This window comes from Pseudomonas sp. F220 (assembly GCF_057813935.1).
The window spans coordinates 1-43,544 of the sequence record NZ_JBVASJ010000044.1; the positions used below are offsets into that span (position 1 = coordinate 1).

The 43,544-nt window shown below is 59.4% G+C and carries 38 protein-coding genes and 3 pseudogenes; 23 read left to right on the plus strand and 18 right to left on the minus strand.

Features of this window, described 5'->3' with window-relative positions; genetic code table 11:
• Nucleotides 1-284 precede the first annotated feature (284 nt).
• The 8 genes from ACZYSM_RS25580 to ACZYSM_RS25615 all read left to right on the plus strand — a co-directional run bounded on the left by ACZYSM_RS25580 (nucleotide 285) and on the right by ACZYSM_RS25615 (nucleotide 8,503).
• Nucleotides 285-845, plus strand: coding sequence for a hypothetical protein (locus ACZYSM_RS25580; RefSeq protein ID WP_489075866.1), 561 nt, complete (start codon nucleotides 285-287; stop codon nucleotides 843-845).
• A 61-nt stretch (nucleotides 846-906) separates the two neighbouring features.
• Nucleotides 907-1,524: a class I SAM-dependent methyltransferase gene (locus ACZYSM_RS25585; protein WP_489075868.1), complete on the plus strand. Its 618-nt coding sequence runs from the start codon at nucleotides 907-909 to the stop codon at nucleotides 1,522-1,524.
• Nucleotides 1,525-1,617: 93 nt separating this feature from the next.
• The gene (locus tag ACZYSM_RS25590; RefSeq protein WP_489075870.1) at nucleotides 1,618-2,070 is read left to right on the plus strand and encodes a hypothetical protein; all 453 of its coding nucleotides are present in this window, start codon (nucleotides 1,618-1,620) and stop codon (nucleotides 2,068-2,070) included.
• A gap of 65 nt (nucleotides 2,071-2,135) precedes the next feature.
• Nucleotides 2,136-2,711 (plus strand): c-type cytochrome, encoded by a 576-nt coding sequence (locus ACZYSM_RS25595; RefSeq protein ID WP_489075872.1) that lies wholly within the window; start codon nucleotides 2,136-2,138, stop codon nucleotides 2,709-2,711.
• On the plus strand, nucleotides 2,708-4,006 hold the full coding sequence (locus ACZYSM_RS25600) for an FAD-dependent oxidoreductase (protein WP_489075874.1): 1,299 nt from the start codon (nucleotides 2,708-2,710) through the stop codon (nucleotides 4,004-4,006). Before ACZYSM_RS25595 ends, ACZYSM_RS25600 begins: the two co-directional genes overlap by 4 nt.
• A gap of 723 nt (nucleotides 4,007-4,729) precedes the next feature.
• Entirely contained in the window at nucleotides 4,730-5,632 is a 903-nt protein-coding gene (locus ACZYSM_RS25605; RefSeq protein WP_489075876.1) for a LysR family transcriptional regulator, read from the plus strand.
• 130 nt (nucleotides 5,633-5,762) lie between these two features.
• Nucleotides 5,763-6,392: a glutathione S-transferase family protein gene (locus ACZYSM_RS25610; RefSeq protein ID WP_489075878.1), complete on the plus strand. Its 630-nt coding sequence runs from the start codon at nucleotides 5,763-5,765 to the stop codon at nucleotides 6,390-6,392.
• A gap of 137 nt (nucleotides 6,393-6,529) precedes the next feature.
• A complete protein-coding gene (locus tag ACZYSM_RS25615) occupies nucleotides 6,530-8,503 on the plus strand; it encodes a 2Fe-2S iron-sulfur cluster-binding protein (protein ID WP_489075938.1) in 1,974 nt (657 codons plus the stop codon).
• 63 nt (nucleotides 8,504-8,566) lie between these two features.
• Here the strand turns inward: ACZYSM_RS25615 and ACZYSM_RS25620 are convergent, their stop codons facing one another.
• Nucleotides 8,567-9,196, minus strand: coding sequence for a LysE family translocator (locus ACZYSM_RS25620; protein ID WP_489075880.1), 630 nt, complete (start codon nucleotides 9,194-9,196; stop codon nucleotides 8,567-8,569).
• A gap of 144 nt (nucleotides 9,197-9,340) precedes the next feature.
• Here ACZYSM_RS25620 and ACZYSM_RS25625 point away from each other — a divergent pair, with 144 nt between their 5' ends.
• A complete protein-coding gene (locus ACZYSM_RS25625; protein ID WP_419114070.1) occupies nucleotides 9,341-9,814 on the plus strand; it encodes an Lrp/AsnC family transcriptional regulator in 474 nt (157 codons plus the stop codon).
• A gap of 168 nt (nucleotides 9,815-9,982) precedes the next feature.
• Here the strand turns inward: ACZYSM_RS25625 and lpdA are convergent, their stop codons facing one another.
• The gene (gene lpdA, locus ACZYSM_RS25630) at nucleotides 9,983-11,383 is read right to left on the minus strand and encodes a dihydrolipoyl dehydrogenase (RefSeq protein WP_489075882.1); all 1,401 of its coding nucleotides are present in this window, start codon (nucleotides 11,381-11,383) and stop codon (nucleotides 9,983-9,985) included.
• Between the two features lie 273 nt (nucleotides 11,384-11,656).
• On the opposite strand from lpdA, the gene hflK (ACZYSM_RS25635) reads away from it, so the two are divergent.
• From hflK (ACZYSM_RS25635) to cfaB, 6 genes and pseudogenes are all read left to right on the plus strand, one after another.
• The gene (hflK, locus tag ACZYSM_RS25635; protein WP_489075884.1) at nucleotides 11,657-13,621 is read left to right on the plus strand and encodes a protease modulator HflK; all 1,965 of its coding nucleotides are present in this window, start codon (nucleotides 11,657-11,659) and stop codon (nucleotides 13,619-13,621) included.
• Nucleotides 13,618-14,667 carry a protease modulator HflC gene (gene hflC, locus ACZYSM_RS25640; protein WP_489075886.1) on the plus strand — a complete coding sequence of 350 codons (1,050 nt, stop codon included), beginning with the start codon at nucleotides 13,618-13,620 and terminating at the stop codon, nucleotides 14,665-14,667. Before hflK (ACZYSM_RS25635) ends, hflC begins: the two co-directional genes overlap by 4 nt.
• Nucleotides 14,664-15,722 carry a protease modulator HflK gene (gene hflK, locus ACZYSM_RS25645; RefSeq protein ID WP_489075888.1) on the plus strand — a complete coding sequence of 353 codons (1,059 nt, stop codon included), beginning with the start codon at nucleotides 14,664-14,666 and terminating at the stop codon, nucleotides 15,720-15,722. The genes hflC and hflK (ACZYSM_RS25645) overlap by 4 nt, the downstream gene beginning before the upstream one ends.
• Nucleotides 15,719-17,638, plus strand: coding sequence for a cation-translocating P-type ATPase (locus ACZYSM_RS25650; protein WP_489075890.1), 1,920 nt, complete (start codon nucleotides 15,719-15,721; stop codon nucleotides 17,636-17,638). The genes hflK (ACZYSM_RS25645) and ACZYSM_RS25650 overlap by 4 nt, the downstream gene beginning before the upstream one ends.
• A 35-nt stretch (nucleotides 17,639-17,673) precedes the next feature.
• Nucleotides 17,674-17,916, plus strand: a pseudogene (locus ACZYSM_RS25655) (HvfC/BufC N-terminal domain-containing protein); the annotation flags it as partial.
• Nucleotides 17,917-17,978: 62 nt separating this feature from the next.
• Nucleotides 17,979-19,166 carry a C17 cyclopropane fatty acid synthase CfaB gene (gene cfaB / locus ACZYSM_RS25660; protein ID WP_489075892.1) on the plus strand — a complete coding sequence of 396 codons (1,188 nt, stop codon included), beginning with the start codon at nucleotides 17,979-17,981 and terminating at the stop codon, nucleotides 19,164-19,166.
• Here the strand turns inward: cfaB and cls are convergent.
• The gene (cls, locus tag ACZYSM_RS25665) at nucleotides 19,163-20,602 is read right to left on the minus strand and encodes a cardiolipin synthase (protein ID WP_489075894.1); all 1,440 of its coding nucleotides are present in this window, start codon (nucleotides 20,600-20,602) and stop codon (nucleotides 19,163-19,165) included. The two genes, cfaB and cls, sit on opposite strands and share 4 nt — an antisense overlap.
• Nucleotides 20,603-20,733: 131 nt before the next feature.
• Between cls and ACZYSM_RS25670 the strand changes: the two genes are divergently transcribed.
• Entirely contained in the window at nucleotides 20,734-21,255 is a 522-nt protein-coding gene (locus ACZYSM_RS25670) for a DUF3617 domain-containing protein (RefSeq protein ID WP_489075896.1), read from the plus strand.
• Between the two features lie 122 nt (nucleotides 21,256-21,377).
• On the opposite strand, the gene ACZYSM_RS25675 is transcribed toward ACZYSM_RS25670, so the two are convergent.
• From ACZYSM_RS25675 to folE2, 6 genes and pseudogenes are all read right to left on the minus strand, one after another.
• Nucleotides 21,378-22,715: a dihydroorotase gene (locus tag ACZYSM_RS25675; protein WP_489075898.1), complete on the minus strand. Its 1,338-nt coding sequence runs from the start codon at nucleotides 22,713-22,715 to the stop codon at nucleotides 21,378-21,380.
• Between the two features lie 2 nt (nucleotides 22,716-22,717).
• Nucleotides 22,718-23,277: pseudogene (locus ACZYSM_RS25680) on the minus strand (gamma carbonic anhydrase family protein).
• A complete protein-coding gene (locus ACZYSM_RS25685) occupies nucleotides 23,274-24,158 on the minus strand; it encodes a metal ABC transporter substrate-binding protein (RefSeq protein WP_489075900.1) in 885 nt (294 codons plus the stop codon). Before ACZYSM_RS25685 ends, ACZYSM_RS25680 begins: the two are co-directional and overlap by 4 nt.
• 11 nt (nucleotides 24,159-24,169) lie before the next feature.
• On the minus strand, nucleotides 24,170-25,036 hold the full coding sequence (locus tag ACZYSM_RS25690) for a metal ABC transporter permease (RefSeq protein WP_489075902.1): 867 nt from the start codon (nucleotides 25,034-25,036) through the stop codon (nucleotides 24,170-24,172).
• A complete protein-coding gene (locus tag ACZYSM_RS25695; RefSeq protein WP_489075904.1) occupies nucleotides 25,036-25,704 on the minus strand; it encodes a metal ABC transporter ATP-binding protein in 669 nt (222 codons plus the stop codon). Before ACZYSM_RS25695 ends, ACZYSM_RS25690 begins: the two co-directional genes overlap by 1 nt.
• The gene (gene folE2, locus ACZYSM_RS25700; protein WP_489075906.1) at nucleotides 25,701-26,597 is read right to left on the minus strand and encodes a GTP cyclohydrolase FolE2; all 897 of its coding nucleotides are present in this window, start codon (nucleotides 26,595-26,597) and stop codon (nucleotides 25,701-25,703) included. Before folE2 ends, ACZYSM_RS25695 begins: the two co-directional genes overlap by 4 nt.
• A 130-nt stretch (nucleotides 26,598-26,727) precedes the next feature.
• On the opposite strand from folE2, the gene ACZYSM_RS25705 reads away from it, so the two are divergent.
• Nucleotides 26,728-27,942: an N-acetylmuramoyl-L-alanine amidase gene (locus tag ACZYSM_RS25705; RefSeq protein WP_489075908.1), complete on the plus strand. Its 1,215-nt coding sequence runs from the start codon at nucleotides 26,728-26,730 to the stop codon at nucleotides 27,940-27,942.
• Here ACZYSM_RS25705 and ACZYSM_RS25710 read toward each other — a convergent pair.
• On the minus strand, nucleotides 27,939-28,319 hold the full coding sequence (locus ACZYSM_RS25710) for a glutamine synthetase (protein WP_489075910.1): 381 nt from the start codon (nucleotides 28,317-28,319) through the stop codon (nucleotides 27,939-27,941). The two genes, ACZYSM_RS25705 and ACZYSM_RS25710, sit on opposite strands and share 4 nt — an antisense overlap.
• A gap of 127 nt (nucleotides 28,320-28,446) precedes the next feature.
• Between ACZYSM_RS25710 and zigA the strand changes: the two genes are divergently transcribed.
• Together zigA and ACZYSM_RS25720 are read left to right on the plus strand one after the other, a co-directional pair.
• Complete coding sequence (gene zigA / locus ACZYSM_RS25715) at nucleotides 28,447-29,655, plus strand: zinc metallochaperone GTPase ZigA (protein WP_489075912.1); 1,209 nt, start codon at nucleotides 28,447-28,449, stop codon at nucleotides 29,653-29,655.
• Nucleotides 29,655-30,305, plus strand: coding sequence for a DUF1826 domain-containing protein (locus ACZYSM_RS25720; RefSeq protein WP_489075914.1), 651 nt, complete (start codon nucleotides 29,655-29,657; stop codon nucleotides 30,303-30,305). Before zigA ends, ACZYSM_RS25720 begins: the two co-directional genes overlap by 1 nt.
• Nucleotides 30,306-30,311: 6 nt before the next feature.
• Here the strand turns inward: ACZYSM_RS25720 and ACZYSM_RS25725 are convergent, their stop codons facing one another.
• Complete coding sequence (locus tag ACZYSM_RS25725; protein ID WP_489075916.1) at nucleotides 30,312-30,668, minus strand: NADH:ubiquinone oxidoreductase; 357 nt, start codon at nucleotides 30,666-30,668, stop codon at nucleotides 30,312-30,314.
• Between the two features lie 25 nt (nucleotides 30,669-30,693).
• Between ACZYSM_RS25725 and ACZYSM_RS25730 the strand changes: the two genes are divergently transcribed.
• On the plus strand, nucleotides 30,694-31,611 hold the full coding sequence (locus ACZYSM_RS25730) for a CobW family GTP-binding protein (RefSeq protein ID WP_489075918.1): 918 nt from the start codon (nucleotides 30,694-30,696) through the stop codon (nucleotides 31,609-31,611).
• Between the two features lie 120 nt (nucleotides 31,612-31,731).
• Here the strand turns inward: ACZYSM_RS25730 and ACZYSM_RS25735 are convergent, their stop codons facing one another.
• Nucleotides 31,732-32,124 carry a DUF3301 domain-containing protein gene (locus tag ACZYSM_RS25735; protein WP_489075920.1) on the minus strand — a complete coding sequence of 131 codons (393 nt, stop codon included), beginning with the start codon at nucleotides 32,122-32,124 and terminating at the stop codon, nucleotides 31,732-31,734.
• A gap of 116 nt (nucleotides 32,125-32,240) precedes the next feature.
• Between ACZYSM_RS25735 and pdxY the strand changes: the two genes are divergently transcribed.
• Nucleotides 32,241-33,113 (plus strand): pyridoxal kinase PdxY, encoded by an 873-nt coding sequence (gene pdxY, locus ACZYSM_RS25740; RefSeq protein ID WP_489075922.1) that lies wholly within the window; start codon nucleotides 32,241-32,243, stop codon nucleotides 33,111-33,113.
• A 134-nt stretch (nucleotides 33,114-33,247) separates the two neighbouring features.
• Here the strand turns inward: pdxY and ACZYSM_RS25745 are convergent, their stop codons facing one another.
• Entirely contained in the window at nucleotides 33,248-33,730 is a 483-nt protein-coding gene (locus ACZYSM_RS25745) for an acyl-CoA thioesterase (protein WP_489075924.1), read from the minus strand.
• A 299-nt stretch (nucleotides 33,731-34,029) separates the two neighbouring features.
• Between ACZYSM_RS25745 and ACZYSM_RS25750 the strand changes: the two genes are divergently transcribed.
• Nucleotides 34,030-35,793, plus strand: a complete 1,764-nt coding sequence (locus ACZYSM_RS25750) for a cation:proton antiporter (protein WP_489075926.1) — start codon at nucleotides 34,030-34,032, stop codon at nucleotides 35,791-35,793.
• Between the two features lie 45 nt (nucleotides 35,794-35,838).
• On the opposite strand, the gene ACZYSM_RS25755 is transcribed toward ACZYSM_RS25750, so the two are convergent.
• The 4 genes from ACZYSM_RS25755 to uvrD all read right to left on the minus strand — a co-directional run bounded on the left by ACZYSM_RS25755 (nucleotide 35,839) and on the right by uvrD (nucleotide 40,088).
• A complete protein-coding gene (locus tag ACZYSM_RS25755) occupies nucleotides 35,839-36,246 on the minus strand; it encodes an SMI1/KNR4 family protein (protein ID WP_489075928.1) in 408 nt (135 codons plus the stop codon).
• Nucleotides 36,247-36,385: 139 nt separating this feature from the next.
• Entirely contained in the window at nucleotides 36,386-37,261 is an 876-nt protein-coding gene (locus ACZYSM_RS25760; RefSeq protein WP_489075930.1) for a Tim44 domain-containing protein, read from the minus strand.
• A gap of 182 nt (nucleotides 37,262-37,443) precedes the next feature.
• Nucleotides 37,444-37,884, minus strand: a complete 441-nt coding sequence (locus tag ACZYSM_RS25765) for an EamA family transporter (RefSeq protein ID WP_489075932.1) — start codon at nucleotides 37,882-37,884, stop codon at nucleotides 37,444-37,446.
• Between the two features lie 20 nt (nucleotides 37,885-37,904).
• Nucleotides 37,905-40,088: a DNA helicase II gene (gene uvrD, locus ACZYSM_RS25770; RefSeq protein WP_489075934.1), complete on the minus strand. Its 2,184-nt coding sequence runs from the start codon at nucleotides 40,086-40,088 to the stop codon at nucleotides 37,905-37,907.
• A gap of 263 nt (nucleotides 40,089-40,351) precedes the next feature.
• Between uvrD and ACZYSM_RS25775 the strand changes: the two genes are divergently transcribed.
• Nucleotides 40,352-43,231, plus strand: a complete 2,880-nt coding sequence (locus ACZYSM_RS25775) for a putative bifunctional diguanylate cyclase/phosphodiesterase (RefSeq protein WP_489075936.1) — start codon at nucleotides 40,352-40,354, stop codon at nucleotides 43,229-43,231.
• Nucleotides 43,232-43,308: 77 nt separating this feature from the next.
• Here ACZYSM_RS25775 and ACZYSM_RS25780 read toward each other — a convergent pair.
• A pseudogene (locus ACZYSM_RS25780) lies at nucleotides 43,309-43,407 on the minus strand (RHS repeat-associated core domain-containing protein); the annotation flags it as partial.
• Nucleotides 43,408-43,544 lie beyond the last annotated feature (137 nt).

Consider the following 43,544-nt stretch of genomic DNA (forward strand, 5'->3'; position numbering starts at 1 on the left):
CGGTTGAAGACAGGGACTGTTTAACCGTCGTATTCTTTTTCATGGATTCGCCCTCGCTGTCGGTGGCTTCTTAGACTGCCCCCGTGGCGCATTGACGCCTCGGCGCGGGCGAGTCCATCCAATTACGCTGTGCATTGCCTGGCGGGCGGCGATATTCCCCTGGAGCCTGCGCTGGACTACGCCTTTCATCATCGGCAGGTCGACGCTTGTATCGTCGGCGCTACCCGTACGCGGCATATCGAGGCATTGGCGGCCTGCGAGGCTGGCTTCAGGAGTTCGACGAGATGAACGTGATTCTCATGCGCCGTGCGCGGCAGTTCGACGAGGCGTTATTGCAAAGCCACCTGCAGACGCTGCAGCGCGCACATTGCGACCTGCTAGTGCTGTCCGGCCGCTCGGCCTGCTATGCCCCAGTCCTGGCGCTGGCTGGCAGTCTGGAGATCCAGACCCTGGTCTTCGAGCAGGAGTTCTACGATCCGAAGCAGGTCCATGGGGCCCGCAAGATGGACTGGTTGTTCGATCCCTATGCTGGTCGCTACGGCAGCCAGAGCCTCAACACTCTCTATCATGCATTTGCCATCGAACTGGAAGCGATTCTCTGCCGGCACAGCGAAAGAACCCTGGTGATCTATCTCGACCAGTTGCTGCTGGAAATCGCTTACGCCGTGCTTGCCGGTCTGCCCCTGCAGACGCTGCAGGGCTTTTCGCTGTACCTCGAAGAGCTGAGTATCGCGATCCTCGCCAGGGTTCCGTTCAAGGGCGAGTTCCAGACCCTGCTGCTGAAATCGAATGTAACGACGGCGCAAGCATTCGTCGGCAGGCCCGAATTGAAACTGGTGAGGTGACGCCACAACCCTGTTGGCGTGATCGCCGAACCTACCCTGAGTGAAGAGAAAAGGAGTGCTCATGGACCCGCAACGCAAGGACTATCTGGCGACAGAGGCGGTTTATACCGGCGATTCGCTGCGCATCGGCGACGAATACGTCATGCATGAATGGGAGAGGCCACTGATCCGCAAGATGGTCGAGGGCCTCAAGCTCACGCCTGACGACCGGCTGCTGGAAGTCGGCTTCGGCATGGGCATCTCGGCCAGCATCCTGCAGGAGTTCGGCCCGGCGTCCCATACCATTGTCGAGCCCCACCCACAGGTGCTGGTCCAGGCCGAGCGCTGGAAGGGCGCGCGCACGAACATTCAGTTGCACCCCGGCTACTACTGGCAGCAGCTTGACATCGGGACCCAGCGTTATTCGGCGATCTTCTTTGATCCGTTCGCCGATGACATGGCGGCGGTTGACGACGAGAACCTCAGGTTCCTCAAGTTCGCCGCGCAGTCGCTGCTCGGCGATGGCGGGCGCCTATCCCTGTTCTGCATCCGGCCCTTGCTGCCGCTGGAGTACCAGCGCGTGATGTTCGAACACTATCGCCGGGTGGAAATCAGCTCGGTGCAGGTTGCCCCCAGGGATACCGCCAATCCGACGGCGGACCTGGACGGACGAATGATCACAGTCGTGTTGCACAAATAAGAAAAGCCTCGAGTCCGCCATCCAGGCCTGCTCGCCGGACGTGCTTGGCTCGGCATAAAAAATAAGCCATCAGTAACAATAACGGTGATAGCGATGAACAACCTTACAGCGCGTCTGGGCCTAGTAGGCCTCCTGTGGTTTTTTGGCAGCCAGACATGGGCTCAGACCCCGACTGCCCCGGCCCCGGCTGCGACCTCCACCGGCAAGGCCATGACCATCATTTTCGAGCCGCCCAAGGACCAGGAAGAAGCGTTCCTGAATACCTTCGTCACCTCCCAGGCTGCGTACATGCAGACTTATGCTGGCAAGTCGAAGGAGGGGGTCAAGGTGATCAACCTGATCCCCACCGAACTGGGCGAGCCGCTGATCCACCTGATGATCTACCGCGACCCGGCGACCTTCGAGCGGGCCAAGCAGATATTTGCTTCGCGCGAGGCCATGAGCGGCTACATCGACGGCCATGTGAAAGCCTACGGCGGTTACCACATTCCCAAGGAGTACCTGCGTCACACCAAGGTGTATATGAGCAACGTACTCAATGAATAATCGATGGGATGACTCGGCCGCCGCGGGTGCAGCGGCCGATACAAGGCACAGAGAGAGTCCAGGCTATGCGCGTGGTTATCGGGTCGTTGTTGATCGGCCTAGTTTTTGCGGTTCCCAGTCTGCAAGCCGGCAGTCGTGGCGAGCCCTTCATGTTGAGCAACGGTTGTATCAATTGCCACGGTTTCGAGGGGCAGCGCACGCCGGGGGCGATTCCTTCGCTGGCCGGCCAGTCCGAGGCCTACCTGTACAAGACCCTGGCGGCTTATCGCGACGGCACCCTCAAAGGCACCATCATGAACCGGGCGATGGAAGGGTACGACGACCAGACGCTCAGGCAGCTCGCCGAGTATTACAGCCGCCTGCCGAAAGACTCGCTAGGGGCGACCGTGCCCCAGGCACACGAACAGGGTGAGCGGCTTTACGCGCAACACTGTTCCAGTTGCCATGAAAAGCAGGCGGATACGCCGTATGTGAAAGGACAGAATGCGCAGTATATGCAAGGAGTGCTGAAAGATATGGCCACAGGCCAACGAACGATGCCAGAGGAAATGGCCAGTGCGATGTCCGCCCTCAAAGGCGAGGAATTGCAGCAGCTTCTGGGGTACCTGCAAGGTTGCGCGCAGGAGGCTCTATGTCGATGAACCCACAACGTAGGCTGCTGCTCAAGTGGCTGGCCACCGGTATCGGCGCTTCCTCGATCCAGGCCTTGGCCAGACCGGCGGTGCCCGTGGCGGCCCGCTCTTATGCCGTGGTGGTGATCGGCGGTGGTTTTGCCGGCGCGACTTTCGCTCGTACTCTCAGGCGCCTGGACGCCAACGTCGGCATCACTCTGGTCGAGCCCAGCCGGCAGTATCACTGCTGCCCGCTGGGGGTCGAGTACCTGGTGGGCAAGCGGGACGAAGAAACCCTGGTCTTTGGTTACGAGCAGTTACGCGCCGAGGGCATCGAGGTGGTCCATCAGAAGGCGCGCTCGATCGATGCCAAACGCAAGCAGGTCACGCTCGCCGACGGTTCGGTGCTCGGCTACGACCGCTGCGTAGTGGCGACGGGCATTGGCTACAAGTACGACAGCATCGCCGGTTACAGCGAGGCGGTGGCCAGCCGTGTACCTCATGCCTGGGGCGGCGGCGAGCAACTGCGCCTGCTCCGGCAGCAACTGGAGGCCATGCCCAACGGCGGCAATGTGTTGATCTCGGTACCCGTGGACGATTACCGCTGTCCGCCCGGGCCGTATGAACGAGCCAGCCTGATTGCCGATTATCTCAAGACCCACAAGCCCGATTCGCGGGTGATCGTCTTGGATGCCAAGCCGCGGTTTGCCAAGCAGGCGCAATTCGAGCAGGCCTGGAAACGTTTCTATGGCTATGGGAGCGAGCAGGCCAACATCCAGTGGATCGGTGCCTTGCAGGGGGGAACCGTGCTAGGTTTCGACGAAGCTAAGGGGCAGTTGCTGACCGAGGGTGGTCCGGTCAGCGGCCAGGTGATCAACATCATCGCGCCCCAGCAGGCTGATGATTTTTCACGGCACAACGGCCTGGCCGCAGAGCATGGCTGGTGTCCGGTCAACACCCAAACCCTGGAATCCCTGCTAGTACCGGATGTGCATGTGATCGGCGACGCGGCCTACGCCGAGAAACTGCCCAAGTCGGCCTTCGCCGCGACCTGCCAGGCCAGGGTCTGTGCCTTGGCCATCTATAGCAAGATGCACAGCCTGGCGCTGCTCAAGCCGCAGTACATGAATGTCTGCTACAGCCTGTGTGGCGACAACTACGGTATCTCAGTGCTGCTGCACTACCAGCATGATGCGACCAGCAATGTCATCGAGATCCAGACCTTGCTGGTCACGCCCCTGGACGCCAACGACGAGGATTACCGTCGTGAGGCGCTGTCGGCCTACAGCATGTTCGACAGCCTGGTCAAAGAGGCATTTGGCTAGGCCGGCGGACGCCAGGAGGGCTGCGGGGCTGAATCCTGAAAGGGCGGAACGGTCTGCCGGGTTCCGGGACGAGAGGGTATGAGCCTTTGCTTGACGCCTGGCCTTTTCACATGTGGCGATCTCAAATGGGCGCTCCTTTCGTTCGATCTTGCCCGAACCTTCACAGCTCTGAGCGGTGATCTCGGGACCATTTGGATCAAGCGTAAGCGGCTGATGAAAGGTGGAGCAAGGGCCAAGGTACAGCCTAAGCTGTAAGGCAGCACCATCTCCTCAGTACCTCAGTCGGATAACCAACCGTCAGGATGGCCGCTCACTCATGACCGCAAGTCACTGACGATAAAAGGTCTAGAAAGACATGCTGCAAGGCGCATCAGACTGCGATTTTGCTCCCTTCCTGAGCATGGGCGCGGCCAGTAATGACTTACCGACGTGATCAACACCACTAACGAATTCAGCACACTCACTAGCCAATCCCGGCTTACCCTTTCCGCCCCGGCGACTAATCAGCCGCCGGTGCTCTTGGCTGTACGTGAAACCCGCGTTGTTTCTGGCTGCGACAGTTTTAATTCTCTAGACCACGTGTCCGAACAGGCTCTTGGAGAGGTTGCGACAGTTTTGCGTTTCCTCTCCATGAGGCTGCAGGGCGCGAAACACGGGATCATCCCGCGACAGTTTTAATTCTCTAAATCCACAGGGCTTGCCCTCGCCATAGAGGTTTGCTGCATGGACAGGTTTCAGGAAATGCAGGTGTTCCTCATCGTGGCGCAAGAGCAGGGCTTTTCTGCTGCGGCGCGGCGCTTGAGCATGTCGGCTGCGAGCGTCACACGGGCGGTCGCGGCACTTGAAAAACGCATCGGCACACAGCTGCTGACGCGTACTACCCGTAGCGTGCACCTGAGCGAGGCCGGTCAGCGTTATCTGGAAGACTGCCGGCGCATCCTGGCCGAACTTCAGGAGGCCGAAGCCTCGGCAGCCGGTAGTCATGCCCAGCCCCGTGGGCAACTGACGGTCACCGCGCCGGTGTTGTTCGGCGAGTTGTTCGTGACGCCGGTAATGGTCGGTTATCTGGATCAGTTCCCTGAGGTCAGCATCAATGCCTTACTCCTCGACCGTGTGGTGAACATGGTCGAGGAGGGGATTGATATCGCTGTGCGCATCGGTGAGCTACCGGACAGCAACCAGCACGCGATCCAGGTGGGTGAAGTACGACGCGTGATCTGTGCGTCTCCCACTTACCTCGAAAACCATGGTCGACCGCGGCATCCTGATGACCTGTGTCAGGCACGGATTGTCGCTACCTCTTCCATCGGGCAGGCCAGGAGCTGGCAGTTTTTGGACGAGGGAACAGCGCTGAGTATCCGTCCGGAGCCGCGTTTGGTGGTTACCGCGAATCAGGCGGCGATTACTGCGGCTTGCCTGGGGTGGGGGCTGACCCGGGTGCTGTCTTATCAGGTGGCCAGCAAGGTGGCCGCCGGCGAGCTGGAAATCGTTCTTCAAGACTTTGAACTGCCGGCGCTGCCAATCCACGTGGTGTATCAGGGTGGGCGCAAGGCGCCGGCACGGGTGCGCAGCTTCGTGGATTTTGCGGTGAAGGCATTGCGTGAGCATCCAGCACTAAAGGCCTGATGCTTTATTGCACCTGTTGAAATAATGGATTGTGTTTTCTGGTTATTCTGTTGTTTTCATCGAAAGTGGAAGATAGCTCCCATCGGCGCGGATCTCTCCTGAACTGCGCGATTACCCTGCGGAGTTCACCATGTCCCAGCACGCCATCAAACTCTACAACTTTCCGCGCTCCGGTCACGCTCACCGTGTCGAGTTGATGCTGTCCCTGCTTGAACTGCCCACTGAGCTGGTGTTCGTCGATCTGGTCAGCGGTGCTCACAAGCAGGCGGAGTTTCTCGCGCTGAATTCTTTTGGTCAGGTGCCGGTCATCGATGACCAGGGCGTGGTGCTGGCCGACTCCAATGCGATTCTGGTGTACCTGGCGCAGAAGTATGGCAAAGGCCGCTGGCTGCCGACGGACCCGGTCGGTGCTGCCAAGGTGCAGCGCTGGTTGTCGGTCGCGGCGGGGCAGATTGCTTCGGGGCCAGCCAGGGCTCGGTTGATCACCGTGTTTGGTGCGCCGTATAACGCTGAAGAGGTCATCGCCAATTCCCACAGCCTGCTTAAGGTGATCGACCAGGAATTGGCCCACACTCCTTATCTGGCGGGCAATGAGCCGACAGTCGCCGATGTCGCCGCCTACAGCTATATCGCCCATGCGCCGGAAGGTAATGTCTCATTGGCCGACTATGCCAATGTGCGGGCTTGGCTGGCGCGTATCGAAGCCTTACCCGGTTTTGTAGCGATGCCGCGCACGGTGGCCGGCTTGCAAACCGCCTGAGACGAACGAGCCCGGCCCAGTCTGGCTGGGCTGTTCAGACTGCGCCCTCGGCGCAGGGGAGAAACCGTGTGAACCTTCAATCACCCTGGCATGCCGGCGAGAAGCAGCTGCAGGCGCACGTCGGTGTCGCTGAGCGTATGGAAGCGTTCGGACCCAAGGTTATCCGCAATCATTTGCCGGACCAACATCGGCAGTTCTATCAGCAATTGCCTTTTATGTTGTTTGGCGCGGTGGATGCGGACGGTAATCCCTGGGCCAGTATTCTCGAAGGTCAACCGGGTTTCACCCACTCTCCCGAGCCTGCCCTGTTGCAGCTGGACAGCCTGCCGGGGCAAGACGATCCCGCTCAGTTACAGGTCGGCGCGGCGATCGGCTTGCTGGGGATAGAGCTGCACACGCGTCGGCGCAACCGGATTAATGGTCGGGTCAGCGATATTGCCAAGACCGGTTTTGCCGTGACGGTGGAACAGTCTTTCGGTAATTGCCCGCAGTACATTCAACTGCGCCAATTGGAGTCGGTGCCCGTCGCTGATCTGTCGATGCGGGTGGTGCAGCGCCTGAGCATGCTGGACGACAGGGCGAGCGCAATAATTCGTGAGGCCGACACCTTCTTTGTCGCCAGTTACGTTGACGTTGAAAACCAACGCTCGGTGGATGTTTCTCATCGGGGCGGGCAGAGCGGTTTCGTTCAGGTCGAAGATAACTGCCTGACCATTCCCGATTTCGCTGGCAACCTGCACTTCAATACCTTGGGCAACCTGTTGCTCAATCCGCACGCCGGCTTGCTGTTCATTGATTTCACCTCGGGCGATTTGCTGCAGATCAGCGGACGCACCGAAATCATCCTTGAAGGGCCGCAGGTTGATGCCTTTCAGGGTGCCGAGCGGCTCTGGAAATTGCACGTGGAGCACGTTGTGCGCCGGCCTGCAGCGCTTGGTTTGCGCTGGCGCTTTGAGGGTTTATCGCCGAACAGCCGGATGACCGGTACTTGGGAGCAAGCCGCAGCCCGTCTGCAAGCCGAGGCGCTGGGCAACAGTTGGAGACCGATGCGGGTCACACGGATCGAAATGGAAAGCCGCAACATCCGCTCGATTTACCTGGAGCCAGCAGATGGCGCCGGCCTGCCTTTGTTTCAGGCCGGACAGCATTTGCCCGTGCGGTTCACGATTGATGGCCACGTGCATATCCGTACCTACAGCCTGTCGAGTGCACCGTCTGATGGTTTTTTCCGGATCAGTGTGAAGCGCGAGGGCGTTGTGTCCTCTCATCTGCACGAGCAGATTCGTGTCGGTGACCTGCTGGAGGCTCGCGCGCCACAGGGGCATTTCACCGCAGCCCCTCATGAGCGTCGGCCGCTTGTGCTGTTGGCGGCCGGGGTGGGTATCACACCATTGTTGTCGATGTTGCGCGAGGTGGTTTATCAGGGCCAGCGTACCCGCCGCACCCGGCCCAGTTGGTTTATCCAGAGCTCTCGTAGTCTGGTAGACCAACCGTTTCGCGCTGAAGTGGACGAGTTGCTGGCGCTCGCCGGTGACGCCGTGCAAGTGGTGCGCCTGCTCAGCCAGCCAGAAGCTCAGGCTCGCGAAGGCGAGGATTTCGATATGACCGGGCGCATTGATATCGCACTGCTCAAGGCTGTGGTGCGGGTCGAAGACTACGATCAGGTGGACTTTGTCTTGTGTGGGCCCGGCAGCTTTACCCAAGAGCTATATAACGCTTTGCGTGAGCTGGATATCCGCGATGAACGGATTCATGCCGAGGCGTTCGGCCCGTCGACCTTACACCGGGTGCCAGACCCCGAAGCGAGGCCTTTCGACCAACCGCCAGCGGCCACCACCTCGGTGCCAGTGTTGTTTCATCGTTCAGCCAAGGAAGCCCGCTGGGAGCCTGCGGGCGGCAGCCTGCTGGAGTTGGCGGAGAGCCGAGGCCTGAGACCCGAATTCAGCTGTCGGGGTGGTTCCTGCGGAACCTGCAAAACTCGCTTGATCAGTGGCCTGGTGCACTATCCACTGCCACCAGCCGAGTTACCCGACGCGGGGGAGGTGCTGATTTGCTGTGCGGTCCCGGCCACAGGGTTCGAAGGTCAGCAGCCAGTGGTGCTTGATCTGTAGACCAACCGCATGCGTAGGAAAGCGCTTTTTCCTTCGGCGTAAAGCGCAGTCGCTGTTACAGGATCAGGCCTGTTGAACAAAGGTCAGCCTTAGTGCAAAACCGATCAACAAACTGCCGAACAGCCATTGCTGCACCCGCTGTGCCGAGGGACTGCGCTCGAGCCACCGCCCGAGCACGGCTCCGACCAGCGCGTAACAGCTGTCGAACAACAACCCAACGATTACCAGCACCACGCCAAGCTTGGCGAACTGCGCCACCACCGGCCCGGCCTGCGGGTCGATGAACTGTGGGAGCAACACCGAGCAAAACAGCAAGGCCTTGGGGTTGAGCAGATTGGTCAGCAACCCGCGCTGGATCGCTTCACGCCACAACAAGGCCTTGGTGGACACACCGGCTGAATTCAGGCTCGGCAACATGTTGGAGCGCAGACACTGAATCCCCAGCCACAACAGGTAGGCGGCACCCGCCAGGCGCACCACCTCAAAAGTCCAGGGCGCGGCCTTGAACAAGGTCGCCAGGCCCAACGCCGCCAAGGCCACATGACAACCACGGGCAATCGCCAGCCCTACGGCGGTGGCCAACGCCGTGGCTTTGCCCTGACGCGCACCGGTTTGCAGCAACAGGATCATGTCCGGGCCCGGCAGCAGGTACACCACCGCCAAGGCCAATAGAAACATCCAGAGTTCTGCCACCTTGCCACCCCATTCGTTATCAATTCGGTGATCAAAGTCTATGCCCGAAGGGTAGGGCAGGTGCTTGCGTAGTCGGTCACTAAAACAGCTAGACTTGGCACAATCTGCCAATCCATGAATAAAAACAGTCTGGAACTGCCACGTATGAAACTGGACGCCTACGACCGCCGTATTCTCGCGGCGCTGCAACGGGACGGTCGCCTGAGTAACGTGCAACTGGCCGAGGAAATCGGTCTTTCGGCTTCGCCTTGCTTGCGTCGGGTTCGATTGCTGGAGGAGGCCGGGGTGATTCGCGGCTATCAGGCCAACCTCGATCGCGATGAGGTGGGCTTGGGTTTGACGGTGTTTGTCGGGGTCAAGGTCGAGCGGCATAACGATGCCGAAGCCGAAGCGTTTCGCCAGGCTGTGACGGCGTTGCCCGAGGTGATTTCAGCGTTTCTGGTGTCGGGCGAGTCGGACTTTTTGCTGCAAGTAGTGGTGCCGGACTTGCGCGGCTATGAACGCTTCCTCACCGGCAGTTTGCTCAAACTGCCGGGCGTTAGCGATATTCGCAGCAACTTCGCGATCCACACTGTGAAGACGCCAGGGCCCTTGCCGTTGGGGCATTTGCCGGATTGATTATTTCTTCAGTTAGAACGGGTCAGCCCAATTGTGACCGCTTCGCGGTCATTCGCGGGCAAGCCACGCTCCTACAAGGGCCGTGCAACACCTGTAGGAGCAGGGGGACGCCTAGTTCTTGCCCGCGAAGACGGCTGAACAACCGACACAAATTCCCTCCCGAAAAAACTACATCTGCGTCGCCATCCCCTCCACATTCATCGCCGCCTGTCGCAACGCTTCAGAGCGTGTCGGATGTGGGTGGCAGGTCAGGGCGATGTCTTCGGCCGAGGCAGAAAACTCCATGGCCACGCAGTATTCGCCAATCATTTCGCTGACGCTCGGCCCCACCAGATGCACGCCCAGCACTTCGTCGGTGCTCTCATCAGCCAGCACTTTGGCGAAGCCTTCGGTTTCGTGGTTGATCTTGGCCCGGCTGTTGGCGGTGAACGGGAATTTGCCGACCTTATAGGCCCGGCCTTCAGCCTTGAGCTGCTCTTCGGTCTTGCCGACGCTGGCCAGCTCCGGTTTGGTGTAGATCACGTTGGGGATCACCTCGTAATTGACTTCACCTGCCTTGCCGACGATCTGCTCGATACAGACCATGGCTTCTTCTTCGGCTTTGTGGGCAAGCATCGGCCCGGATGTGACGTCACCGATCACCCAAACGCCTTGCGCGTCGGTGCGGTGGCCCTTGTTGCTGAGCATGCCGCGCTTGTCAGTGGTGAGGCCGACGTTTTCCAAACCCAGCCCTTGGGTGTAAGGCCGTCGACCGATGGCCACCAGCACGTAGTCCGCTTCCAGCAGCTCGGCGGCACCGCCTGCCGCCGGCTCGATGCTTAGCTGCACGCCCGTGGCCGAAGTCGTAGCGTTGGTGACTTTCGAGCTCAACTTGAAACTGATGCCTTGTTTGCTCAGTGAGCGTTGCAATGTTTTGCCCGCCTCGCCGTCCACGCCCGGGCAGATGCGATCAAGGTACTCGACCACCGTCACCTGCGCGCCCAACCGCCGCCACACGGAGCCCAGCTCCAGACCAATTACCCCGGCGCCAATCACTACCAGATGCTTGGGCACTTCACTGAGAGACAGTGCGCCGGTGGAGTCGAGAATGCGCTTGTTGTCGATCTCCACGCCGGGCAATGGGGTGGGTTCGGAGCCGGTGGCGATGATGATGTTTTTGGCCAGTAGTTCGGTTTTTTCGCCATGGCTGTCGGTCACGCTGACTTTGCCCGGGCCGTCGATGTGGCCCCATCCCTTAATCCAGTGGACTTTATTTTTGCGAAAGAGAAACTCGATACCCTTGGTCAGCCCGGTGACGCTTTCGTCTTTCTGTTTCATCATCTGGGCAAGGTTGAGGGTAGGTTTAACCTCGATCCCCAGGTTGGCGAACTCGGCACCCATGGCCGCGTCGTAGAGCTCGGAGGCATGCAGCAGAGCCTTGGATGGCATGCAGCCGACATTCAGGCAGGTCCCGCCCAAGGTGGCGCGACCTTCGACACACACAGCCCTCAAACCCAATTGGCCCGCGCGGATGGCAGCGTTATAACCGCCAGGGCCACCGCCCAGAATCACGACGTCGTAGGTACTCATGGCTGTACTCCTGCATTGGAAACTGACAAGGGAGGGGAGCAGTTGAAGGTAGATCGCATAAAAAATTATGCTCATAATATGTTGCGGTTGTACGCTTTGGGTCAAGCCCCCGTAGGAAGGGTTTATCCACAGACACTGCCGTACAGACAAAAGGGATAGGTGCGAGGTGAATATTTCATTACTATCGTTATATCGTAACGAAATGTGATATTTGCAGCAGCCTGGGACTTATCCACAGGCTAAGGTTTTAGCAAAGACAAGCGCTGGGGTGGTATGCAAGTCGATCTGGATACTGATGGGGCAGGTATAGAAGGGCTGCCGCGTTTTCAACAAGCGGTATTTCACGCTCGGCGGTTGAAGCGGGTTGGCATCGGCTTGGCGGGTTTGGCGGCAGTGGGGCTGGTGCTGGGGTTCTTTGTCGGACTTTTCGCCCCGCAATCGCCGTGGCCTGCGCTGTTGGTCAATCAAGCCGCCTCCCTATTGGTTGTGGTTGCCGGGTTGCAATCAGCCTGGTGGGTGACGCTGTGGCGCGGGCGAGCGCTGGGGTCACAGGCCGCGCCACCCGCTGAGCAAATCGTGGACATGCCGGTTGAAGCGCGCGGCTGGTACGACCGGCAGTTGGGGCGTATCGGCGATGGCTGGCTGCGCCTGCTGGCGCAGATTGGCGCACCGACCCTCTGGTTGTGTGGCTGGGCGTTGTTGGCTCTGCTGAGCATCGAGCAAGTCTGGAATCTGTCGTTGACCGGCGCAGCGTTGGGGCTTTCGGCCAGTGTGGGAGCGTCGCTTTCGTTATTGCTGGCCTTCGGCTTGCTGGTGTTCGAACGTCAGTTGGCCCAGGAAAACCCCGCTGAGTGGCCCGAAGCGGGGCAGCTTGGGCAGTTGATCCGGGTGGCGATCATCTGCCTGGTGTTGAGCGCGTTATGCCTGTTGTTCAGCAGTGAAGCGTCGGTATGGCCTACGCGTCTGGCGGTATTGATCGGTCTGCTGCCAGGTTTGGTGGCGATCGAATTGCTGCTGCGCGCCTTGTTGTCGCTGTTCAGCCCGCGCCGCGAACGGCTTGAACCACGGCTGCTGGCGCACAGTTTTGTTGCCGGCATGCTGCGCTGGCCGCCGCAGCCCTTGCTGGCGTTGCAGCATGAACTGCACAACCGCTTCGGCATTGACCTTAGGCAGATTTGGGCTTTCACCTACATGCGCCGGGCATTCTTGCCTGTGCTAATGGTGGTGCTGGCGGTTGGTTGGCTGCTCACCGGGATTCACGAAATTCCTCTGCAAGCGCGAGGAATTTACGAGCGTTTCGGTAAGCCGGTCGAGGTCTTCGGGCCGGGGCTGCACGCCGGATTGCCTTGGCCTGTGGGTCGCGTGCTGAGCGTCGAGAACGGTGTAGTGCATGAGCTGGCAACCAGCGTCGGTGAAGCGACTGCAGCAACACTGCCTGAGCCTGCAGAAGGGCCCGCGCCGCTGATCGCCAATCGGCTATGGGATGCCAGCCATGTGAACGACAAATCACAGGTTATTGCCAGCAGCAGTGCTGACAAACAGAGCTTCCAGATCGTCAACATGGACGTGCGCTTTGTCTATCGCATCGGCCTGACCGATCAGGCGGCACTGGCGGCGACTTATAACACTGCGGATGTTCCGACGCTGATTCGCAGCACTGCCAGCCGGATTCTGGTTCACGATTTCGCATCGCGTACCCTTGATGGGTTGTTGGGTGAGGATCGTGTTGGGCTTGCCGACGACATCGGTCGAGCAGTGCAGGCGGACTTGCAGAAACTCGACAGCGGCGTGGAAATCCTTGCCACGGTGGTCGAAGCGATCCATCCGCCGGCCGGTGCGGCCAATGCTTATCACGGTGTGCAAGCCGCGCAGATCGGCGCCCAGGCGCTGATTTCCCGTGAGCGCGGGGCTGCCAGCGAGCAGACCAATCAGGCGCAATTGCAAGCCAGTGTTGCTCGTGATCAGGCGCTGGCCAAAGCCCATGAAGTCAAAGCTACCGCTCTGGCCGCCGACCTGCGTTTTGCCGCCGAGCAAAAGGCGTATGCCTCGGCCGGTCAGGCCTTTGTGCTGGAGCAATACTTCAGTCAGCTAACCTTGGGCTTGGCCAACGCCAAGCTGCTTATTCTCGATCATCGTTTGGGCGGCAACAGTGCGCCGACTATCGATCTACGTACCTTCACGCTACCGGTTGACCCTGCGGCGCCGCGTAAAGCCGTTCAGTCAGGAGCCGCCCAATGAGCCAGCCTCATTCCCACGATCAGCATGATCATCAAGACCACACTGGCCACGATCACGGCCATGGCGGGCATCATCACGGCCACCACCATCACCACCCTGTTGACCCACAAGAGGCCGGGGCTTTCCCTTGGCGGCGCATGGCCTGGGCGGTATTGCTGGTGTTGTTTGCTATTGCGGCGGCGAGCCTGGTGCAAGTGCGTTCCGGTGAAGCCACGGTCATCACCCGATTTGGTAACCCTTCGCGGGTGCTGCTGGAACCGGGTCTTGGCTGGCGTTGGCCAGCGCCGTTCGAGGCGGCGATCCCGGTGGATCTGCGGTTGCGCACCACCTCTAGCGGTTTACAGGATGTCGGCACGCGTGATGGTTTGCGGATCATTGTTCAGGCCTACGTGGCGTGGCAGGTTCAGGGCGATCCGGACAACGTGCAGCGCTTTATGCGGGCGGTACAAAACCAGCCGGACGAAGCGGCGCGGCAGATTCGCACTTTTGTCGGCTCGGCGCTGGAAACCACGGCCAGCAGTTTTGACCTGGCCAATCTGGTGAACACCGATGCCAGCCAAGTGCACATCGCCGACTTCGAAGCGCAACTGCGCAAGCAGATCGATCAGCAGTTGCTGACCACCTATGGCGTGCGTGTGCTGCAAGTCGGTATCGAGCGGTTGACCCTACCGTCAGTGACCCTGACCGCTACCGTCGACCGTATGCGCGCCGAGCGTGAAACCATTGCCACCGAGCGCACCGCCATTGGTAAGCGCGAAGCGGCGCAAATTCGTTCCGCCGCCGAGCGTGATGCGCGAATTGTGCAAGCCGATGCCACGGTGAAAGCGGCGGACATTGAAGCTCAATCGCGAGTCGAAGCTGCGCAGATTTACGGTCGCGCTTATGCAGGCTCGCCGCAGCTGTATAACTTGCTGCGTTCACTGGACACGCTGGGCACGGTGGTCACACCGAGCACCAAACTGATCTTGCGTACCGATGCGGCGCCATTCCGGGTGTTGGTTGATGGACCGCCGAACCTGGGTACCAAGGCCGAGTCGCAGCCATGAGTAACGTTCCACGTGGAACAAATGAAGTCAGTAGCCCGTGGATTCAAGCCGGCCGCTTGACCTTCCTCGCGTTGTACGCGGTGACGGTGTTGGCGGCGGTGGCTTGGGCGTTCTCCAACGTGCGGCAGATCGATCCGCAGAATCGGGCGGTAGTACTGCATTTTGGGGCGCTGGATCGTATACAGAATGCGGGTTTGTTGTTGGCGTGGCCGCGTCCGTTTGAGCAGGTGGTGTTGTTGCCGGCGGCGGATCGGGTGATCGAGCGTCGGGTGGAAAACCTGCTGCGTTCCGATGCCGCGCTAAAAGGCGATCGAGTTGCGAGTTTCGCCACGCCGCTGAGTGATGCTTTGGCCGGTTCCGGTTACTTGCTAACCGGTGATGCCGGTGTGGTGCAACTGGATGTGCGGGTCTTCTATAAGGTCAGCGAACCCTATGCGTTCGTACTGCAAGGCGAGCATGTGCTGCCAGCACTGGATCGCCTGGTGACCCGCAGTGCGGTGGCGCTGACCGCTGCGCGAGACCTGGACACAATTTTGGTGGCGCGCCCCGAATTGATCGGCGCTGACAATCAGGCGGCCGAGCGTCGTGAACGCCTTCGCGGGGATCTGGTGCAGGGCATCAACCAACGCTTGGCCGAGTTGACTGCAACGGGGCAGGGGCTGGGGATCGAAGTGGCGCGAGTCGACGTGCAGTCGAGTTTGCCGGGGCCTGCGGTGAACGCGTTCAACGCGGTGCTGACCGCTAGCCAACAGGCCGATAAAGCGGTGGCGAACGCCCGAACCGATGCCGAAAAACTGACCCAGACCGCCACCCAGCAAGCCGACCGTGCCTTGCAAGTCGCTCATGCACAAGCCAGTGAACGCTTGGCCAAAGCGTCGGCCGATACGGCGACGGTCCTGAGCCTGGCCCAAGCGCAGCAGAAGGGTACTGACCCGGAAATGCTGCTGCGGATTTATCGCGCACGTCTGCCAAAAATTCTCGGCCAGGCCGGTTCGGTGACCACGGTCGATCCTAAAGACGATTCCCGCCTGATCATTCAGGGAGCCGAAAAATGACTGCCCATTCTGCTGCTGCCCAACCTTTGGCAAGCATGCTGACCTCCGTCGAACAGCGCAGCGCAGCGCGACAACTCACCTTGGCAATGCTTGCCCTCGGTCTGCTCGGGCTAGGTTTGGCCTGGCGCTGGTTGGCGCCGGAGCAAAACGGTGTGAGCCAGTTGCTGCTGGGTTTTGCCTCATTGCTAGTGGCGGTGCCGGTGATGCGCTCGGCTTGGTACAGCCTGCGTTACCCGAGCCTGCACGGCATCACCGATCAGTTGATCGCACTGGCAATGATGGGGGCTTGGGCCACCGGCGATTTGCTGACTGCGGCCTTGCTGCCGATCATTATGATCTTCGGCCATGTGCTGGAAGAGCGCAGCGTGATCGGCTCCCAGGAAGCCATTCATGCCTTGGGTAAGTTGACGCGCAGCCATGCGCGGCGAGTGCAGGCTGACGGCACGATTATCGAAGTGGACAACACCACGCTCAAGACCGGAGACCTGGTGGAAGTGCGCGCCGGTGATCGAGTGCCGGCCGATGGCCTGGTGCTTTCCGGGCAGGCCAGCCTCGACACCGCGCCAATCACTGGCGAGTCGGTACCACTGGAGGCGAGTGTCGGCATGCAGGTGTTCGGCGGGGCGATCAACCTTGATGGCTTGTTGCGCATTGAAGTTACCCGCACTGGCAACGAGTCGACCCTGGGCAAAGTCATTGCGCTGATGCAAAGCGCCGAGCGTTCGAAACCGCCGATCACCCGTTTGCTCGAGCGTTATGCCGGCAGCTACATGGTGCTGGTTTTGCTGCTGGCGGCCGTCACCTGGTTTGTCAGCAACGATGCACAGGCGATGTTGGCGGTGTTGGTGGCGGCCTGTCCTTGCGCCCTGGTGTTGTCGGCCCCGGCCACGGCGATTGCCGGGATTGCCGTGGCGGCGCGCCACGGAATCCTGATTCGCAGCTCGGCGTTCCTCGAAGAACTGGCGGACCTGACCTCGCTGGTGGTGGACAAGACCGGCACGCTGACGTTTGGCACTCTGCGTCTGCAGTCGATCGACAGTCCGTTTGAAAATCGCAGCGCGATGCTGAAACTGGCTGCCAGCCTTGGCTCAGCCAGCAGCCATCCGGTCAGCCGTGCATTGGCTGGGCTGGTAACGCAGGAGCATTTTCTGGTGTTGTCGGATATCCGCGAGCGCCAAGGCTTGGGGGTGGTGGCACAGACGGAGCAGGGCGAGGCGGCACTCGGTCGCCCGGAGTTGTTCAGCCAATTGGGCATTGAGACATCCGCCGTCCCTGAACACGACGGCCCAATAGCCGGGTTGGCCTTGGACGCACAATTTCTCGGCTGGCTGTTGTTGGCAGACAGCGTCAAACCTGAGGCCCGGCTGGCGTTGAGTGAGCTGCGTGAACTGGGTTTGGGTCGGCAATTGCTGCTCACCGGCGATCGGCAAAGCGTCGCCCATAGCCTGGCCCATGAAGTCGGGATCAGCGATATCGAAGCCCAGGCGTTGCCCGAAGACAAGCTCAACCGCGTATTGAAAGAAATCGACAGCGGCTTTCGGCCGATGGTGGTGGGCGACGGGATCAACGATTCGCTGGCACTCAAGGCCGGCGTGGTCGGTGTCGCCATGGGCGCGGGCGGGGCGGATATCGCTTTGGCCTCGGCGGACATCGTGCTGATTGGCAGTGATTTACGGCGACTAGGCACCTGCGTGCGCTTGAGTCGCCAGTGCCGTCAGACACTGCAGGTCAACGTGATCATCGGTCTAGGCTGGACTCTGGCGATCGTCGCGTTTGCCGCATTCGGCTGGCTCGGAGCCGCGGGGGCAATGATCGCGGCAGTGCTGCATAACCTCAGCACCTTGTTGGTACTGGGCAACGCGGGCCGGTTGCTACGTTTTCAAGAGCCGCTGCTCAAACTCAAAGAGGACGTCTGATTCGGCGCGAAATTCTTTTGGGTTATTTTTCTCCTCAGCTGTTTTGCCTGATATGGCGGGCGGATCGGGTCTGCCATTACCGCAGCCTGCAAGCCGCTGAAGCGCAGGCCCTGAGCGGTATGGTGAATGATGGCTGGAGTTTTTCCGAACTGCGCGGCGAGTTAGCAGTCACTTGTAAAGAGGGTGCGCCATTGCTGGCTGTAACCTGGCTGAAACAGTGGATTCACGACGGTTTGATCACCGTCGAGGGTCATAGAGAAAGGCTACAAGTTCGATAGCCTGCTAATTTTCTCGGATGGTCTACCCTCATATCAGACGTCTGAAACAAGGGGGACTAGTCATGCTCGCGCACCTTCCACCGGCCTTACAGAATCTGCAGTTACCGTTACGCCTCAGACTCTGGGATGGCCATGAATTCAATCTGGGCCCAGCGCCCAGCGTCACCATTGTGGTCAAGGACCCGCAATTGGTTGCCAAATTCACTCATCCGACCCTTGATTTGTTGGGGGCCGCGTTCGTCGAAGGCAAACTGGAGCTCGAAGGCTCTATCAATGAAGTCATTCGGGTCTGCGATGAGTGGAGCCAGGCTCTGCTGGATGAGAGCGATGACAATCAGCCTGTGCGCACCGTCCACGACAAAGACACCGATGCGGCGGCCATCTCTTATCACTACGACTTGTCCAATGCGTTCTATCAGCTCTGGCTCGATAGCGACATGGCCTATTCCTGCGCCTATTTCGAGACCGGCAGCGAGAGCCTGGAACAAGCCCAGCAAGCCAAGTTTCGCCATTTGTGTCGCAAACTGCGCCTGCAACCCGGCGAGTACCTGCTGGATGTCGGCTGCGGCTGGGGCGGGCTGGCGCGCTTCGCCGCTCGGGAATTCGGAGCGAAAGTATTCGGGATTACCTTGAGCAAAGAGCAGTTGGCGCTGGCTCGGGAGCGGGTGATTGAGGAAGGCCTGGAGGATCAGGTTGAGCTGCAATTGCTCGACTATCGCGACTTGCCGCAGGACGGTCGCTTCGACAAGGTGGTGAGTGTTGGTATGTTTGAGCATGTGGGGCATGCGAACCTGGCACAGTACTGCAAGACCTTGTTCGGGGCGGTGCGCGAAGGCGGGCTGGTGATGAACCATGGCATCACCGCCAAGCACATTGACGGCCGCCCGGTCGGGCGCGGCGCCGGTGAGTTTATCGAACGCTATGTGTTCCCCAACGGAGAGCTGCCGCATCTGTCGATGATTTCAGCCGAGATTAGCGAGGCGGGGCTGGAAATCGTCGACGTCGAAAGCCTGCGTCTGCATTACGCGCGCACCCTGGACCACTGGAGCGAGCGCCTGGAGGACAATCTGGAAGCCGCTTCGAAACAAGTGCCGGAGCAGGCCCTGCGCATCTGGCGGCTGTACCTGGCCGGTTGCGCTTATGCGTTCGCCAAAGGCTGGATTAATCTGCACCAGATCCTCGCGGTCAAGGCCCATGCCGACGGCAGCCATGAACTGCCGTGGACTCGCGACGATATCTATAACCCTTAAAGAATCGGCGATATAAGCCGTGCGACCCGCATGCCAAGTTGTTGCAGGCGGTGGGTCTTGCGGCCTTCTCCCTTGGCGATCTCGTGAGCCTGGGCGAAGTCGTCGTTGAGCATGAGTTCCACTTCGGCGGCGAATTGGCTGTCGACGGTCAGCAGCATCACTTCGAAGTTGAGCCGGAACGAACGGTTGTCCAGATTCGCGCTGCCGATGGCGCTGATTTCGCTGTCGATCAACACCACTTTCTGATGCAGAAAACCTGGCCCATAACGGAACATCCGTACTCCGGCCCGCACCGCTTCGAAAGCGAAGAGACTGGACGCTGCGTAGACAACGCGGTGATCCGGCCGTGAAGGCAGCAAAATTCGCACATCCACACCTCGCAACACCGCGAGCCGCAACGCGGCGAATACCGCTTCGTCGGGAATGAAATACGGGCTGGTGATCCACACTCGCTCGTTCGCGGCATGGATGGCTTCGACAAAAAACAGCGAGCAGGTTTCGTAGGGGTCTGCCGGGCCGCTGGCCAGCAGCTGGCAGAGCACGCCGTCGTCTGGGTAGGTGTCGGGCAGGATCAGCGGCGGTAACTTTCGTGAAGCCCAGAACCAGTCTTCAGCAAACGATTCCTGCATGCAGGCCACTACCGGGCCGCTGACTTTGACATGAGTGTCGCGCCAGGGCGCCAGTGGCGGTTTCTTACCCATGTACTCGTCGCCGACGTTGTGCCCACCGACGAATCCAAGCAGGCCATCGACCACGACAATTTTGCGGTGATTGCGAAAATTGACCTGGAAGCGATTGAGCCAGCCGCTGCGGGTAGCGAAGGCTCTGATCTGCACGCCGGCCTCGCGCATGGGTTGAACGTAGCTGTGGGGCAGGGAGTGGCTGCCGATACGGTCGTAGAGCACGTAAATGGCGACGCCTTCGGCGGCTTTCTCCATCAGCAGGGCCTGCAAGCGGCGGCCGAGTTGGTCGTCGTGGATGATGAAAAACTGGATCAATACAGCTTTGCGGGCACTACGGATGGCGTCGAAAATTGCCGCAAAAGTGGCTTCGCCATTGATCAGCAGGCGCACCTGGTTATTCGAAAGGCACGGCATGCGCCCCAGTTTCGGCATGGCTCGAAGCGAGGCGTAGGCATTTGAGGCACGAGCGGTCAGTGCTTCTTCGACCCAAGGGCGCCAGTTCAGGTCGGCGATGGCTTTGTGCATTTCTTCGTTGGCTTGGCGCCTTGCCTTGATATAGGCATCGAACGTGCTGCGGCCAAAGACCAGGTAGGGGATGAGGGTCAGATAAGGAATGAACAACAGTGACATCGCCCAGGCGATTGCGCCTTGGGCAGTCCTGACGGTGAGTACAGCATGGATGGCGGCGATCATGCCCAGTGAGTGAATAGTGGCGATCAGATAACCGAAAACATGCGGGCCAAAATAATCCATGGGACAGCCTTGCTCCTGAAGGTTCAATGCTTAACAGACCATGTTCCACACCGAATGTCGCTATTTAATTCGCGATGCAACCGAAGTAGATTGCTGACGTCTAACGGCCACTATTCTTTAGGAGTTACTCGATGAACGTTCGTCTGCTGGGTTTGGCCTTGGTTGTTGGTTTGTCGCTTCCTGTGGCCGCTCAGGCGCAGATGTTGCAACCCGGGTTGTGGGAATTGACCTCGAGCAACATGAAAGTGGATGACCAGAATTTGCCGGATCTGCAACTGATCCTAGGTCAGTTACAGAGCCAGATGACCCCGCAGCAACGGGCAGCGCTGGAGCAGCAGGGCATCACGATGGGCGGCAAAGGTATTCGAGCTTGTCTGACTCAGGCCCAAGTGCAGTCCGACAACATTCCGCTGACGGATCCGCAATCGGGCTGCAAGCAGGAAATCACCGACCGCGCCGGCAATCAGTGGAAATTTCGCTTCAGCTGCCCGAAAGCGCAGGGCACCGGTGTCGCCACTTTCCTTAGTGATCGAGAGTTCACGACCAAGGTCAATGGCACTTTCAATGCCACCGGCATCCAGCAGAAGGGCAGCCTGGATACCCGCGCGGTGTGGATGGGGCAGGATTGCGGGACTGTTAAACCACGAGCCTAAAAGCTTCGCGGACAAGCGACCTCGAAAACCGAGAGCGGCTGGTCGTACTCACGCAATGAGCCGTCGGGCAGGGTGATGCGGATCATTTTGGTGGTCCTTGGTGCTTCAAAAAAAGTGAGGGGTTAACGCATAAACCGCAGTGGCAAACCCTGACAGCCGTCATATAGATGTTCGGCGTGCCAGGCAATTTGCCCCGAGACCAACGTGGTGCTGACGCTGTGGCGAAAGCGTCGCTCGGCAAAGGGTGTCCAGCCGCATTGAGCGAGGACCGGTTGCTGGGCAACGGCTTTGCCGCCGGGCTCGGGTTTGATCAGCACCAGGTCGGCCCAATAGCCTTCGCGCAGGTAGCCGCGGTCGGGAATGGCGAACAAATCCGCCACCCTGTGGCTGGTTTTTTCCACCAGCGTGGTCAGTGGCAGAAGCTGATCGGCAACCAGCTCCAGCAGCGCGGGGAGGGCGTGTTGCACCAATGGCAGCCCGGACGGTGCCTGGCGATAGGGCAGCTGTTTCTCTGCCCAGGTATGAGGCGCATGGTCGCTGCCGATCACATCCAGCCGGTTGCACAGCAGGGCTTGGCGCAGGGCATCCCGGTCGGCCTGGGTTTTGATCGCCGGGTTGCACTTGATCAAGTTGCCGAGGCTTTTATAGTCGCGATCGTCGAACAACACGTGGTGCACACAGACCTCGGCGGTGATGCGCTTTTCGGCCAGCGGTTTGTCTTCGAACAAGGCCAGTTCGCGTGCGGTGGTCAGGTGCAAAACATGCAGCCGAGTGCCGTGGCGCTTGGCTAGATCCACGGCCATTGAAGAAGAGCGAAAGCAGGCTTCGGCGTTGCGGATCAGTGGATGGGCTGCCGGCGGTATGGCCTCGCCAAACAGTTCCCGCAGATAGCTTTCGTTGGCCTGGATGCTGGGTGTGTGCTCGCAATGGGCGAGCAGGATAGTCGGCACTTCGGCGAACAGTCGCTCGAGAATCTGTGGATCGTCCACCAGCATGTTGCCGGTGGAGGCACCCATGAAAACTTTAACCCCGGCCACTGTGCATGGATCGAGCGCGGCAATGGTCTCGAGGTTGTCGTTACTGACACCGAAGTGAAAGCCGTAATTGGCCACTGAACTGATTGCCGCGCGGCGCTTCTTGTCGGCCAGCGCGGCGAGCGTCAGGGTCGCTGGCCGGGTGTTGGGCATGTCCATGAAGCTGGTGATGCCACCGGCCACAGCAGCCCGCGATTCGGTGTAAAAGCTTCCCTTGTGGGGTGCGCCCGGGTCGCGGAAATGCACTTGGTCATCGATCATGCCGGGCAACAGCCACTGGCCCTTGGCGTCGATTTCCACCGATGCGTTTTCGCCTTCGATGCTGCTGGCAATCTTCACGATGCGACCGTGGTCCACCAGCAGATCACCGTCGAACTCATGACCTTCGTTGACCAATCGGGCGTTTCGAATCAGCACGCTGCTCATGTTCAAAACTCGTTCTGCAGGGCTTTGTAGCCGCGCACCAGATCGACGTTGGTCCGTGCCACATCTTCGGAAAACTCCGAAGCGCTGACGCTGACGGGTGGAAACTGCGACAGATCGGTCTTGGGCCCGATGCGAGTGGTCGACGGCACGTAGAAGTCTTCGGGCAAGTCCCACCATCGACCACCGAGTTGTGCCGCACCACGCAGCCGTCACCGACCGCGCAGTTGAACAGCACGCTGTTGAAGCCGATGAACACCCGGTTGCCGACGGAGCATGGCCCGTGAACGATGGAGCGGTGGGCGATCGAACTGAACTCGCCGATGGTCACCGCCGCGCCGGATTTGGAGTGGATGACCACGCCGTCCTGGATGTTCGAATTGGCGCCAATGGTGATCGGCTCCATCTCGCCTGAGTCGTCCACTTCGTCGGCACGAATCACCGCGTAGGGACCGACGAAGACGTTCTCGCCAATCACCACTTTGCCGCAGATGATCGCAGTCTTATCCACATAGGCGGATTCGGCGATCACCGGTAGATCACCGGACGGGTTTTTGCGAATCATGGTGTGCTCAAGGCGTCGTATAAGGTGTTGAGGTTGTATTCGAACAGCCCGGCGAACGTGCTGGCCGGACCTGTGGCGGCGAGGGCGTCGGAGTACAAGGTGCCGCCGATATGCGCACCGCTTTCTTCGGCAATTTGCTTGAGCAGGCGCGCGTCTTTGATATTTTCCATGAACACCGCTTTGACCTTGGCCTGACGGATCTGAGTGATCAGCGCAGCGACTTCGGCGGCGGAGGGTTCACGCTCAGTGGACAAACCTTGAGGCGCCATGAAGTCGATGCCGTAGGCCTGGCCGAGATAGCCGAAAGCATCATGGGAGGTGACGATCTTGCGGTTACCCGGCGGCAAGGAACCGAGCTTGGCTTTGGCTTCGGCCAGCAGACGGTAGATCTGTTTCAGGTAGGTCTGGCTGTTGCGCTCGTAGTCCGCTTTGTTTGCCGGATCTGCCGCAATCAGCGCCTTGGTGATGTTGCTCACATACAGTTCGGTGTTCGCCAGGTTATGCCAGGCGTGCGGGTCGGGAATGGTCTCGCCGTCTTCATCCATGGTCCGCGGGATGACGCCACGACTGGCGGTGATCACCTGGGTTTTGGTCTCGGTGCTGGTGACCAGGCGATCCAGCCATGGCTCGAAGCCCAGGCCATTTTTGATGATCAGCTTGGCCTTGAGCAGCGCTTTGGCGTCGTCCGGGGTTGGCTCATAGGTGTGGGCGTCTGCGTCCGGACCGACCATGTTAGTGATTTGGATATGTTCGCCGCCGACCTGGTGAGTCATGTCGGCGAGGATGCTGAAGCTGGTGACCACCTGAAGTTTCTCTGCCGCCGATGCTGTCGATAGCGACAACGGCAGCAGCAGACTGAACAGCACGAGTAGAGCGCGCATCGGGAAACACCTCATTGGGATGTGAGCAAAGGTGGGCGGCGCAGCAAACCGTGCACCGGACCGAACACCACGGACAGCAAGTACAAACCGCCGGCCACCAGCACGATGGCCGGGCCGCTGGGCAGCGAGTAGTAGAACGAGAGCAACAGACCGAGCCACACCGAGAGGCAACCGAGCGCCGCGGCGATAGCCATCAACACCGGCAGGCGTCGACTCCAGAAGCGCGAAGCCGCTGCGGGCAACATCATCAAACCAACCACCATCAGCGCGCCGATGGCCTGAAAACCGATAACCAGATTCAGCACTACCAGGGTCAGAAACAGTCCATGAGCCAACGGCCCGAGGCGGCTGACGGTTTGCAGGAACAGCGGGTCGAGGGTGTCCAGCAGCAGTGGTTTGTAGATCGCCGCCATGGCGATCAGGCTGAAGGCCGAGACCCACAGCATGCCGGTCAGCGTCGGTCCATCGACGGCAAGCGCCGAGCCGAATAGCAAGTGCAGCAGGTCCAGGCGTTTGCCGGCGATGCCGAGAATCAGCACACCGCAGGCCAAGGAAATGGGGTAGATCGCCGCGAGGCTGGCGTCCTCCCGCAGGCCGGTGCGGCGGGTGATCCACGCAGCGAGCCCGGCCATGCTCAGGCCGGCACCGAGGCCGCCAATGGTCAGTGCAGGCAGACTTAAACCGGCGAACCAGAAGCCCAAGGCGGCGCCGGGCAAAATCCCGTGAGCCACCGCGTCGCCGATCAGGCTCATCCGCCGCAGGATCAAAAACACCCCGAGTGGAGCAGTGCTACAGGCCAATACCAAGCCGCCGAGAAGTGCTCGGCGCATGAAGATGAACTCGTGGAACGGTTGCCAAAGCTGGGCGGCGACGACCATTACGCCACCTGCGTCTGAGGTTGTTGGGTGATCAGTTCGACACTTGGCGCGAGTACGCAGCCGCTGCCTTTGATCAGCAGCGCTTGAGGAATGTGTTGGCGTACGGCGGCCAGGTCATGGCAGACAACGACCAGCGTCCGCCCTTCGGCATGCCACGCATGGATATGTTTCCAGAGCAGCGCCTGGCCGAGTTCGTCGAGCGCGGCGTGAGGTTCGTCGAGCAACAGCACCGGTGCTTCGGCCAGACTCAAACGAGCGAGCAGGGCACGCTGCAATTCACCGCCAGACAAGGCCATCAGCGGGCGATGTTCCAGGCCCGTCAGGCACCAATCATCCAGTACGGATGTCAGGCGTTGGCTGCGCATCTGTGGGGTTTGTTTGCTGCCCCAGAATCCAGCGGCAACCAGCTCTTGCAGACTGATGGGGAACTGTCGGTCCAGATGCTGTTGTTGCGGCAGAAAAGACAGACTGCCGCGCCGCGGAACATCCAGTTCGACGTTGCCAGCCAGTGGCCTCTGTAATCCGGCGATAACTTTCAGCAAGCTACTTTTACCCGAGCCATTGGCGCCGATCACCGCGGTCAGGCTACCGCTCGCCAGTTCGAAATTAACGGCGGGGGTGAGAGGCTGGCCAGGCGCGCCCCAACGTAAACCTTGGCAGCGGATCATGCGGCCTCCCAGTTCCAGCGGCTTTCGGCCACCGCATCATGGGCGTGCAGGCTTTCGGCGTGGATAACGCGCAGGTGGAAGGCGTTGATGCCTGGAGATCTTTTCAGCGCCAGATTCAAACGTCGGGCTGCGTCTTCGCAGAACATCAGGTTCTGACCATTTGCCAGGGCGAAGGCTTGTTCGTCGGCGCGTTTCACTGCGGTTTGAACGGCGGTGCCGAGGGCGGCTTCGGCGTCGTTGATCACGGCGATCAGTGGCAAGCCTTCCAGGTAGTCGTTCAAACGTAGCTGCAACTGCGCGCTACTTCGCTGACTGTGAGGCGTCGCGACAATGCCTTTTGACGTGCCGAGCCAGGCCAGAACGTCAGGGTGCTGCAACGCTTTGTTGGCAAAGTCATCGACGAATTGCTGCTGAATTAACTGTCTCGACAGTGCTGCTGAGCACGGGCAAGTTGAGGAATAAGTAACCTCAATTTTTAGTTCCACGTGGAACACTGCGTTTTTCAGCCGCGCTTCGATGCTCACCGGATAAGTTTTCCAACCGGCCAGCGGGCTGACCAATGCTGGCCGCTTAAGCAGCAAGTCGGTGTGAATACGCAGGTAAGCGCTGTTGGACAAACCGTCATGGCTGTCGAGAAAACGTTGCAGAACCTGACGTAAAAGCAGCGGCGTGAGGTTTTCCTGTTCGAGCATTTCCAGCGCCAAATACAGACGTGACATATGAATGCCGCGCGCCTCGCCATCATCGAGACTCACGCCCGCATCTGCTTTGGCGCTCATTCGTTGGCCATCGAACACCATGGGTAGAGCAATGCCGCACATGCCCACCCATTCGAGTGGCAAGGCTTGGCGTGAGGCCTGCGCGGCGATATCCGGCAGAGTCAGCGCGTTCATAAGCAGGTCCATCGTTGGAAATGATTCGACATGTTATATTATAACTTAACGGTCGACGATGCCTTTTTCCTGAATGGGCTTTCACCACGTCATGTCGAGTACGGACGCTCCCCTATCTGCGGTACATGTCATGCACAGACGTCAATTGCTCAACCTGATTCTGGCCAGTGTGGCCTTCGCCTTGCCGCTGGGTGTATCCGCCACGCAAATCCGCAATGCCCGGCTCTGGCGCTCGGATGACAAGCTGCGGCTGGTGCTCGATCTGAGCGGGCCGGTGCAGTACAAAACGTTCTCGCTGACCGCGCCGGAACGTTTGATCATCGATTTGAGCGGAGCACGTCTGAGTGGCGACTTCAGTCAGTTGGCGCTGGCCAACACGGTGATTCGCTCGATCCGTTCCGGGCACTTTGGGCAAGGCGATACACGGATCGTGCTCGATCTCACCGGGCCGGTGCAGCTCAACAGCTTTCAGTTGCCACCACAGGACGGACAGGGCCATCGACTGGTGTTCGATCTCACCAGCAGTGGTCATGCACCGATGCAGATTGCCGCTGCACCTTCGATTGCGCGTGAAACACCTGTGGATAAAGCTCATCCCAAGCGCGACATCATTGTGGTGGTCGACCCTGGCCACGGTGGCAAAGACCCGGGCGCGGTCGGCGCCAAGGGCGAGCGCGAAAAAGATGTGGTGCTGTCTATCGCGCAACTGCTCGCCAAGCGTTTGAAACGGGAGAATGGTTTTGACGTGAAGCTGGTGCGCAACGATGACTTCTTCGTGCCGCTGCGCAAACGTGTGGAGATCGCCCGTAAGCACAACGCTGACATGTTCATCTCGGTGCATGCCGACGCCGCGCCACGGCTCACGGCCTCAGGTGCGTCGGTGTATGCGTTGTCCGAGGGCGGCGCGACCTCAGCCACGGCGCGCTTTATGGCGCAACGGGAGAACGGTGCCGATTTGCTGGGCGCCACCAGCCTGCTCAATCTGAAAGACAAAGACCCGATGCTCGCCGGGGTAATCCTCGATATGTCGATGAACGCGACCATCGCTGCCAGTTTGCAGTTAGGTAGCACGGTGCTTGGCAGTCTTGCGGGGATCACCACACTGCATCAGAAGCGGGTGGAACAGGCGGGGTTCGCGGTGCTGAAGTCACCGGATGTGCCGTCGATCCTGGTGGAAACGGGCTTCATTTCCAACAGCCGCGACAGCCAGAGACTGGTGGCTCCACGGCACCAGCAGGCGGTGGCGGACGGCTTGTTCGAAGGTTTGCAGCGCTACTTCCAGAAGAATCCACCGGTGAACAGTTACATGGCTTGGCTGCAGGATCAGAAAAAAGCCCAGGTCTAACAGCCGCTGATACGACTGCAGGTGAACTTGGCGCTGGCGCCGCCGGAACTGGAGAACCGATTGACGGTGGTCCAGCCAACGCGGCGACTGTAGCCGACCCAGGCTTCACCGTCGGAGGCTATGCCTGTGAAGAACGTCAGTTGCCCGTAGCGGCTATTGGTTTGTGCCCAATAACGTTTGCCGATCACCTCAAAACCCCGCAGATACGTGGTGGTGCCAGCCGTGGCGACACTGTAGGCGTTGCCGTCGGCATCCGCGCAGGCCAACAGGTTGGCGCTGCGAGTGCAGTTGGCAAGCGTGCTCGGCAGTTGCGCGCAGACGTTGCTCGCCACAAATAGTGAAAGACTCAGCAACGTGTATTTCAGAGCGTTACGCATTGGGTTTCTCGTGGCGCGGGTTGGCTCAAGCATTGCGCCCTTCGTCGCTGGGGACAAGAGGGGATTGGCTAAATTGCATTGTTATACTATAACATCAAGGCAAGTCCCGCCCTGATGAGACACCCTGATGCCCAATCGCCTTCCCGTTACCGTGTTGTCCGGCTTTCTCGGCGCCGGTAAAAGTACGCTACTCAACTACGTTCTGCGCAACCGCGACAACCTTCGGGTGGCCGTGATCGTCAACGATATGAGTGAGATCAACATCGACGGCAGCGAGGTTCAGCGCGATGTCAGTCTGAACCGCGCCGAAGAAAAACTTATTGAAATGAGCAATGGCTGCATTTGCTGCACCCTGCGTGAAGACTTGCTGGAAGAGGTCAGCAAACTGGCCAAGGACGGTCGTTTCGATTACTTGTTGATCGAATCCACGGGGATTTCCGAGCCTTTGCCGGTGGCGGAAACCTTCACCTTCCGTGATGAAGAGGGTCAGAGCCTGGCCGATATTGCACGACTCGACACCATGGTCACGGTGGTCGACGGCATGAACTTCCTGCTCGACTATCAGGCCGCCGAGAGTCTCGCCTCACGTGGCGAAACCTTGGGCGAGGAGGATGAGCGCTCGATCACTGACCTGCTGATTGAGCAGATCGAATTCGCCGACGTGATCCTGATCAGCAAGATTGATTTGATCAGCAGCAGTGACCGCCAGGAGCTGATCGCCATTCTCGAACGGCTCAATTCTCAGGCCGACATCATTCCGATGGTCATGGGCGAAGTGCCGCTGGAAAAGATCCTCAATACCGGACGCTTTGACTTCGAACGTGCCGCTCAGGCCCCGGGCTGGTTGCAGGAACTGCGCGGTGAGCATGTTCCCGAAACCGAGGAGTACGGCATTGCTTCGACGGCTTATCGGGCGCGACGTCCCTTTCATCCGCAGCGGTTCTTCGACTTCATTGACCGCCCGTGGGTGAATGGCAAACTGCTGCGTTCCAAGGGCTTTTTCTGGCTGGCCAGCAAGCATCAGGACGCTGGAAGCTGGTCCCAGGCTGGTGGTTTGATGCGTCACGGTTTCGCCGGACGCTGGTGGCGATTTGTGCCAAAACCACAGTGGCCGCAGGATCAGGAAAGCACCTCGGCGATCATGGAAAACTGGACGGCTGCCACCGGTGATTGCCGTCAAGAATTGGTGTTCATCGGTCAGAACATCGACTTCGCCCAGCTCACTTCTGAGCTCGATAACTGTCTGCTGACCGACGCCGAAATGGCCGTGGGCGCAGAGGGTTGGCGGCTGATGCCTGATCCGTTTGGCTCTTGGCATGAAGAGGCAGCGGCCTGATGCTCGCCCCACGCCTGAAGCTGCGTCCGATAATTCGTCAGGTCCGGGGTGAGACGCCAGAAGCGCTCACTCAGATTCTGGAAGACGGTGTGAATCTGGCCCTCTGGCAACGCCACCTGCCAGCGCACATTGCCGATTTCGGCACATTGTTGCTGTCCTTGGGCGAGCCCCTGGCTGAGTCGTTATCGCTGGAAATACCGAGCGAAGACACGGAACCCAACCTCCGCGGATTAGCTTCAGGCTTCAGTGATCTGGAGGGTTACGAAGGCTTTATCGCCGATGTTTCCTGGTTGGTCAGCGCCTTCGCTTGTCTGCTGGGCGCCAAGCGCATCGGTTTGCGTCTACGGGTGCAGGACAAGGCCATGTGCCCGCGCTTCCATATCGATCATGTGCAGGTGCGCTTGATCACGACTTACGCGGGTATCGGTAGCCAATGGTTGCGGGAAGGGGCGATGGACCGTCGGCAACTGGGCAAGGCCGACGCCGAACCGCAGGGTGACTCACAGATCCAGCAAATCGCCTGTGGTGAAGTGGCCTTGCTCAAGGGCGAGAAATGGCACGGCAATGAAGGCTTCGGCCTGATCCATCGCTCGCCGCAACCGGCGCCGGGTGAGCGTCGGTTGATCCTGACCCTCGACTGGCTGAGCTAGGCGCACTCAAGGTTTCAGCCATTTGCCCTGGCTCTGACTTTCGCAGAACGGCTGCAAATACGCTGCATCAGTGGCCACGCCGTAATAGTGAATATCTTGCCGGTAAGGCATATTGGCCACTTGGGCGTCGCTGCAAACGCCGAAGGCACCGGCGGGGCAGAGCTCGGAGAACTCTACGTCGACTTTTTGACCGGGCAGGTTCGGCTGGCAGAAGCCGTCGTTGAACAGTTTTTCCGGGATGTTGCGGTTCTGCTGGCAGACTTTGACGTCGAGCCGTTCAGCCTGACTGTGGACCATGCAGGCCTGAGCCAATGCCTCGCCCGAGCTGAGCGCCAACAGCAGTGACAGCCAAATCACCCGCATCATTCACTCCTTAGATACCGCCGATATGCTGCAGAACATTCCCACCCACGTCATTGCCGGGCCGCTTGGCGCCGGCAAGACCAGCCTGATCAAGCACCTGCTGGCGCAGCGGCCGGCCCATGAGCGCTGGGCGGTGTTGATCAATGAGTTCGGTCAGATCGGACTGGATGCCGCGTTGCTGACTCAGGACGCCGATGGTATCGCACTGGGTGAAGTCGCCGGCGGCTGTTTGTGCTGCGTGAATGGAGCTCCGTTTCAGATCGGTCTTGGGCGTTTGTTGCGCAAAGCGCGGCCCGACCGGTTGTTTATCGAACCCTCCGGATTGGGCCATCCGGCGCAGTTACTTAAACAATTGCACGATGCGCCGTGGCAAAGCGTATTGGCCGTTCAGCCGTGTGTGGTGGTGCTCGATGCCCAAGCGCTGGCCGCCGGGAAACCGTTGCCACAAGCGCAGCAGGAAGCGCTTTCCAGCGCGGGTCTGTTGGTACTGAACAAGGACGAGCAACTCAGCGACGCGGATCGCCAGCGGATCACCACGCAGTTGCCGGATTACCCGGTGTACTGGACACAACAGGCAGCTTTACCGCTGGCCAAATTGCCAGGCGTACAGGTTCAGGCGAACGCGGGTGTGGATAACTTCACAGTGCCAAAAGGGTTGGCGCAGATGCCGGCGGTCTGGACTGATCCGGCGCAACCGATTTGCCTGAGCCGGCAACAGGAAGGTGGTTGGAGCATTGGCTGGCGTTGGCATCCGAGTCAGCAATTCGATGCAAGGCGGGTCTCGCTATGGCTCCAAAGCCTTGATTGGCAGCGGGCCAAGCTGGTTATCCACAGCGTCGATGGCTGGGTTTCTGCCAACGCGGTGGATAACTCGGCTATGCACTGGCAGCCTAGCGAATGGCGGCGTGATTCACGTATTGAGCTGATTTTTAGTGAGCCGTAGGATGTGGACAGCCTGCAAAACGCCTTGGCTGGTTGCCGCATTACGAAGGTTTAACCCCAGGCGCCAAAAGATCGTCCGAACGCGTACCCCTGTAGGAGGCTGCGATCTTTTGATTTTGCGTCAATTTCGCCACTTGTTATGTTCCTGGCGCCACTGGCTCAGCTCAATCACCTCGGCACTCGGCAGCGGGGGTTTGACCTCGAACGGGTAGGGCGCCAGCTCGATTTGTGCGCTGTGAGCACCAAATTGGGTGATGGTGCCGGAGTGGCGCGTTTCGCCGGTTACCGTGAACTCGAAGTTATAGATGCGGGCCAGGCGCCGCCGACCGTTGGCATCCTTGACGAAGCCAATCCGCTTCAACGCGACGTTACCGTCCAGCAGCTCGATATCAAGCTTGGCGCAATGCTGCTTGACCCTCTCCAGTGCCCGCTCACGCAAGCCGTGGTTGTGCCATAGCCAAGCGGCGCCGGTCGCCAGCAGCATCAGCACGAAGATATTTCCCAAGGTCAGCATGAACGCGCGCTCCAACAAAGTAGTGTCAGCTTAACTGTGTCTTCGGTCTGTCGTACAGGCTGTGTTTAGTCGCATACTGCGCGGCTCGAATTTCAATCGTTTTACGGAAATCTCGCATGAAACGTACCCCCCATTTGCTCGCCATCCAGTCCCACGTGGTCTTCGGCCATGCCGGCAACAGCGCTGCGGTTTTCCCCATGCAGCGGGTCGGGGTGAATGTCTGGCCGCTCAATACCGTGCAGTTCTCCAACCACACTCAGTATGGTCAGTGGGCGGGAGAGGTGTTGGCACCGCATCAGATTCCGGAACTGATCGAGGGAATTGCCGCGATCGGCGAGTTGGGTAACTGCGATGCAGTGCTGTCCGGTTACCTCGGCAGCGCGGCCCAGGGACGAGCGATCCTCACAGGTGTGGCGCGGATCAAGGCGATCAATCCCAAAGCCTTGTACCTCTGCGACCCGGTGATGGGGCATCCGGAAAAGGGCTGCAGTGTGCCAGCCGAAGTCAGTGACTTCCTGCTGGAAGAAGCAGCGGCGATGGCTGACTTCATGTGCCCGAATCAACTCGAGCTGGACAGCTTCTCCGGGCGCAAGCCGCAGTCGCTGTTCGATTGCCTGGCCATGGCGCGAGCGTTGCTGGCCCGCGGCCCGAAGGCGGTGCTGGTCAAGCATCTGGATTATCCCGGCAAACTGCCGGACGCCTTTGAGATGTTACTGGTGACTTGCGAGGGCAGTTGGCACCTGCGTCGGCCGTTACTGGCTTTTCCGCGCCAGCCCGTGGGCGTCGGCGACCTGACGTCCGGCTTGTTTCTGGCTCGGGTGCTGTTGGGGGACAGCCTGCTGGCGGCCTTCGAGTTCACCGCCGCGGCGGTGCATGAAGTGCTACTGGAAACCCAAGCCTGCGCCAGCTACGAGCTGGAGCTGGTGCGCGCCCAAGACCGAATCGCCCATCCGCGAGTGCGATTTGAGGCGACCGCGATCAGCCTTTAAACCTATCGCGGGCAAGAACTGGGCGTCCCCCCTGCTCCTACAGGTACTGTGAAATTCCTGGTAGGAGTAGGGGGGACGCCCAGTCCTTGCCCGCGAAGACTATCTAAAGAGCGACGCCAGACTGACGGTACACCTCAGGCGTCCGCCTTGATTTCCTGATAGCGCTTTTCCAGCTCCTGACGGATCTGGCGGCGCTGCTTGGCCTGGATGAACCGGCGTTTGTCTTCGCTGTTTTGCGGTTGCAGCGGCGGCACGACGGTAGGTTTGCGCTGGTCATCGACTGCCACCATGGTGAAAAAGCAGCTATTGGTATGGCGCACCGAGCGCTCACGAATATTTTCCGTCACCACTTTGATCCCCACCTCCATCGAGGTGCTGCCGGTGTAGTTGACCGACGCGAGAAAGGTCACCAGTTCGCCGACATGGATTGGCTCACGGAAGATCACCTGATCCACCGACAGGGTGACCACGTAGCGCCCGGCATAGCGGCTGGCGCAGGCATAGGCAACTTCATCGAGGTACTTGAGCAGGGTGCCGCCGTGGACATTGCCAGAGAAGTTGGCCATGTCGGGGGTCATCAATACCGTCATCGACAGCTGGGCGTTTCCGGGTTCCATAGCACACACACTCACGGTTCTAGGCAGGGATTGCGGGAGCACCTCTGCGGGCGCTAGGTTACTTTTTCAAAACCACAGTTAACGGGACGCTGCGCTCGTGGCGTCCGTCACGCCTGGATCGATCTGTTTCCATATATTGCACCGCATTTCTGTCGGAAGTCGCGGTGTTACCCTTCAAAAGCCCATTCCGAGGGCATTTCCCACCTGAAATTCAGATGTGTAGTTCGCTCAGTCAGGCATTTGTTGGCGTTCCGGTGATCGAGCGACCGTGTCAGCACCCAACCAAGGAGCCTTACACCATGCATGCCATCAGTTTTATTCAGGATCTGGCAGTGATCATGTTGGTTGCGGGTGTGGTGACCATTCTTTTTCATAGGCTCAAACAACCGGTAGTGCTTGGCTATATCGTCGCCGGTTTCATCATCGGGCCGCACACACCACCATTCGGCCTGATCCACGATGAGCAGACCATCAAGACCCTGGCAGAGCTGGGGGTGATTTTTCTGATGTTCTGTCTTGGGCTGGAGTTCAGCCTGCGTAAATTGTTCAAGGTCGGGGCCACGGCGTTTATCGCGGCGTTCCTCGAAATTGTGCTGATGATCTGGATCGGCTACGAAATCGGCCGCTGGTTTGACTGGAGCACCATGGACTCGCTGTTCCTCGGCGCAATCCTGGCGATCTCCTCGACAACCATCATCGTCAAGGCCCTCAATGACCTGAAGATGAAAAACCAGCGCTTTGCGCAGCTGATCTTCGGTGTGTCGATTGTTGAAGACATTTTGGGGATTGGCATCATTGCGTTGCTGTCGAGCATCGCAGTCAGCGGTACCGTCAGCTCCGGAGAAGTATTTTCCACGGTCGGCAAGCTGTCGTTGTTCATGATTGTCGCCTTGGTGATTGGTATTTTGCTGGTGCCGCGTCTGCTGGCCTACGTGGCCAAATTCGAAAGCAACGAGATGCTGCTGATCACCGTGCTAGGCCTGTGCTTTGGCTTCTGCCTGCTGGTGGTCAAGCTGGAGTACAGCATGGTGCTGGGGGCATTTCTGATTGGCGCGATCATGGCCGAGTCGCGGCAATTGGTGAAAATCGAGCGATTGATCGAGCCGGTTCGCGACATGTTCAGCGCGATCTTCTTTGTCGCCATCGGCCTGATGATCGACCCACAGATTCTGCTGCAATACGCCTGGCCTATTGCCGTGATCACCGTCGCTGTGGTGCTGGGCAAGATGTTGTCCTGCGGGCTGGGCGCCTTTATCGCCGGCAATGACGGACGCACCTCACTGCGGGTTGGCATGGGGCTTTCGCAGATTGGCGAATTCTCTTTCATCATCGCAGCCTTAGGCATGACCTTGCAGGTCACCAGCGATTTTCTCTATCCGGTGGCTGTGGCCGTGTCGGCCATCACCACTTTGCTGACCCCGTATCTGATTCGTGCGGCCGACCCGTTGTCGCTCAAGCTGGCAGCGGTGATGCCGCAGCGTCTGGCTCGTGTGCTGGGGATGTACGGTGAATGGCTACGCAGCATCCAACCGCAGGGTGAAGGTGCGCTGCTGGCGAAAATGATTCGACGGATTCTGTTACAGGTGGGGGTCAATCTGGCGCTGGTGATGGCGATCTTCTTCTCTGGCGGTTTTTTCGCAGAGCGCATTGGCGATTATCTTCAAGGCTGGATCAGCGACTCCAGTTGGCAAAAGGCATTGATCTGGGGTGGTGCGCTGCTGTTGTCGTTGCCGTTTTTGATCGCCGCGTATCGAAAGCTCAAGGCGCTGTCGATGTTGCTGGCAGAGATGGGCGTGAAAGCGGAAATGGCCGGGCGCCATACGCAACGCGTGCGGCGGGTGATCGCTGAGGTGATACCGATTTTGTCGTTGCTGGTGATCTTCTTGTTGCTGGCGGCGTTATCGTCGAGCATTTTGCCGACTGCCGAACTGTTGATCCTGATTGCCGTCGTTGCGGCGGCTGTCGCGGCACTGCTGTGGCGCTGGTTTATCCATATGCATACGCGGATGCAGGTCGCCCTGCTGGAAACGCTGGATAACCACAAGGACTCTTCCGAGCATTGAGGCCCGCTCCAGCTTAGTGCTGGAGACGGGCTTTCGCGTTCGGGATCAGCTTTCCAGCCAGACGTCCCGCGCCCAATGCCATACCGATTCCCAAGACTCTTCGGTCACCAGTTCTTCTTCGGCGGACCACAGCACCACAGTGCCGTCTTCCTCGACGCAATAATAGTTATCGCCGTCCTGGCAGATCGGGATCAATTCCCGAGGTACGCCGACGTCCCAGGCAGTCGCGGCGACTTCCGGGAGGTAGGTGTGGGAACCGGGATCAGTGATGGTCACCGGCTCCAGGCTGCCATAGACCACATCACTCACGGTCAGCAGAAATTCTTTGAAGACGAAGGGGATGTTTATGAACAGTTGTTCTTCAACTTCCACCAATTGGTCTTCGTCTGGTAGCTCCAGAGGGACCGGTACAGGTTCGTTGGCTTCACGCAGTTGTTCGATGACTTCTTCCACGGCCGGGATCCTCTTGCTCAATGGCGCGGTTTATATGGGGCGGTTTATACAGTAGCTCGCTATAAGTGCAACCGTGAAATAGAAAACCCCAGCCGAGGCTGGGGTTTTTGTTTCTTCATGCTCAATGCAGCACGTGGGATCAGCCGTTCTGGCGGATACCTGCAACCAGCCATGGCTGATTGTCGCCCTGAGGACGCTCCATGTTCCAGCTTTCGCTGAAGACTTCGCCCTGGTCGAAACGCGAGGTTTTCGACACGCCGCTGAAGGTCAGGGTGGCGACAGTCTTGTCGGAACGATCATCCACACCGTCCAGTTGAACATTGAGGTTATCAATAAAGGTGGACTGGAAACCGTCGCCCAGATCGGCACGTTCCTTTTTCAGGAACTCGAGCAACTGTGGGGTTACGAACTCGGCAATCTTGTCCATTTCGTTGGCGTCCCAGTGCTGTTGCAGGGACTGGAAGTGGTTGCGCGCCGCTTCTACGAAGCGCTCTTCGTTGAACCAGGCTGGTGCGTTGATCACCGGACGAGCGGCGGCAGGTGCTGCCGATCCACCGAAGATCGACCCTTGAGCCGGTTTTTGCTCGAACACTTCACGCTGCATCGGCGCGTGGCCCGCGGGAGTCATGTGCTCTTGCTGCTTGCGACGACGAGCGGCAATGAAGCGGAAGATCAGGAAGGCGATGACCGCCATGATCAGGATGTCGAAGATCTGCATACCCTGGAAGCCGCCGCCCATGAACATGGAGGCCAGCAGGCCACCGGCAGCGATGCCGGCCAGAGGGCCGAGCCAGCGCGAAGCACCGCCAGCCTTGGCGGCAACGCCTGCGGCACCGGCAGCTCCTGCAGTGGCGGCTGCAGCGCCGGCACCCGAAGAAGACGGGGCCATCTGGCTAGTCTGGTGGGTCGGCGCAGCGCCGACGCTTTTGCCGCCACCAAAGCGCTTGGCGTTGGCGTCGAGGCTCATCGTCAGGCCGATGCACAACGCCATGGCGATGCTAAGAAAACGTTTCATAAAGGGAATTCCCATTTGTGGATGGCACGCGCGCCATGTTGCACAGCTGAAGTGTTACTGGCTAGCGGCAGAGTGTTTCGGGCTTTTGCCTAGTCGTCTGCGAAGAAACGCAGTCGGTGGCGTAGGGCCGGTAATGTTTGGGCTGTAGGCCTGATGGATAAGTTCTGTAGGAATGTCTTTTTCTAGCGCCGTAAGGCCAACATCACTACGCCGGAGGTGATCAGGCCGATTCCGCCCCATTGGCGCAGGTCGAGCTTTTCACCCAGCAGGATCACCCCGAGCACCGCCACCAGCACCACGCTGAGCTTGTCCACCGGGGCCACCAACGAGGCGGGCCCGAGCTTCAGTGCACGGAAGTAGCAAATCCATGAGACGCCCGTTGCAAGTCCGGACAGCAACAGGAACAGGTAGCTCTTGGCTGAGATCGATCCTAATGACTGATATTGGCCCGTGGCGTACAAAATCAAGGCCAGACTGACCAATACCACCACAGTGCGCAGTAGGGTGGCGAAGTCGGAATTGACGTTCTCGATGCCGATTTTGGCGAAGATCGCCGTCATGGCAGCGAACGCCGCCGAAAGCAGGGCCCAGAATGTCCAGGAAGAGAAAAAACCTGAGCCCATTTTTTTTTGCCCTTATAAAGTCAGACTGCTTCCAGTTTGGCGTAGCCCAGCATCAACCACTTACTGCCTTCGCTGAAGTTCACCTGCACCCGAGCTTGCGCGCCAGCGCCTTCGAAGTTGAGGATCACCCCGTCGCCGAATACTGAGTGCCGCACCTGCTGGCCGAGGCTGAACGCAGTTTCCGGGATCTCGGTGCCGCTGAACAGGCTGCTCGAACTTTGCTTCTGGCCGCCGCCGAACGGTCGGCTGACACTGTTGGACAGCCGCACTTCCTGAATCAGGCCTTTCGGCACTTCGCGTACGAAGCGTGAAACCTTGTTGTAGGTCTCGCTGCCATACAGGCGTCGGGTTTCAGCGTAGGTCATCACCAGATTCTGCATGGCCCGCGTGATGCCCACGTAGGCCAGGCGGCGTTCTTCTTCAAGACGGCCGGGTTCTTCCAGGCTCATCTTGTGCGGGAACAGACCTTCTTCCATGCCCACCAGGAACACATAAGGGAACTCCAGGCCTTTGGCGCTGTGCAGCGTCATCAGTTGAATGCTGTCTTCGTGCTCATCGGCCTGAGTGTCGCCGGCTTCCAGCGACGCGTGGCCCAAGAAGGCGGCAAGCGGAGAAAGGTCGGCGTCTTCTTCCGCATTTTCGAAGTTGCGTGCGGCGCTGACCAGTTCCTCAAGGTTTTCTACCCGAGCCTGGCCTTTCTCGCCTTTTTCCGCTTCGTGGTAGGCGATCAACCCGGATTGCTCGATGACTGTTTGGGTCATCAGGTGCAGTGGCATGTCCACGGTTTTGGCCGCAAGGTTCTCGATCAGCTCGACGAACACCCCAAGGGCGCCGGCCGCACGACCGGTCAGGCCTTTATTCGCGACCAACAGGCGCATCGCTTCCCACATCGACACATCGCTATGGCGTGCATGTTCGCGAATCGCTTCGACGGTTTTCTCGCCGATGCCACGGGCCGGGACGTTGATCACCCGCTCCAGCGCCGCATCGTTGCCGCGACCTTCGAGCAAGCGCAGGTAGGCCATGGCGTTCTTGATTTCGGCGCGCTCGAAGAAGCGTTGGCCGCCGTAGATCCGGTAAGGGATGCGTTCGCGCAGCAGCGCTTCTTCAAGTACCCGGGATTGGGCGTTGGAGCGATACAAGATGGCGATATCGCTGCGGGCCAGGCCAGTTTTCAGGGCGCTTTCGATGGTTTCCACTACGTAGCGCGCTTCATCGTGTTCGTTGAAGGCCGCGTACAGATTGATCGCCTCGCCTTCGCCGCCGTCAGTCCACAGCTCTTTGCCCAAACGTCCGGTGTTGTTGGCGATCAAGGCGTTAGCGGCCTTGAGGATCCCGGCGGTGGAGCGGTAGTTCTGCTCCAGACGAATGGTTTCGGCGTCCGGGAAGTCTTCGGAATACTGATAGATGTTCTCGATTTTCGCGCCACGCCAGCCATAGATCGACTGGTCGTCATCGCCGACCACCATCAGGCTGTCACCGCCCTTGGCCAGCAGTCGCAACCAGGCGTACTGCACGGCGTTGGTGTCCTGGAATTCGTCTACCAGTATGTGGCGGAAGCGCTTTTGATAGTGCGCCAGCAAGCCCGGGTGATCGCGCCACAGATCGAGGGCACGCAGCAGCAACTCGGAAAAATCGATCACACCGGCGCGCAGGCAAGCGGCCTCGTAGGCTTCATAGATGCTGCGCATGGTGGCCAGGAACAGATCACCGCTGGCCTGAATGTGTTGCGGGCGCAGACCTTCGTCTTTCTGCCCGTTGATGAACCACTGTGCCTGACGGGCCGGCCAGCGTTGTTCGTCCAGCCCCAGCTCGCGGATCACCCGCTTGACCAGGCGTTGCTGGTCATCGCTGTCGAGAATCTGGAAGGTCTGGCTCAACCCGGCTTCCTGCCAGTGCGCCCGCAACAGGCGGTGCGCCAGGCCGTGGAAGGTGCCGACCCACATACCGGCCGGGCTGATGCCCATCAACTGCTCGATGCGATGACGCATCTCGGCAGCGGCCTTGTTGGTGAAGGTCACCGACAGGATCGAGTGCGACGAGGCCTGCTCGACCTGGATCAACCAGGCGATGCGGTGCACTAACACACGGGTTTTACCGGAACCAGCACCGGCCAGGACCAACTGACGACCCACGGAGGCAGCTACGGCCTGGCGTTGGGCATCGTTGAGGGAGTTCAGCAGAAAGGAGAGATCATCGCGCATCGGAGCATTCTAGGGTGCCGGGCCACACCGGGCAAACCGAGCTTTGGTTTAACCGATAAAAAGAAACCCAGGGGACGACCGGTCAGTCATTCATTGCAGGTGTTGGCGGGGCTCGCTTGAGCGGCCAGGGGAGGGAATCAGACGCAATTTGATTTGCCGATTTTATGATATGGAGCAGTTTGGTCCGGGCAATTGCTTGTGTATGCTCCTGCGACGTTTCGGGCTCAACCCTGCTCGCCATTATAAGAACAAGAACACTGCCTATGACACTCAGCACTAACCTGTCGGGGCCCTCAGTGGAGCCGCAGGTTATACGCAAGCACTACGCCATGGAGATGGCGGTCGAACGCACGCGTCTGCTTTATCAAGGCTCGCTGCTGCCCACCTTATTCATGTTGCTCAATGGTCTGGTCTGCGCCTGGTTGCTCTGGAGCCCGCAGCGTTATGTTCTGGTCAGCATTTGGCTGGTCTGGCTGCTGATGTTGGTTGCGCTGCGGGTCATTCAGGTAGCGGCCTTCGATTCCGCAATGCCGAGTCGCCAGGCGCAGCCGATCTGGCAGCGGATGTTCTTGCTCGGTTCCGGCATGAGCGGTTTGACCCTGGCGTGTGCCGGCATCGCCCTGGTGCCGACCGACAGTTTCCTGCAGCAGGCCTGGGTCTTCGGTCTGATCGGTGCGGCGACGCTTTCGGCCAGCGTTGCCTATGCAGTCAGTCTGCCGGCATTCCTGTCCTTTACCTTGCCGTGTCTGTTGCCGGCGATCGGCTATTTATTCCTGAGCGGTGACGAACAGCAGCAAGGCTGGGGCTGGCTGGGGGTGATTCTGCTGGGCTCCTTGAGCGTCGTCGCCTGGCAGGTTAATCGGTTGATTCATCGTGGTTTGCAGCGGCGCTTCCAGAACCAGGCGCTGATCGAGCATTTGCAGCAGGCGCAAAGCCGCAGCGAACAGCTCAACCAGGAGCTGGCCCGGGAAATCGACCAGCGTCGCAGTGCCGAAGAGCAATTGCGTGAAGCTCAGGTCGGTCTGGAAAGCCGGGTTTCGCAACGCAGCCTGGAGCTGGACGCGGCGAATCAAGCCTTGAGCAAAAGCGAAGCGCGTCTGGGGTTGGCGTTAAAGGCCAGTGAATTAGGGTTGTGGGACTGGAATCTGCAGACCGACGAGGTGCATCACACGCAGCTTAAAGAGCTGTTTGGCCTGGAGCCGGATAACGTGACCGCGATGCTCAGCCATCTCAAACCGCGTTTGCATCCGCAGGATCTGCTGCCGCTCAAGCGCGCGCTGGTCGAGCATTTGAAGGGCCGCACCGAGGATTACTTGATCGAGTACCGCGTGCGTCATGGTGATGGGCATTGGGTGTGGATCGAGGACCGTGGTCGGGCAGTGGAGCGCGGGGAAAACGGTCGAGTGATCCGTATGGTCGGCACCCGACGCGACATCAGCAACAGCAAAGAGCTGGAAGAACAGCGTCGGCTGGCGGCCACGGTGTTCGAAGCGGCCAGCGAAGGTATCGTGATTCTCGATCCAAATTACGCGTTAATCGCGGTCAATCAGGCGTTCAGCCGGGTGACCGGTTACCAGATTGAAGACATGCTCGGGCGTAACATTGTCGAATTGCCCGGCAGTCGTGACGCGCACCGACATTACCCGGTGATCCATCAGGCTCTAGAGCAACACGGCAGCTGGCAGGGGGAGTTGGTCGAGGCGCGCAAGAACGGTGAGTTGTATCCGCAATGGTTGCAGCTCAACGTCGTACGCGATATTCGAGGAAATGTGAGTCATATCGTCGGCTTCTTCACCGATTTGTCCGCCAGACGCGAATCCGAAGAGCGCATGCGCTATTTGACCCACTACGACGAACTGACCGGGCTGGCCAATCGATCACTGTTCCGCGAACGGCTGCACGAAGCCCATCAGCGAATACGTCAGGGCGGCCGTAGCCTGGCGTTGCTGCACATCAATCTGGATCGCTTCAAGTTGCTCAACGACAGCCTTGGCCATGAAATCGCCGACCAGTTGTTGCAGAAAATGGCACGCCGGCTGGTCAATGCGCTGCCGGAGGCCGACACCATTGCGCGTTTATCCGGCGATGAGTTTGCGGTGCTGTTCGACGCGTATGGCAACTTGTCCAGCCTGGCGCGGGTGGCGACCCGGTTGGCGACCAAACTGCGATTGCCGGTGACGGTGGAAGGTCACGAGTTGGTGGTCAGCGCGTCGATGGGCATCAGCATGTTGCCGGACAACGCACGGGAAATTTCGGCGCTGGTCAGCCAGTCAAATATCGCCATGCAACATGCCAAACACCTGGGCGGCAACAACTTCCAGTTCTACACAGAGAGCCTGCAAGCCAGCACCCTGGAGCGTCTGCAGCTTGAGAACCAATTACGCAAGGCCATCGAAGAACGGCAGTTGAAGGTGTTCTACCAACCGAAACTGTGTCTCGCGACGGGTCGCTTGAATGGCGCTGAAGCCCTGGTACGTTGGGATCACCCGACCATGGGTCGGGTGCCGCCGGGGGACTTTATCGGGCTCGCCGAAGAGACCGGTCTGATCGGCCCGATCGGCGAGTTCGTGCTGCGTCAGGCCTGCTGGCAAGCCTGCGAATGGCAACGTCAGGGGCTGGAGCCGATCCGGGTTTCGGTCAATTTGTCGGTGCATCAATTGCGCCAGGGAAAACTGGTCAGCCTGGTGCGCCAAGTGCTCGAGGAAACCGGTCTGGCGCCGCACTGCCTGGAACTGGAGCTGACAGAAAGCCAGCTGCTGGACAGCGTCGAGCACATCATCGCGACCTTCCAGCAACTGCGTGATCTGGGAGTAAAACTGGCGATCGACGACTTCGGCACCGGGTATTCGTCGCTGAGCTACCTCAAGCGTATTCCGGTGGACTACGTGAAAATTGATCAGGCGTTTATTCGAGGCCTGGCCGAGGGCAGCGAGGACGCGGCGATCACCCGGGCAATCATCGCCATGGCCCATGGCCTGTCGCTCAAAGTGGTGGCCGAAGGGGTCGAGCGTCAGGAGCAGCTTGAGTTTCTCAAGGCTGAGGGCTGTGATGAGGTGCAGGGCTACCTGATCAGCCGTCCGGTGGAGGCGGTCACGCTCGCCAGCTTATTAAGGGGCGACTACCCAGGGGGAGTTCTGTATTAACGCAAGGAAAACGCCTGCCAGGTGGTGTGATCCATCTGGCAGGAAATACCCCGGGGGTGATTCGCGTTTTTTGCCTTAAGTGGACTGCCTTCCACGTAGGCATAGGTATTTAGGCCGTCATTCAGCCCAATCGGATCACTTTGGACATACCTCCCAGTTTCCGGGTTGTAATCCCTTACCCCCCAACTAGTGTGCTGTTTGCGAAATAAATTTCTCCATGCTTGCACTACACTTCAGGTGCCATTCCTACCTTGGAGAGTTCCTGGTGAGCGCTCTGGACATTACGCTTAGCCCCGAAGAATTTGCCGAACTG

Excerpts from the sequence above, each read along its gene's own strand:
- hflK (WP_489075888.1), top strand. The coding sequence starts at position 14,664 with ATGAGTAACGTTCCACGTGGAACAAATGAAGTCAGTAGCCCGTGGATT.
- lpdA (WP_489075882.1), bottom strand. The coding sequence starts at position 11,383 with ATGAGTACCTACGACGTCGTGATTCTGGGCGGTGGCCCTGGCGGTTAT.
- ACZYSM_RS25745 (WP_489075924.1), bottom strand. The coding sequence starts at position 33,730 with ATGGAACCCGGAAACGCCCAGCTGTCGATGACGGTATTGATGACCCCC.
- ACZYSM_RS25695 (WP_489075904.1), bottom strand. The coding sequence starts at position 25,704 with ATGATCCGCTGCCAAGGTTTACGTTGGGGCGCGCCTGGCCAGCCTCTC.
- ACZYSM_RS25585 (WP_489075868.1), top strand. The coding sequence starts at position 907 with ATGGACCCGCAACGCAAGGACTATCTGGCGACAGAGGCGGTTTATACC.
- folE2 (WP_489075906.1), bottom strand. The coding sequence starts at position 26,597 with ATGAACGCGCTGACTCTGCCGGATATCGCCGCGCAGGCCTCACGCCAA.
- ACZYSM_RS25595 (WP_489075872.1), top strand. The coding sequence starts at position 2,136 with ATGCGCGTGGTTATCGGGTCGTTGTTGATCGGCCTAGTTTTTGCGGTT.
- ACZYSM_RS25650 (WP_489075890.1), top strand. The coding sequence starts at position 15,719 with ATGACTGCCCATTCTGCTGCTGCCCAACCTTTGGCAAGCATGCTGACC.
- zigA (WP_489075912.1), top strand. The coding sequence starts at position 28,447 with ATGCCCAATCGCCTTCCCGTTACCGTGTTGTCCGGCTTTCTCGGCGCC.
- ACZYSM_RS25750 (WP_489075926.1), top strand. The coding sequence starts at position 34,030 with ATGCATGCCATCAGTTTTATTCAGGATCTGGCAGTGATCATGTTGGTT.
- cfaB (WP_489075892.1), top strand. The coding sequence starts at position 17,979 with ATGCTCGCGCACCTTCCACCGGCCTTACAGAATCTGCAGTTACCGTTA.
- ACZYSM_RS25610 (WP_489075878.1), top strand. The coding sequence starts at position 5,763 with ATGTCCCAGCACGCCATCAAACTCTACAACTTTCCGCGCTCCGGTCAC.
- ACZYSM_RS25710 (WP_489075910.1), bottom strand. The coding sequence starts at position 28,319 with ATGCGTAACGCTCTGAAATACACGTTGCTGAGTCTTTCACTATTTGTG.
- cls (WP_489075894.1), bottom strand. The coding sequence starts at position 20,602 with ATGGATTATTTTGGCCCGCATGTTTTCGGTTATCTGATCGCCACTATT.
- ACZYSM_RS25690 (WP_489075902.1), bottom strand. The coding sequence starts at position 25,036 with ATGGTCGTCGCCGCCCAGCTTTGGCAACCGTTCCACGAGTTCATCTTC.
- ACZYSM_RS25775 (WP_489075936.1), top strand. The coding sequence starts at position 40,352 with ATGACACTCAGCACTAACCTGTCGGGGCCCTCAGTGGAGCCGCAGGTT.
- ACZYSM_RS25590 (WP_489075870.1), top strand. The coding sequence starts at position 1,618 with ATGAACAACCTTACAGCGCGTCTGGGCCTAGTAGGCCTCCTGTGGTTT.
- ACZYSM_RS25580 (WP_489075866.1), top strand. The coding sequence starts at position 285 with ATGAACGTGATTCTCATGCGCCGTGCGCGGCAGTTCGACGAGGCGTTA.
- uvrD (WP_489075934.1), bottom strand. The coding sequence starts at position 40,088 with ATGCGCGATGATCTCTCCTTTCTGCTGAACTCCCTCAACGATGCCCAA.
- pdxY (WP_489075922.1), top strand. The coding sequence starts at position 32,241 with ATGAAACGTACCCCCCATTTGCTCGCCATCCAGTCCCACGTGGTCTTC.
- hflK (WP_489075884.1), top strand. The coding sequence starts at position 11,657 with ATGCAAGTCGATCTGGATACTGATGGGGCAGGTATAGAAGGGCTGCCG.
- ACZYSM_RS25760 (WP_489075930.1), bottom strand. The coding sequence starts at position 37,261 with ATGAAACGTTTTCTTAGCATCGCCATGGCGTTGTGCATCGGCCTGACG.
- ACZYSM_RS25730 (WP_489075918.1), top strand. The coding sequence starts at position 30,694 with ATGCTGCAGAACATTCCCACCCACGTCATTGCCGGGCCGCTTGGCGCC.
- ACZYSM_RS25625 (WP_419114070.1), top strand. The coding sequence starts at position 9,341 with ATGAAACTGGACGCCTACGACCGCCGTATTCTCGCGGCGCTGCAACGG.
- ACZYSM_RS25670 (WP_489075896.1), top strand. The coding sequence starts at position 20,734 with ATGAACGTTCGTCTGCTGGGTTTGGCCTTGGTTGTTGGTTTGTCGCTT.
- ACZYSM_RS25605 (WP_489075876.1), top strand. The coding sequence starts at position 4,730 with ATGGACAGGTTTCAGGAAATGCAGGTGTTCCTCATCGTGGCGCAAGAG.
- ACZYSM_RS25685 (WP_489075900.1), bottom strand. The coding sequence starts at position 24,158 with ATGCGCGCTCTACTCGTGCTGTTCAGTCTGCTGCTGCCGTTGTCGCTA.
- ACZYSM_RS25615 (WP_489075938.1), top strand. The coding sequence starts at position 6,530 with ATGGAAGCGTTCGGACCCAAGGTTATCCGCAATCATTTGCCGGACCAA.
- ACZYSM_RS25725 (WP_489075916.1), bottom strand. The coding sequence starts at position 30,668 with ATGCGGGTGATTTGGCTGTCACTGCTGTTGGCGCTCAGCTCGGGCGAG.
- ACZYSM_RS25675 (WP_489075898.1), bottom strand. The coding sequence starts at position 22,715 with ATGAGCAGCGTGCTGATTCGAAACGCCCGATTGGTCAACGAAGGTCAT.
- ACZYSM_RS25705 (WP_489075908.1), top strand. The coding sequence starts at position 26,728 with ATGCACAGACGTCAATTGCTCAACCTGATTCTGGCCAGTGTGGCCTTC.
- hflC (WP_489075886.1), top strand. The coding sequence starts at position 13,618 with ATGAGCCAGCCTCATTCCCACGATCAGCATGATCATCAAGACCACACT.
- ACZYSM_RS25720 (WP_489075914.1), top strand. The coding sequence starts at position 29,655 with ATGCTCGCCCCACGCCTGAAGCTGCGTCCGATAATTCGTCAGGTCCGG.
- ACZYSM_RS25765 (WP_489075932.1), bottom strand. The coding sequence starts at position 37,884 with ATGGGCTCAGGTTTTTTCTCTTCCTGGACATTCTGGGCCCTGCTTTCG.
- ACZYSM_RS25735 (WP_489075920.1), bottom strand. The coding sequence starts at position 32,124 with ATGCTGACCTTGGGAAATATCTTCGTGCTGATGCTGCTGGCGACCGGC.
- ACZYSM_RS25600 (WP_489075874.1), top strand. The coding sequence starts at position 2,708 with ATGAACCCACAACGTAGGCTGCTGCTCAAGTGGCTGGCCACCGGTATC.